General features: G+C 50.3%; 51 protein-coding genes. 7 read left to right on the top strand and 44 right to left on the bottom strand.

The features are described 5' to 3' along the window. Positions 1-104: 104 nt before the first annotated feature. Positions 105-839: a glucosamine-6-phosphate deaminase gene (locus AC1DWB_RS17380; RefSeq protein ID WP_477542343.1), complete on the bottom strand. Its 735-nt coding sequence runs from the start codon at positions 837-839 to the stop codon at positions 105-107. A 244-nt stretch (positions 840-1083) separates the two neighbouring features. On the opposite strand from AC1DWB_RS17380, the gene AC1DWB_RS17375 reads away from it, so the two are divergent. Beyond that, positions 1084-1578, top strand: coding sequence for a DnaJ family domain-containing protein (locus tag AC1DWB_RS17375; protein WP_477542342.1), 495 nt, complete (start codon positions 1084-1086; stop codon positions 1576-1578). 98 nt (positions 1579-1676) lie between these two features. Here the strand turns inward: AC1DWB_RS17375 and AC1DWB_RS17370 are convergent, their stop codons facing one another. Then, the gene (locus AC1DWB_RS17370) at positions 1677-3692 is read right to left on the bottom strand and encodes an ABC transporter ATP-binding protein (RefSeq protein ID WP_477542341.1); all 2016 of its coding nucleotides are present in this window, start codon (positions 3690-3692) and stop codon (positions 1677-1679) included. Positions 3693-3697: 5 nt separating this feature from the next. Continuing rightward, complete coding sequence (locus AC1DWB_RS17365) at positions 3698-5455, bottom strand: ABC transporter ATP-binding protein (protein WP_477542340.1); 1758 nt, start codon at positions 5453-5455, stop codon at positions 3698-3700. Positions 5456-5713: 258 nt separating this feature from the next. On the opposite strand from AC1DWB_RS17365, the gene mgrA reads away from it, so the two are divergent. Beyond that, on the top strand, positions 5714-6703 hold the full coding sequence (gene mgrA, locus AC1DWB_RS17360) for an L-glyceraldehyde 3-phosphate reductase (protein ID WP_477542339.1): 990 nt from the start codon (positions 5714-5716) through the stop codon (positions 6701-6703). Positions 6704-6861: 158 nt separating this feature from the next. Further along, on the top strand, positions 6862-7269 hold the full coding sequence (locus AC1DWB_RS17355; RefSeq protein WP_477542338.1) for a hypothetical protein: 408 nt from the start codon (positions 6862-6864) through the stop codon (positions 7267-7269). On the opposite strand, the gene AC1DWB_RS17350 is transcribed toward AC1DWB_RS17355, so the two are convergent. After that, positions 7226-7882, bottom strand: coding sequence for a DUF2238 domain-containing protein (locus tag AC1DWB_RS17350; RefSeq protein WP_477542337.1), 657 nt, complete (start codon positions 7880-7882; stop codon positions 7226-7228). The genes AC1DWB_RS17355 and AC1DWB_RS17350 overlap by 44 nt on opposite strands. Positions 7883-7930: 48 nt before the next feature. After that, positions 7931-9355 carry a class I SAM-dependent rRNA methyltransferase gene (locus tag AC1DWB_RS17345; RefSeq protein WP_477542336.1) on the bottom strand — a complete coding sequence of 475 codons (1425 nt, stop codon included), beginning with the start codon at positions 9353-9355 and terminating at the stop codon, positions 7931-7933. Positions 9356-9468: 113 nt separating this feature from the next. Between AC1DWB_RS17345 and AC1DWB_RS17340 the strand changes: the two genes are divergently transcribed. Continuing rightward, positions 9469-10431 (top strand): Na/Pi cotransporter family protein, encoded by a 963-nt coding sequence (locus AC1DWB_RS17340; RefSeq protein ID WP_477542345.1) that lies wholly within the window; start codon positions 9469-9471, stop codon positions 10429-10431. Here AC1DWB_RS17340 and deoC read toward each other — a convergent pair. From deoC to AC1DWB_RS17305, 7 genes are all read right to left on the bottom strand, one after another. Beyond that, on the bottom strand, positions 10409-11128 hold the full coding sequence (gene deoC / locus AC1DWB_RS17335) for a deoxyribose-phosphate aldolase (RefSeq protein WP_477542335.1): 720 nt from the start codon (positions 11126-11128) through the stop codon (positions 10409-10411). The genes AC1DWB_RS17340 and deoC overlap by 23 nt on opposite strands. Further along, positions 11125-11568 carry an NUDIX hydrolase gene (locus AC1DWB_RS17330; RefSeq protein WP_477542344.1) on the bottom strand — a complete coding sequence of 148 codons (444 nt, stop codon included), beginning with the start codon at positions 11566-11568 and terminating at the stop codon, positions 11125-11127. Before AC1DWB_RS17330 ends, deoC begins: the two co-directional genes overlap by 4 nt. A 112-nt stretch (positions 11569-11680) precedes the next feature. Continuing rightward, the gene (gene mtaB, locus AC1DWB_RS17325) at positions 11681-13075 is read right to left on the bottom strand and encodes a tRNA (N(6)-L-threonylcarbamoyladenosine(37)-C(2))-methylthiotransferase MtaB (protein ID WP_477542334.1); all 1395 of its coding nucleotides are present in this window, start codon (positions 13073-13075) and stop codon (positions 11681-11683) included. Positions 13076-13080: 5 nt separating this feature from the next. Further along, positions 13081-13845 carry a 16S rRNA (uracil(1498)-N(3))-methyltransferase gene (locus AC1DWB_RS17320; protein WP_477542333.1) on the bottom strand — a complete coding sequence of 255 codons (765 nt, stop codon included), beginning with the start codon at positions 13843-13845 and terminating at the stop codon, positions 13081-13083. Between the two features lie 192 nt (positions 13846-14037). Beyond that, the gene (locus tag AC1DWB_RS17315) at positions 14038-14709 is read right to left on the bottom strand and encodes a site-2 protease family protein (protein WP_477542332.1); all 672 of its coding nucleotides are present in this window, start codon (positions 14707-14709) and stop codon (positions 14038-14040) included. An 8-nt stretch (positions 14710-14717) separates the two neighbouring features. Further along, a complete protein-coding gene (prmA, locus tag AC1DWB_RS17310; RefSeq protein WP_477542331.1) occupies positions 14718-15698 on the bottom strand; it encodes a 50S ribosomal protein L11 methyltransferase in 981 nt (326 codons plus the stop codon). 103 nt (positions 15699-15801) lie between these two features. After that, positions 15802-16740 (bottom strand): helix-turn-helix domain-containing protein, encoded by a 939-nt coding sequence (locus AC1DWB_RS17305; RefSeq protein ID WP_477542330.1) that lies wholly within the window; start codon positions 16738-16740, stop codon positions 15802-15804. A gap of 175 nt (positions 16741-16915) precedes the next feature. Here AC1DWB_RS17305 and AC1DWB_RS17300 point away from each other — a divergent pair, with 175 nt between their 5' ends. Further along, positions 16916-18664 carry a glycoside hydrolase family 35 protein gene (locus AC1DWB_RS17300; RefSeq protein WP_477542329.1) on the top strand — a complete coding sequence of 583 codons (1749 nt, stop codon included), beginning with the start codon at positions 16916-16918 and terminating at the stop codon, positions 18662-18664. 177 nt (positions 18665-18841) lie between these two features. On the opposite strand, the gene AC1DWB_RS17295 is transcribed toward AC1DWB_RS17300, so the two are convergent. Continuing rightward, positions 18842-19630 carry a class I SAM-dependent methyltransferase gene (locus tag AC1DWB_RS17295; RefSeq protein ID WP_477542328.1) on the bottom strand — a complete coding sequence of 263 codons (789 nt, stop codon included), beginning with the start codon at positions 19628-19630 and terminating at the stop codon, positions 18842-18844. A gap of 273 nt (positions 19631-19903) precedes the next feature. Between AC1DWB_RS17295 and AC1DWB_RS17290 the strand changes: the two genes are divergently transcribed. Beyond that, positions 19904-20068, top strand: a complete 165-nt coding sequence (locus tag AC1DWB_RS17290; protein WP_477542327.1) for a hypothetical protein — start codon at positions 19904-19906, stop codon at positions 20066-20068. A 20-nt stretch (positions 20069-20088) separates the two neighbouring features. Here AC1DWB_RS17290 and AC1DWB_RS17285 read toward each other — a convergent pair whose 3' ends face one another. The 23 genes from AC1DWB_RS17285 to gpr all read right to left on the bottom strand — a co-directional run bounded on the left by AC1DWB_RS17285 (position 20089) and on the right by gpr (position 45190). Further along, entirely contained in the window at positions 20089-21954 is a 1866-nt protein-coding gene (locus AC1DWB_RS17285; protein WP_477542326.1) for an MHYT domain-containing protein, read from the bottom strand. 104 nt (positions 21955-22058) lie between these two features. Then, the gene (locus AC1DWB_RS17280) at positions 22059-23090 is read right to left on the bottom strand and encodes an NUDIX domain-containing protein (protein ID WP_477542325.1); all 1032 of its coding nucleotides are present in this window, start codon (positions 23088-23090) and stop codon (positions 22059-22061) included. Beyond that, entirely contained in the window at positions 23087-23677 is a 591-nt protein-coding gene (locus tag AC1DWB_RS17275) for a histidine phosphatase family protein (RefSeq protein WP_477542324.1), read from the bottom strand. The genes AC1DWB_RS17280 and AC1DWB_RS17275 overlap by 4 nt, the downstream gene beginning before the upstream one ends. After that, complete coding sequence (locus tag AC1DWB_RS17270; protein WP_477542323.1) at positions 23674-24216, bottom strand: cysteine hydrolase family protein; 543 nt, start codon at positions 24214-24216, stop codon at positions 23674-23676. Before AC1DWB_RS17270 ends, AC1DWB_RS17275 begins: the two co-directional genes overlap by 4 nt. Before the next feature lie 194 nt (positions 24217-24410). Beyond that, the gene (locus tag AC1DWB_RS17265) at positions 24411-25679 is read right to left on the bottom strand and encodes a glucuronate isomerase (protein ID WP_477542322.1); all 1269 of its coding nucleotides are present in this window, start codon (positions 25677-25679) and stop codon (positions 24411-24413) included. A gap of 100 nt (positions 25680-25779) precedes the next feature. Next, the gene (locus tag AC1DWB_RS17260; protein WP_477542321.1) at positions 25780-26751 is read right to left on the bottom strand and encodes a formylglycine-generating enzyme family protein; all 972 of its coding nucleotides are present in this window, start codon (positions 26749-26751) and stop codon (positions 25780-25782) included. Between the two features lie 168 nt (positions 26752-26919). Further along, the gene (locus AC1DWB_RS17255; RefSeq protein ID WP_477542320.1) at positions 26920-27192 is read right to left on the bottom strand and encodes a hypothetical protein; all 273 of its coding nucleotides are present in this window, start codon (positions 27190-27192) and stop codon (positions 26920-26922) included. 17 nt (positions 27193-27209) lie between these two features. Continuing rightward, positions 27210-27368, bottom strand: a complete 159-nt coding sequence (locus AC1DWB_RS17250; RefSeq protein ID WP_477542319.1) for a YfhD family protein — start codon at positions 27366-27368, stop codon at positions 27210-27212. Between the two features lie 72 nt (positions 27369-27440). Then, complete coding sequence (gene lspA / locus AC1DWB_RS17245; protein WP_477542318.1) at positions 27441-27935, bottom strand: signal peptidase II; 495 nt, start codon at positions 27933-27935, stop codon at positions 27441-27443. 165 nt (positions 27936-28100) lie between these two features. Next, positions 28101-29216, bottom strand: a complete 1116-nt coding sequence (gene dnaJ / locus AC1DWB_RS17240) for a molecular chaperone DnaJ (protein ID WP_477542317.1) — start codon at positions 29214-29216, stop codon at positions 28101-28103. A 101-nt stretch (positions 29217-29317) separates the two neighbouring features. After that, positions 29318-31162 (bottom strand): molecular chaperone DnaK, encoded by a 1845-nt coding sequence (gene dnaK / locus AC1DWB_RS17235; RefSeq protein WP_477542316.1) that lies wholly within the window; start codon positions 31160-31162, stop codon positions 29318-29320. A 66-nt stretch (positions 31163-31228) separates the two neighbouring features. Continuing rightward, entirely contained in the window at positions 31229-31840 is a 612-nt protein-coding gene (grpE, locus tag AC1DWB_RS17230) for a nucleotide exchange factor GrpE (RefSeq protein ID WP_477542315.1), read from the bottom strand. Positions 31841-31931: 91 nt separating this feature from the next. Continuing rightward, positions 31932-33464, bottom strand: a complete 1533-nt coding sequence (locus AC1DWB_RS17225; RefSeq protein ID WP_477542314.1) for a TCP-1/cpn60 chaperonin family protein — start codon at positions 33462-33464, stop codon at positions 31932-31934. Between the two features lie 43 nt (positions 33465-33507). Continuing rightward, positions 33508-34533: a heat-inducible transcriptional repressor HrcA gene (gene hrcA, locus AC1DWB_RS17220; protein ID WP_477542313.1), complete on the bottom strand. Its 1026-nt coding sequence runs from the start codon at positions 34531-34533 to the stop codon at positions 33508-33510. Positions 34534-34653: 120 nt separating this feature from the next. After that, positions 34654-35121, bottom strand: a complete 468-nt coding sequence (locus AC1DWB_RS17215) for an N-acetyltransferase (protein ID WP_477542312.1) — start codon at positions 35119-35121, stop codon at positions 34654-34656. 84 nt (positions 35122-35205) lie between these two features. Beyond that, on the bottom strand, positions 35206-36360 hold the full coding sequence (gene hemW, locus AC1DWB_RS17210) for a radical SAM family heme chaperone HemW (RefSeq protein WP_477542311.1): 1155 nt from the start codon (positions 36358-36360) through the stop codon (positions 35206-35208). A 391-nt stretch (positions 36361-36751) separates the two neighbouring features. Then, positions 36752-38566: a translation elongation factor 4 gene (gene lepA / locus AC1DWB_RS17205; protein ID WP_477542310.1), complete on the bottom strand. Its 1815-nt coding sequence runs from the start codon at positions 38564-38566 to the stop codon at positions 36752-36754. Between the two features lie 233 nt (positions 38567-38799). Then, a complete protein-coding gene (locus tag AC1DWB_RS17200) occupies positions 38800-39258 on the bottom strand; it encodes a hypothetical protein (protein WP_477542309.1) in 459 nt (152 codons plus the stop codon). Between the two features lie 58 nt (positions 39259-39316). After that, positions 39317-40606 (bottom strand): stage II sporulation protein P, encoded by a 1290-nt coding sequence (spoIIP, locus tag AC1DWB_RS17195; RefSeq protein ID WP_477542308.1) that lies wholly within the window; start codon positions 40604-40606, stop codon positions 39317-39319. A gap of 37 nt (positions 40607-40643) precedes the next feature. Further along, entirely contained in the window at positions 40644-41942 is a 1299-nt protein-coding gene (spoIIP, locus tag AC1DWB_RS17190; RefSeq protein WP_477542307.1) for a stage II sporulation protein P, read from the bottom strand. 213 nt (positions 41943-42155) lie between these two features. Then, positions 42156-42983, bottom strand: coding sequence for a divergent polysaccharide deacetylase family protein (locus AC1DWB_RS17185; protein WP_477542306.1), 828 nt, complete (start codon positions 42981-42983; stop codon positions 42156-42158). A gap of 13 nt (positions 42984-42996) precedes the next feature. After that, on the bottom strand, positions 42997-44175 hold the full coding sequence (locus AC1DWB_RS17180; protein WP_477542305.1) for a hypothetical protein: 1179 nt from the start codon (positions 44173-44175) through the stop codon (positions 42997-42999). A 19-nt stretch (positions 44176-44194) separates the two neighbouring features. Beyond that, positions 44195-45190, bottom strand: a complete 996-nt coding sequence (gene gpr / locus AC1DWB_RS17175) for a GPR endopeptidase (RefSeq protein ID WP_477542304.1) — start codon at positions 45188-45190, stop codon at positions 44195-44197. Between the two features lie 220 nt (positions 45191-45410). On the opposite strand from gpr, the gene rpsT reads away from it, so the two are divergent. Next, entirely contained in the window at positions 45411-45683 is a 273-nt protein-coding gene (rpsT, locus tag AC1DWB_RS17170; RefSeq protein WP_477542303.1) for a 30S ribosomal protein S20, read from the top strand. A 71-nt stretch (positions 45684-45754) separates the two neighbouring features. Here rpsT and AC1DWB_RS17165 read toward each other — a convergent pair whose 3' ends face one another. The 8 genes from AC1DWB_RS17165 to AC1DWB_RS17130 form a co-directional block, all read right to left on the bottom strand. Then, positions 45755-46861 (bottom strand): SGNH/GDSL hydrolase family protein, encoded by a 1107-nt coding sequence (locus AC1DWB_RS17165; protein WP_477542302.1) that lies wholly within the window; start codon positions 46859-46861, stop codon positions 45755-45757. A gap of 35 nt (positions 46862-46896) precedes the next feature. Beyond that, positions 46897-47910 carry a DNA polymerase III subunit delta gene (gene holA, locus AC1DWB_RS17160; protein ID WP_477542301.1) on the bottom strand — a complete coding sequence of 338 codons (1014 nt, stop codon included), beginning with the start codon at positions 47908-47910 and terminating at the stop codon, positions 46897-46899. Positions 47911-48144: 234 nt separating this feature from the next. Then, positions 48145-49518, bottom strand: coding sequence for an anti-sigma factor family protein (locus AC1DWB_RS17155; RefSeq protein ID WP_477542300.1), 1374 nt, complete (start codon positions 49516-49518; stop codon positions 48145-48147). Then, positions 49515-50063, bottom strand: coding sequence for an RNA polymerase sigma factor (locus AC1DWB_RS17150; protein WP_477542299.1), 549 nt, complete (start codon positions 50061-50063; stop codon positions 49515-49517). Before AC1DWB_RS17150 ends, AC1DWB_RS17155 begins: the two co-directional genes overlap by 4 nt. 223 nt (positions 50064-50286) lie before the next feature. Beyond that, a complete protein-coding gene (locus AC1DWB_RS17145) occupies positions 50287-51090 on the bottom strand; it encodes a lipid II flippase Amj family protein (protein ID WP_477542298.1) in 804 nt (267 codons plus the stop codon). 168 nt (positions 51091-51258) lie between these two features. Next, positions 51259-52896 carry a type 2 periplasmic-binding domain-containing protein gene (locus AC1DWB_RS17140; RefSeq protein WP_477542297.1) on the bottom strand — a complete coding sequence of 546 codons (1638 nt, stop codon included), beginning with the start codon at positions 52894-52896 and terminating at the stop codon, positions 51259-51261. 33 nt (positions 52897-52929) lie between these two features. Next, positions 52930-55206 carry an NHL repeat-containing protein gene (locus AC1DWB_RS17135; RefSeq protein WP_477542296.1) on the bottom strand — a complete coding sequence of 759 codons (2277 nt, stop codon included), beginning with the start codon at positions 55204-55206 and terminating at the stop codon, positions 52930-52932. Between the two features lie 54 nt (positions 55207-55260). Next, positions 55261-56015, bottom strand: a 755-nt coding sequence (locus AC1DWB_RS17130) for a zinc-dependent alcohol dehydrogenase (RefSeq protein WP_477542295.1), incomplete at its 5' end; no start/stop codon positions are given.

Genomic DNA, 56015 nt, shown 5'->3' with positions numbered 1-56015 from the left:
GATATATTACCATACCCTCTACGGAATGAGCACGAAAAATAACCCCACAAAGTGAGGTTATACTTTCGAAGTATGATTAGATTACTTTGCGGCGACCCGGAAACTTAATCTTTCTGTATCAGCGAAGCAGAGTCCTGATCGAGATACAACCACCAATCAGCATGAGTTTTAAGAATCGAGGATGGAGTCCGTTCAGTAACGCCTGCTTCCAATGTCTTACGGATCGCGTCTGCCTTCACATGATGAGGTACACACGAAATAATCGTTTTGCTGCTCATAATCTGATGGACTGTCATCGTAATGGCCTGCTTCGGTACTGTATCGAGTGATTCAAACCAACCTTCTCGAACTTGCTGCGCTTTACAGTCCTCGTCCAGATCGACAACTTTGTATGCCGCATTCGYATCGAAATCAGCAGGTGGATCGTTAAAGGCAATATGAGCGTTCTCTCCAATTCCAATCAACGCCAGGTCAATCGGTTTCTTACGGATATCGGCTGTCAACTGCTGGAGATGGGCGGCCACATCGCCTTCGCCATCAACAAGGTGAGCCCGAGCTACTGGGGCGAAGGACAGAAATCGTTCCTTCAAATACTTGCGAAAGCTCGCTGGGTGGGACTCCAATAGACCAACGTATTCATCCAAGTGAAACATTTCAACCTTGCTCCAATCGATCGCCTTCGCTTGAAGGGCTAGAAAGAAAGGAAATTGAGAAGCTCCCGTTGAAAGCACGATTCTAGCGTAGCCTTGCTTCTCTATGGTGGAGTTCAATATTTCTTCCACTTGGTCTGCTGCTGCTGCGCCTAATTGCTCAGCTGTGTCTAATACTTGAATGTTCATTGTAACCTCCAGTTAGTAATAGTAATCGATTACTATATATTCGTAGTTTATCATAATTGATTGTTACTGTCATTTGATTTTTATAACAGTAATCGGATTCTGGATTGCAAGAAGGTTCCCGCTGTCACAAAACAATCAAATCATTGTCACAATTTTCTCACTATTATCCCGATACCATTTCATCTTCATTGCTTATACTTGGTAATGAAAGGGTTATCATGCTGATTAGGAAGGGATGATCGACATGCAAATCAAATGGTTTCGCAGAAAATCGGATAATCAAGAGGTAAGTCTCATCGTTAACGGGGAGACGAAAGCAAATCACAATGCTATCTCTCTTCCACCCATAGTCGGAGAAGACGCGGCACAGTCGATTGTAAGAGCACGGAATGTGAACGATTGGTTAGACCAGGCGGTTCGTGACTGTCAAGAAAGCGGGGGGTTGGACCATCTTGCAGGTACGGGCAAACCGATTGTTGTTCAGGGTGGAGACCCTTTGAACTCTATGCTCAAAAATGCAAATATTCTCCCTCCCTGGCTCGAACTACAGCATGAAATCCGAAATCGGATTGTGAAGCTTATTCAACGGATGGATCTGGGTCAGCAAGATATAACAGAAGAATTACAAGCTATCAATAAACAAATTATTCGCTATAATCAATCTGTTCCTACGCCTGTGCTCCAGAAGGGCCGGATCGCGGTAGAGAGTATTCGTGATCAAGTGGACCGTTGGCTATAGGACAACATAATCCGCCTGCTCCGCTGTCCGACAACGTAAGGACGCTTGTCGGACAGATCAGCAAGCCAGCCAGCCTGAGAAGAGGTACGAAGTAAGTATTACTGAGGTTGTATGACGGGAGCACTCATTGGGGTAGCTGCTCCCTCCCCTTTTTGCAATTGATACATTTTGTAGTAGCGACCTTGTAACTGCATCAGTTCATCATGGTTGCCACTCTCCACGACTTCACCGCGATGCAGGACGAGTATACGATCTGCATCGCGAATCGTTGAGAGCCGGTGCGCGATGACGAACGTTGTACGGCCTTCCCGCAACACGTGCAGAGCTTGCTGAATAATGCCTTCCGTCTCGCTATCAATGCTCGCTGTCGCTTCATCCAGAATCAGAATCGCCGGATTGAATACAAGGGCGCGGGCGAAGGAGATGAGTTGGCGCTGACCGGCCGATAATGTGTTCCCTCTCTCCACAACAGGCTCGTTCAACCCGCCGGGCAGCTGATTGACGAAGTTCTCCGCTCCTACTTCCCGAAGTGCCTGCCGAATCTGTTCCTCACTGATCGACTTATTGTACATCCCGACATTAAACTTGATGTCACCAGTAAACAAGAATGGATCTTGCAACACGATGCCCATATGTCGTCGCAGCTCCTGCTTCGAGAAGCCTGTGATGTCGTTTCCTTCAATCGTTATGGTCCCCTTGCTTGGCTCATAGAAGCCGAGCAGCAAGTTCATGATTGAGCTCTTGCCGGAACCCGTATGACCGACTAAGGCAATCGTCTCTCCCTGGCGAGCTTCGAACGAGATGTTGCGCAATACATAATCCTCATCGTTGTAAGCGAAGGAAACTTGATCGAATTTGACATACCCGCGAGGGCGTTCGCCATTCGGATTCTCTTCCGTGTCCACTCCTTCCAGATCGAGTAAAGCGAACACTCGCTCAGCCGATACGAAAGCTCTCTGAGCGTTGGTGAGTTGTTCGAATATGCCGATAATCGGTTGAAACACCCGGCCCAAATAATCAATAAACGCGTACAATACACCGAATGAGATCGCCGTATGCAACGATTGATTGCCGAAGTACCATAGCACTAATGCTGTAGTCAAACTGCCGACTAATCCGACAATGTTACGAGCGGACAAGGAGAACAAGCGAAACTGCTTGCGTTGATTCACATACCGTTCTTCGTTCAATACTTCGAACTCGCCGATCCTCCCTTTCTCCCGACGGAAGGCCTGAATAATCGGCATCACATTGATCGTCTCGTTCAGCATCGCATTCATATCGCTGAGACGTGCGCGCATGATCTTGACATACCCTTTCGCATACTTGAGGTGAAAGCGCATGACGAGATAGAAGAACGGGACAAGCACAAGCGTAATAAGGGCGAGCTTCAGATCCAGGATCGCAATCGCCACGAATATTCCGATCAGATTGACGCCGCTGACCACGAATGTTGCCATGAAGCTCATGAATAAGTCCCGTATCGCTTCGGTATCGTTCGCGACACGCGACACAACTTGACCGATCGGTGTGTTGTCGAAATAACGAACTGGGATACGGTGAATTTGTTTCATGATGTCCATCCGCATTCGTTGAATAATACTTAAAGCCGTAGACTGCAGGATGTAAGATTGAGCAAATGTTAATCCACCTGATACGAGCAACAGGATTAGATACAATGCGATCAGCCACACTATGGGCTGAATGTCGTTACTATAGAAATCCGTTACTTGCTGGGAGGTTAGCTCGGTATTCGTTCCTGAAGAGCTGGATAATACGAATGTCGAATTTCTCTGTTTAATTGACGCTTGCGCCCATCCACCTGTCGCTTGCCCAGGCTTCAACCAGTCTTCTCGTATATACGCCTTGCCTTGAAAGACGATCGACTGCATGTCGCTCGGTACTTGCTGCAGAGAAGACTCATACCAGGTGTTCTCGATCGCTAGAATATGTTTATCAATAATAATCTTGGCAATATAAGGTCCGGCAAGCTGCGTCCCGACTGCTACAACCAGAATGAGCAGCGCAAGCGTAATCTTGCCTTTATATAACATCGCGTAGCCTGCTAAGCGTCCAATGATGGATGATTTGCTTTCGGCTTCGATAACTTCCATGCTCCTCACTCCTTCTCCAGTTCGTTCATCAGCGACGATTCCATCTGTTGCCGATCATATTGTTCCTTGTACCAACCGCCTATAGCCATCAATTGATCATGCGTCCCTCGCTCCACGATCCGTCCTTCGTCCAGTACAAGGATAAGTTGTGCATGATTGACTGCCGATAGGCGGTGTGTCGCAATCAGGGTCGTCTTGCCAGCGCGTTCACGGCGAATATTACTCAAGATGCGGTTCTCGGTCCGAGCATCAACGGCAGATAATGCGTCGTCCAAGATAAGAATCTCCGGGTCGGTCAGCAATGCTCTTGATATCCCTACCCGCTGTTTCTGTCCGCCGGACAGCATAACTCCGTACTCTCCAATAACCGTCTCTAACCCTTCCTTCATTTGCTTAACATCTTCACTAAACGATGCCATCTCCACCACTTTGTTCAACTCTTCAGGACTGGCATCATGATGGCCAAGTGCAATATTGTCGCGAATGCTCTTGGATAGCAGCAAGTGCTCTTGCGGAACGTACCCGATCCATCCCTTGACCTTCTCCAGGGCAATACGTTCGATAGGAACCCCAGTAATTAGTACCTTGAATTCTTCAACCGGATATTGACGGAGTAATTGCTTCAGCAGTGTACTCTTCCCGCTTCCAGTCCGGCCTACGATACCGAGAGTCTCTCCCCTGTTCAGACGGAATGTAATATCCTTCAGACTGTCCGTCTGGGCGGATGGGTAGCGGAACGTAAGTCCATTGAACTCGATCGACATCGGAATATCGACTTGTAACGGTTTGGCGCTGTCCTGTACGTCCGGCTGCTGTCCGAACGATTCGTACATCCGATCTGCGGACGCACTGCCTCGCTGTAAGATGTTAATAAACTCGCCGAAAGATATCATAGGCCAGATGAGCATACCCAAATAGATGTTGAACGAAACGAGTTGACCCAGTGTGAGCTCATTATGAAAGACCAGGTAAGAACCGTATCCAATCCCAATCGAATAGCTGATTCCCACGATCGAAGAGATAATCGGCTGGAATAAGGAGTTCATCATCGCGACACTCCGGTTCTTAGCCATTACATCCTTCGTAACTCGGTCGAATGCCTCCAGATCGCTGCTCTCTTGTACATACGAACGTAGAACGCGCAGCCCGGATATGGACTCTAAGGCATGATCATTCATTCGGCCGAATGACGCCTGCGCAGCCATGAATCTGCGGCGCATACGCTTGCCGAGCACATTGATCGCGATAGCTAGGAATGGCAGCGGAATTAAGGCAGCCAACATGAGCTTGTAATCGATTAGTACGACCATCGTAACTAATACGACCGTTGTTCCCACTATGGTACTCACGAGGGTGAGCACACCGAAACCAGCTGTTTGGCTTATGGCCAGTACATCATTGGTCGCTAATGCCATCAAATCCCCCGTACGGTTTCGATGGAAAAAAGATGGGGTCATTCTCATGAGATGTTGGAACAGCTTGGAACGCAAACTGGTCTCAAGCAGTGCCGAGTTGCCGAACAACGTCGTAACCCAAAAGAAATTCAGAACATACACGAGCAGGCCGAGTCCAATCAGGAATGAAATCGTCTGCACAAGAGTCGAAGAAGTCAACTCCTCTAATCGGATCGAATCGATCACGGTCCCGATCATCTTAGGAGGTATAATGCTGAGCACATTCACGAGTACAATTGCCGCAATAGAGAACGTGTAATGTGCCCATCGATCCTTGAAAAACCATGACAGCTTGGAAATAAAATTCATGTCAACCACCTCACACCATATTCGAACATACGTTCCATTCATGAGTCATTGTTTCATTATACATCACAGCATTTTTTTGGTATACCCTATTTTTTTCAAATCATGGATCAACAGGGCGACTATAATAGAATAACAAATGAGGCCGGGATTGAACCCGGATTTTTCAACTATGAATCATTTTTTCCCCACTTGATTCCATGAATTCTAATAGGTATGATAGATACGAACGAATGTACGTTATTTCTAGGAGGCTGAACAATGACGTATTTCCCCCAATCTACACGTTACGACACCATGAAGTACAACAGAAGCGGCCGATCCGGATTGAAGCTACCGGCTATCTCCCTCGGGCTGTGGCACAATTTCGGCGGTGTTGACCGACAAGAGAACATGCGCAGCATGCTGACAAGATCGTTCGATCTGGGCATTACCCATTTCGACTTGGCTAACAACTACGGACCCCCTCCAGGATCAGCAGAAGAACATTTCGGCAGCATCCTTAGTTCAGATTTACGTGCCTATCGCGATGAGCTGATCATCTCCACGAAGGCAGGCTATCTGATGTGGCCAGGACCTTATGGGGAATGGGGTTCGAAGAAGTATATTGTAGCCAGCCTCGATCAGAGCTTGAAACGGATGGGGCTCGACTACGTGGACATCTTCTATTCGCATCGTCCAGACCCGGAGACGCCTCTGGAAGAAACGATGGGTGCCCTTGATCAACTGGTCCGACAAGGCAAAGCATTATATGTAGGGATCTCCTCGTATAGTGCCGAACAAACGGCTCAAGCATCCGCCATTATGAAACGTCTGGGAACACCGCTTCTCATTCATCAGCCTAACTATTCCATTCTGAACCGATGGATTGAAGATGGTTTGCAGGACGTGCTTGATCAAGAGGGAATTGGCAGTATTGCATTCTGTCCACTTGCTCAGGGGCTACTGACCAGCCGATATTTGACCGGAATTCCCGAAGATTCAAGAGCGGCCAGGAATGTGTTTCTGAAGAGCAACGGGATTACTGAAGAGAAGATCAACACGATTAAAGCATTGAATGAATTGGCTGCTGAGCGCGGGCAATCGCTCGCCCAGATGTCTCTCGCGTGGGTATTGCGAGGCGGTCGGGTGACGTCGGCACTGATCGGAGCAAGCCGGGTTTCCCAAATCGAGGAGAACGTTGCAGCGTTAGCCAATTTGATTTTCACCGATGAGGAATTGCGCCGGATCGACGAAATCGTGGCACAATAATACAATTATACACGAACAACTGCTTTCGTCCCTCCAATCAGAGGTCGAATAGCAGTTGTTTTTTTATCCAAAATCTATGGGGTACGGCTCCTGAGTTTAGTCGAATATGTTACGATACAGGAAAGTACATTGAAGAGATCACTAAAGGGGGATTGTTCATGTCGGATTCGAATCATAACGAGCAGGGGCAACAATCGGAGCGTGAACGAATTATTGGACGCATGCAGCAAGAAGAAGCCATAATGTGGGAATATGGAACAGGTAACGGAGCCAGGGAAGGTTCTGCTGAATCAACAGGTGCCCCTGACAAATCAATTCAACGCAAGCCATGGAGAGGCATCCAAGTATGGAAAGGGATTGGCCTCGTCGCGCTACTACATCTGATGCTTGTCTTCATCCCGGTCGCCTATCTGATTATTGGACTCGTTCAGTGGTTGTATATTATCCCGGTCATGCTATTGAACCGCCAAGATCCAGCGCTACTCCGAGGAATCCTTATAGCATCAGGAGCGACCTTCGTTCTTAATGCTGTTTGGCTCGCAGTTGCTCTTGGTGCGTTTGGTTGAAACCTGTCCACTGCAGAACTACGGCTGCACAAATGGCACCTACCAGCCCCATCTCGATATCTTTTACCGAGTCCCATATGTCCCCCTGCATTCCCACATAATCCTGAGCAAGCTGAGCGTTAACGAGCAGCGCAAGTCGCATTTCGACGATCTCGAAACAGCCGCTGAACGAAACGAGTATGGTAACCGGAAGGAAAGCCGCCCATAGACGGCTCAAACCAGATAAACGTACCAACCACTCGCGGACCGGATATACGAGCAGCAGTCCGAACAAGAAATGGACGAGTCTGTCGTAGTAGCTTCGTTTCGTATGGAACGCCGATTTCAGCCAATCGTCGAGCGGCGTTTGCTGGTATGTATAGTGGGCGCCAACCGTATGGAAGCACAGGAAAAGGAAAATGAAGAAATAAGAAGCATTAGAGAAGCGGAATTTTCGGTAGGTAAGCGCCAGAGTGGCTAATGTCACGATGGTTAGCACGTTCTCCAGCAGCCACTCCCCTCTGCTAGTTGGCTTGATTGCCAAGAGTAGCCAAATAATCGAATAACCTATGATCATCAGCTGGAGCTTCCGGTTCCCTTTGAACCCCTGGACTTCGCTTAACCTGCTTTGCAAGGCATTTCCTCCTATACATCTGATTAACCACACGTACCCAGCAGATGATTACTGACGGGATCTTACTTCCAGAACCGCAAACTTCAAATAATCGCCCTCGTCCACTCCAAGGATGTGCGGGTGATCTTTGCCAGCCCCAGTGAATTCGATTAGCCGTACGATCTTATTCGCATCCGCCGCTGCCGCATGGATCGTCTCCATGAACAACTCGGGACGCACATGATACGAACAGCTTGCCGTTACCAAATACCCGCCCTCATTGACCAGCTTCATCGCATGTAGATTAATATCTTTGTATCCCCGGCAAGCCGACTCTACCGAGGTCTTGGATTTCGCGAATGCAGGCGGGTCCAGAATGACCACATCCCATGTACGGCCTTGTGCTGCCAGAGGCTTGGACGTGTCCACTTTCTTCGTTGATTCTTGTCCCACTGCAGAACCAGCCCGCACACGGCGTTCTTCCAGCCCCTTCACATGCTCCCGCAAATAGTCGAAGGCATCGGCCACGACGAATTCCACCCGATCCTCGAATCCGTTCAGCTCTACGTTACGCCGGGCGGAATTAATCGCATGCTCCGATATATCGAGACACGTGACTTTCTTCGCTCCGTACAAGCAAGCATGCAACGAGAAGCTGCCGGTATGCGAGAAGCATTCCAGAACAGTCGCCCCATCCCAATACGGGAATGTGACTTCCTTGCCGTTCGCATTGAATGGAGCCATCCGCCCGCTAAGAGCTGCAGGTGCAACAGGATCAGCTAAAGTAAGTTCGCTATTATCTTGCTCAACAACGCGAAGTTCAATCCCACTACGGCGTCCCCAGCCCTTCATCAGCTTGGCAAGAGACGCCCGATTCTCGCGTTGATCGAAGAAATAGCCTGTCTTCTGCCCTTCCACGATGTCCACTTCCATATGCAAGCCATTCTCCATGATCCGTACATACCTCGGACATTCCCCGGCTAGCACGCCTGTCTGCAGCTCCAAGCCTTCTAATCTACGAACGGGAACATCGCTGCGCTCGTAAATCCCTTTCGGTTGAAACACTTCATTCAAGGCCGACACGATCTCCTCTCGCCGTACATCCATCCCAAGCGACAAGATTTGCACGACCAGCACATCCGCATACTTGTCCACAACGAGCCCAGGTAAGAAATCTGCTTCCCCAAACACGAGCCGATAAGCATCGGTATTGTGTACAAACCGCGTCCTATGTTCCATCGCGCGATGGAATCGATCTACGAAAAAACTACGATCCATCTTGTCCAGAGGCGCGTAGTTCACGATTCGAACAGCAATTTGTGAATTCGGATTGATGTAGCCTACAGCTAGAAATTGGCCTTGATGCGTCACGACGTTGACGAGGTCACCAGGTGTGTACTCCCCCTCAATCCGCTCCACTTCATTCTGGAACACCCAGGGATGTCCTTGTTCCACACGTTTCTTCCTCTTCCGATCCAATACTACACTTGCCATATGTTCCTCCTCCAGTTATCGAGCCCTGCCATATTGCTTGTCATGCCCGTCCAACTCCACACATATTCTTGAGATATGTACAACATGCACCGAACGGCAAAGGAGACCGTCTTATGTTACATCAAATCATACTTCCTTTATTGGTCGGATTAGGCGTATTTCTGACCGGCATGAAAGTCATGGAGCTCGCGCTTCATCAATGGGCCGGCCCCTACTTGACCGGTCTGATCGAACGATTCACCCGGACACCAGTCCGTGGGATGCTGATCGGAACCGGCGTCACGGCCGTTCTGCAGAGCAGCAGCGCCATCACGGTTATATGTATCGGCCTCGTGAACGCAGGCCTTATGACGTTTCCACGTACGCTTGGGATCATACTCGGCACTAACATAGGCTCTTGCCTGACGACCGAGCTGATCGGGCTCAATCTGACGAAGCTGGCGCTGCCGGTCCTGCTCGGCGCGGCTTCGGTATGGCTCGGGACGATCGCACTCGTCCCGCTGCGCTCTACTCGACTGCGCCGCTGGCTGCACAGCACACGCAGTCTGTCGCTTGCGGCGTGCGGCTTCGCCGCCATCATGCTTGGCGTCGAAGTGATGCAGACGATCGTGCCCGAACTACAGTCGCGCGGCCTGTTCGCGTGGTTCGTCGAGCACGCGCAGCGCAGCGTGCTGTGGGGCGTCATCGCCGGCGCGGCAGTTACCGCGTTGATCCACAGCAGCGCCGCCGTCATCGCGATGACGATGGGGCTCGCGGCCGTGCAGGCGGTGCCGGTCGAACTCGGCATCGCCATCGTGCTCGGCGCCAACGTTGGCACGTGCGCCACGGCGCTTATCGCCAGCATCGGCGCCAGCCGCAGCGGGCAATTCGTGGCGTGGTCGCACATCGCGCTCAACGTCGGCGGTGCCTTGTTGTTCTTGCCGCTGCTGCCGCTGCTGCACCAAGCGTCCGTGCTACTGAGCGATTCGCCCTCCGGGCAAATCGCTCATGCGCAGACGCTGTTCAACATCGTCAGCTCGCTGATTGCGCTGCCGTTATGCTACTTGCCAGCCCTCAATAAGCGGCCGGCTGCGTAGGGGCACTGCCCTCGGCGCCGCTCATGATCGCGACGCCAGAGCTCGTGCCGAGGCGGGTCGCCCCCGCCTCGATCATCGCAAGCGCGGTCGGCCAGTCACGGACGCCGCCCGACGCCTTCACTTGCACGTGCGACGACACCGCCGTGCGCATCAAGCGAATGTCGTCCACCGTCGCCCCGCCAGGGCCGAAGCCGGTGGACGTCTTCACGAAATGCGCGCCGGCTTGCTCGGCCAGCTCGCACGCCTCCCGCTTCTGTGCATCATTCAGGAAGCCCGTCTCCAGAATCACCTTCACGATCGCTTGCCCCTCTACCGCCTTCACAACTTCACGAATATCCGCTTGAACCGCGGCATGGTTGCCATCCAGAAACAGGCCGACGGCCATGACCATATCGATATCACTCGCTCCCAGCTCGGCGGCACGTGCAGCTTCGAACGCTTTCGCCGCGGATGCTGAAGCCCCTAGCGGGAATCCTACGACAGCGCTGATCTTGACCGCAGAACCAGCCAGCTCCTCCCGGCAGAACGGCACCCAATATCCATTCACGCACACGCTGTAGAAGCCGTATTGCACTGCCTCGCGGCACAGCTTATGTATGGCAGACGTGGTGGCGTCCGCTTTTAGCAAGGTATGGTCGATATAGGCCGGAACCTGTATCAATCCGATCGATCCTTGCTCCAGATTAGCTTCGTTCATGCGTCCTTGACCTCTTTTCCTAACAATTGCAGGGCTCGCTTCAGAACGTTATTGTTGTTCCCATAACCTTGGGCTAGCTGCATCCGCCATGCCGTATCTGGTGATACCCACTCGACAGCATGAATCTCTTCCACTTGCGGCTGATGGGTACCATCCATGGCTTGAACCAAGTAATAGTGCACTTCTTTATCAACCTTCCCCAGCGTGGGGTGCTCATATTGATAAGTGACGGTTTCCAAGGTTTGATGAATGCGCCCTCGAATGCCAGTTTCCTCCTGGATTTCTCTTAGCGCCGTTTGCTCCACCGTCTCACCAGGCTCCATCTTGCCCTTAGCCAGAGTCACTTTACCATAACGGTCTTGAATCATCTGGATTTCTACGACTTCCCCATTGCGCCGAAAAACAACACCACCTGCTGAAATTTCTTTCACCTTGAACATCTCCTTTCGTCTGTAATTCATATATACAAGAAGGATTCCGTCTCTATTCATAGAGAACGAAATCCCGAACCGCGTTATATGCTCAAGCCAATGGCCGCACAAGCAATTATGATTATTGCGAAACCGCTTCGAGCCCTGAGGGAATCTCGAATGGTTGTAGGGCTTCGCCTGCCGAACGGATCACAGGGCGCTGCAAGACGCGCACAAGCTCTCCATGGCACTCATTCACACCTGCTTCGGTTACACGTACTTCACACACTTGACCCAGCATGTCCTTCGTCCCCTGGAACACTACATTCAAGTAATTGTCCGAGTAGCCTTGAATGAGCCCGCTATCCGGTGCTCCCTTGTAAGTTCGTTCGGGAATGACTTCCAACGTCTCGCCTACATATTGCTCCGCATAGGAGAGTTGCATCCGCTCCGACAAGTCGATCAGATCATGTACCCGCTCATTCTTCACTTCATCGTCAACCTGGTCTTCCATCCGTGCAGCCGGTGTGCCCGTACGTTTGGAATAAGGGAAAACGTGCATCTCGGCGAACCCCATACGCTCCATGAAGCTTACGCCTTCGCGGAACATCTCTTCGGTCTCGCCAGGGAACCCGACGATAACGTCTGTCGTAATCGCCACCCCCGGCATAGCCTTATGGATGAGCGCGATCTTCTCGCCGAACTCGTCGGTCGTGTATTTGCGGCGCATCCGAGCCAATACGCGATCATCGCCTGATTGCAGCGGTATGTGCAGATGGCGACACATCTTGGGAGAAGTGTTCAGCACTTCGATCACGCGCTCGTTGATCTGACTTGCTTCAATCGAGCTGATACGAATACGCTTCAACCCTTCTACCTTATCCAAGTCCCACAGCAGCTCAGCCAACCCGTAATCTTCCATATCTTCCCCATAGCCGCCTGTATGAATACCAGTCAATACAATTTCCTGATAACCGGCTTCGACTAGCATGTGTGCTTGCTTGATAACGCTCTCCGGCTTGCGGCTACGCATCAGGCCTCGTGACCAAGGAATGATACAGAAGGTGCAAAAGTTGTTGCAGCCTTCCTGGATCTTCAGAAACGCCCGTGTCCGGTCATCGAACTGAGGTACATCCAGCTCTTCGAACTCTCGGGTCTTCATAATGTTACGTACTGCGTTGATCGGCTGGCGATCCTGCTCGAACTGACGGATCAGCGGCAATATCCGGTCCCGATCCTGCGTTCCGATCACCATATCCACGCCAGGAATCGCTAACAGCTCCGCTGGTGACGTCTGAGCGTAACAGCCGGTTACCGCCACGACAGCATCAGGATTACGCCGTATCGCCCGACGAATGATTTGTCGACTCTTCTTGTCACCGGTATTCGTTACCGTACACGTATTAATGACATAGACATCGGCTGTTTGCTCGAAATCCACTTGCTCGTAGCCATCATTTTTGAACAACTGCCAGATTGCTTCCGTATCGTAAAAGTTGACTTTGCAGCCCAGTGTATGAAACGCAACTGTGGACATCGCCGTCAGCCTCCCATCTCTCCTGTTTCGTATAACACACATGTTAACCCGACCATGCCCGCTGTCTCGGTTCGCAATATCCTTGCACCCAAGCCAACAGCTGTACAACCAGCCGCTTCTGCTTCCTGAAGCTCTTGCTCCGTGAAGCCGCCTTCCGGCCCAACAATGAGCAGTACAGATCGCCCTTGAACCTCTGCCGCATCCGCCGGAAAAGCTTCCCGCAACGCGGTTCGCAGCAGCTTCCCGCTTGGCTTCTCGTAACAGAAGAACGCCGCATCCGATTCCTTCACCAGCTTCAGCAGCTGTTTCCAGGACAACGGCGCATCCACATCAGGTACGCGATTGCGGTGGGCTTGCTCCGCCGCTTCCTTGGCGATCTTGCGCCAGCGGTCAATGCGCTTCGCTTCCTTACGCTCGTCGTATTGCACAACAGTTCGTGCTGACAGGAACGGTATGAAACGGGTCGCCCCGATTTCCGTCCCTTTCTGAATAACCGTTTCTAGCTTATCGCCTTTCGGCAAGCTTTGCGCTATCCAAACGTTCACAGCCGGTTCAGCCAGCAAGGGCAGCTCATCCACGACCGCAGCTCTGATCAGTCCCGACTCGATGCTGGTAATCTTTGCGAGTACCTCGCGTCCTTGCCCGTCACTGCATATGATCGACTCGCCGACCCGCGCTCTCATCACCTTTTGCAAGTGGTGGGCATCATCGCCGGTTAAGACCGCCTCGCTGGAGGTTAATTGCCCGGGGGCAATGAAATATCTCTGCATTTTGTCTTGACCTCGCACTTTCGCACTATCATACTTTCGGTGAATATCCACCCTACATCTTACATCTTTTTACGTGAAAAAGCTACCTGACCTCGCCCATGACACAGCCGGACGCAGCCTGATACAACAAAATCGGAGGTTGTAAAATAAAAGAACATCCGGATAGATGTTCTTCTTGAGTAGCAATCCATTTTATAAGATCCAACTGGCAAATCGGAGTAGACCTTCCATAATATCACCTGTGAGCATCAAGATCGGCTGAAGTGTCACGCGGTATAGAGGAGGAATAAAGATCAGGATTAAGAATACGAATATGCCCCACTGTTCATTCTGCGACATCTTATAACGGACATGCGTCGGTGCCAAATCCGCAATAATTCGGTACCCGTCGAGCGGAGGAAGCGGAATGAGATTGAACAGGAACAGCAATGAATTGAATTGAATAAGGAAGCCAAAAAACATCTTGACCGCATCAACGACACCCTTGGAAGCCTGATCAAGTGCACCGAATTTAACTAGTGCCACATAAATCAAGGCGCCAATAAAAGCGATCAGCAAGTTACTAAGCGGTCCGACCGCTGACACTATAACGCCCATCAACCGGGGATGCTTGAACCGTCCCCGGTTCACCAGGACAGGCTTAGCCCAACCGAAACCCGCGATCAGAAAAAGCAACGTACCCAGGATGTCGAGATGCACCATCGGATTGAGCGTAACCCGGCCCATATCGTAAGCCGTGCGGTCTCCGAATTTGTAAGCCGAGTACGCATGAGCGAATTCATGCACTGTAAACGCAATGATCAACACCAACACAACGAACGGAAGCTCATCTAGCGAATACCGAAAAAATCCGCCCAAATCCATATCCCCACCTACGCTTTCTTCGCCACGAAGGCGATCCAGTCTTGATCGCGGTGCTTGGCCGAGATGGTGAATCCTGCTGCCAGCAAGCCTTGCTCCACATCGTCTTCCTTATTCTTGTAGATGCCCGATGCGATGTACGTACCACCCGATACGAGCGCCTCGTAAACATCGGTAACGAACAGCAATATGATTTCGGCTAGTATATTCGCCACGACCAGTTCTACCGGCAGCTTTACGCCAAGTCGTCCCTCCGCCGCCACGTTATTGTCCCGTAGAACGCCCAACAAATCACTTTCCATTACCGTGATCCGACTCTCAAGTTCATTCAGTCTAATATTCTCCCGCGCACTGGATACCGCTACTGGATCCAAATCTAGCGCCAGAACACGGTTCGCCCCGAGCTTAGCTGCAGCAATTGCCAACACGCCAGAGCCTGTGCCTACGTCGATCATATCGGTACCTGGCTGCAGTACCTGCTCTAATGTACGCAGACAGAGTGACGTCGTAGGGTGCGTACCGGTTCCGAAGGCCATCCCAGGGTCAAGCTCCAGAATGATCTCATCAGGGTGTTCCGGTTTGTAATCTTCCCAAGTCGGCTTGATGGTCAGACGGTCGGAGATGCGAAGTGGCTTGTAATATTGCTTCCATGCCGTCGCCCAGTCTTCCTCGTCCACCTCGCGAGTTGACACATCAGCCCGACCGACATCAATGCCGATCTCATCACGCAGCATGATGACGAATTCTTTTAACTGCTCCACCAATCCGTCCAGATTTTCCGGCTCCGCGTAATAAGCCTGAATAATGGCTTCCCCTTCCGGAATATCGTTCAGCGGTTTCTCGTACCATTGCCCGAACGACGTATCGCGCTCCTTGTTCAGCGTGCCCGACTCTTCAATCGATACCCCGCCCGCTCCCATCTCGTGAAATACGTTCGAGATCATTTCTATTGCTTCCTCTGTCGTATGTATCGTAATTTCAAACCAACGCATCGTTTTTGTACTCCCTTTTAGTCAAATAATATTCCCATGTATAAGCACAATCCTTCCTATTGTACTATACAGGTGTTACCTAGTAAAACCATGCTCCTGCAACCTAATCCGTATCCAGCTCTTCTGAGTCTAATTCACTTTTCAAGGCGACTGTATGCTTGGGGCGGAATCGGTTCGGCGAAATGCCCGTCCAACGTCTGAATTGCCTGGAGAAGTGGCTTGCCGATCCGAATCCGAGTAGAAGAGCAATCGATTCAATCGTCTCATTCGTGACAACTAGCAGTCGCTTCGCTTCCTTGAGTTTCAACTTGCTTATGTACTGACGTGGGGATATGCCGTATATTTTGGTGAATACTTTGGTACACTGGCTTCGGCTCAATCCCAATTGCTTCGCGATTCCGGCTACAGACCCATCCGGTAGTTTCCATTGCTCGGCCAGCAGTTCCTCGATTGCATGTGCTACATCGGTCTCATAGACGGACACATCCTGCTGATGCTGATCTACGAAGGTCTGTGGTTGAAGATTTGTACGAAGCATAATCAATTGATTGATAATGAGCAGGATATAAGCTTGAATCGCCAATTTATTCTCATAGGCAAGCTGAACTTTCTGGATGGAACCCACCTGTTGATCCGATGGCATGCCTTCCTGCATCATCCGCTCGATCTCTCCCATACATTGGGGCAGCATGCTTCCAGCAGCCATTTCCTGGCTTATATGCAAATACGAATCTGTGCCTAGCAGGTGCCGGACCTCTTGGTCATCCATATCGAAATGCACATTGAAGAATGAGTAGTTCTCCGCCGAGCGATTGTGAAAATCATGCCGGACTCCAGGACGTAGCAGCAGCCATTCCCCCGCTTGGAGACAGATCAGTCGTTGCCGGATACGTTGGTACACTTCCCCTGATCGACAATAGAGCAATTCGAACACATGATGGTGGTGCATCGGGTACGTCCATCCCGGCGGCTTCTCACCGAGTATGCAGCCTGTAAGCTGCAGGGTATTGTTCATGTTCGGAAAGTGTATCTCGGCATCCATTTTTCTGCTCCGTTCCATTCCTATGTAGCTGATCTGCTGCTATTGTAACATAATTCATTTTCCACACGCACAAAAGGTCAAGAAGAATCCTCCTATGGTCATTGTGTATAGCACTTCACTTTCCCTATGATGAACATATGAAGAGGATCACATATTCACGGAAGGGGACTGAACCATGTTTCAGACAAATGGGAGTCAATTCGAGCTAGACGGCACACCGATCCGCCTCATATCAGGCGCTATTCATTATTTCCGTATCGTTCCAGAATACTGGACAGACCGTTTGACCAAGCTCAAGGCGTGCGGATTTAACACTGTGGAAACTTACGTGCCTTGGAACTTGCACGAGCCCAAGGAAGGACAATTCAACTTCGATGGTCTTGCAAATATCGTCAAGTTCATCGAGATTGCCGGCGAGCTCGGCCTACACGTCATCGTCCGTCCGAGCCCTTACATCTGTGCGGAATGGGAATTCGGCGGGCTTCCCTCTTGGCTGCTAAGCGATTCAGACATGCGTTTGCGTTGCTTCCATCAGCCTTTTCTTGATAAAGTGGATGCCTATTACGATGTGCTGCTTCCTTTACTTGTTCCACTGCTTCATACGAACGGCGGGCCTATTATCGCGATGCAAATCGAGAACGAATACGGCAGCTATGGGAACGATACCCGGTACTTGGAATATTTGCGCGACGGCATGGTGAACCGTGGAATCGATGTGCTGCTGTTCACTTCCGACGGGCCTACCGATTGGATGCTGCAGGGTGGAATGGTAGATGGTGTATTGGCGACAGTGAACTTTGGCTCCAAACCTGCTGAAGCGTTTGCCAAGCTGCGGGAATACCGCCCGGATGATCCACTGTTCTGTATGGAATTCTGGAACGGTTGGTTTGACCACTGGGGCGAGGAGCATCACATTAGACCGGCAGAAGACGTTGCTCAAGTACTCGATGAGATGCTTCAGGCAGGTGCATCGGTTAACTTCTATATGTTCCATGGTGGTACGAACTTTGGTTTTTATAATGGTGCTAACTGCTTTGCCAAGTACGAGCCTACTATTACGAGCTATGATTACGATGTTCCGCTTAACGAGTCAGGGGAACCGACACCTAAGTTTTTTGCAGTACGCGAAGTCATTGCCAAGTATGCCGACATCGGCGAATGCGTGCTTCCCGCTCCAATCCCAAAGCGTGCTTATGGTTCTGTGACTATGTCCCAATCAGCACCGTTGTTCACCAACTTGGATCAGTTGTCGCCAGACGCCATTCAGCGCGTGTGCCCGGAGCCGATGGAAAAGCTGGGGCAGCAGGAAGGCTTCATCCTCTATTCGACTATTGTTAGCGGGCCGAGAATAGATGTATCGCTGAGAATCCAAGATGTTCATGATCGGGCACTCGTTTTCCTGGACGATAAATATGTCGGCGTTATAGAACGATGGGATGTTCAACCGATTCAACTGACGATCCCAGCAGGTGGGGCCAAGCTGTCACTTCTCGTGGAGAACATGGGGAGGGTCAACTACGGATACCATATGTGGGATCGGAAAGGCATTACGGAAGGCGTGCTGCTAAACAACCAGTTTCTATTCGGATGGACGATCCATACGCTGCCTTGCGATTCGTTATCGCTATCGGGGTTGGCATTTGGAGCTGAGGCAGAAGCCGCTGTGCAAGGACCTATGTTCTACAAAGGTACGTTTCATGCGGATGCTGCCGCGGACACCTTCATCGCCTTACAAGGCTGGACGAAGGGCGTCGTCTGGGTAAACGGCTTCAATCTCGGGCGTTATTGGGAGCGCGGACCGCAACAGACGCTCTATGTGCCAGGTCCATTGCTGCGCGTGGGGAATAACGAGATCATCGTGTTCGAGTTACACGGAACCGAACATCGTACGATTGAACTATTGGATACGCCGAATCTAGGATAAACGAAAAAGTAATAAACCACCTCAGGTTACTACACTGAAGGTGGTTTTTTTTGATGGCTGTTCAAATAGTCCGCATGCTCGGTTATCATTTCCTCGAATCACGCCTTCGTTGCAGCATAATCGCAGATCAACGGATGAGCCATGAACGCCCGGATTTCGAGGTAAGACTTAACTTCATTAGCGTTGTCGATCAGCAATTAGCTTGATCCATCGCTGCCTGAACATCAGTGTACCCTTCTCATCAAGGAATGGGAATAATCCAGTCGATAGCACATCTGCATCAATCTCCTCTAGCAGCACATCAACAATAAGCTTCGAGGTCACTTCATCGGTCTTGGTCATATGTAGCCACTTGCCGACATGGACGGGGACATCGATCGTCTCTACGACGTTCACTTCCAGTCCGGCTTCCTTATACAAACTCAGCCATTGAGACTGGCTCAACGCTTCCGTGTGAGAAGGATCTCGCAATCTCTCATAATGGTTGTACGCACGGTACAACGATGCGTCTTCCGGCGATATCATATCTACCACGCACAATTGGCCGTCCTTCTTGCATACTCTAATCATCTCTTCCATCACCTTGCCTGGATTCGCGAAGTGGTGGAAGGCCAGTCGGCTCACGACCAGATCGAATTGTTCGGCTTCAACAGGAAGGTGTTCAACATGGCCTTGCTTATACTCAACGTTGCTTATTCCGTTCAGACGAAGCTGCTCCAATCCTTCCCGGATCATATCCTCTGACAAATCAACAGACGTCACTTTCCCCACAAATGGAGACAATCCTCGGCTTAATATCCCGGTGCCAGCTGCTACATCCAGCACGTCCATTTCCTTATGAAGCCTCAGGCTCCCCACGATCCATTGTAAATAATCAGGATTGTTCAGTGTCAATGACTTGTCAGCAAAATGCTTCGCTTGCCCTTTAAAGTGCTGTCTGACCGCCTCTTCATTTCCCTTGTTCATTCGGCTCATCTCACCTTTCTCAGCTTCACTCCGCTCAACTCGACTCTACCAACATGTTGGTACACTCCAACCATAATGCATCTATTCATTTCCTGCAAGCAGCTGTTGCTCTATCCTGAATTCTTCAACATACCTCCCCTTAACTTTACGAGTGCCCTGGGGATTCAGCTTACTTGGAGACAAGACATACCCGATCATCATCCAACAAAGCGCCATTGCAAACGAGCAAGAGGAGTATCCGGTGCTGGAATTTTCTATACGGTAGACCTCAACATGAAGCTAACGAAAATAAGCGAGCCAGTCCCTGATTCTGCCCAAATCTATCTTAGCAGCGACCAGCAGCTATATATTCTAGGAAAAAGCATCAACACCATCCATAACCTCAACGAGAGTCAAGCAGCCATCTGGTACGATTACGAGTTGTTGGAGACGGAATAGGTTCGGTGGAGCCTATTCCTTTACTTGGATGCGCCCGCTATGACAAGTTCATTGGCGGGTGATAAGACAGGCAAGGTGACCTCCACAATCGTCCCGCCACTCTTGGAATCGCTATATTCGATATGTCCGCGATGCTCGCTTATGATCTTGAAGCTGACCATCAGCCCAATACCTGTGCCCTTCTCTTTGGTGCTGTAGAACGGCTCTCCCAGCCTCCTACGTAGCTCTTCGGAAATACCGACTCCTTCGTCTTCAATTCGAACGGTAACATCCCAATCGCCTTTTCGCTCGATCCTTACCGTAATTGTCCCCCCAACCTTCATAGATTCTATCGCATTCCTCATAAGATTAACGAACACCTGCTTCAGCTTATTCTCATCACMGAATACATCTGGAATGTCGTCCTCATACTCGGTTACGATCGCCACATTGCTCATATTCGCCTGCGTCTGCACCAACGTCAGCACATGCTCGATCATCTTCCGAAGAACGGTTTCGTGGAACACACTCGTTTGCGGCTTAGCCAGTAGCAGGAATTCAGTAATGATCCGTTCAATCTGATCGATCTCTTCTAGGATAATAGAATGAAAGTCACTCTTCAGCACACCGGTACGGGAGAGCTGGATGAATCCTTTGATCGCCGTAAGCGGATTACGAATTTCATGGGCGACCCCGGCGGCCAGATGCCCCGCGATATTAAGCTTGTCCGATCGACGCAGCAGCTCTTCATGGCGTTTGCGATCCGTAATATCTTTGGCAATAGACATAACTCCAATGATCTGATTACGGACTTTCATCGGGATGGTAGTAATATATAGCTCCACCACGGAACGATTCTTGTGCTTTATGGTAATTTCATGTTGACCTAGCTCCCCCAGACTAATATACTCCATCCATTCCGATTCCTTATAAAAGGATTTGAACAGTCGATCAGTGATCTTCGGATAATAGATGAGTTCGCTGGCCGTATAACCAATCATATCCAAGGAGGCAGCATTGATATTCAATAGTTGCCCATTCAAGTCAAAGGTACAGATCATGTCCGGATTGTTATTGAACAACGTCTGATACTGCAAGGTGGTCAATTGAGCGGCTTCAATAGCCAGCTTCCTGTCGATGTACGCCCCGACGATCAAGAAGATGACCAAAATCGTAACCGTAATCCCAATGCAAACGGATAAGGCCCCAGGTCCTAGCGTAAGCTTGAACAATTCCGGAACGATCCGGTGAGAAGTCATCTGATTGGCCAACACAGCGTCGGTATTCAAGAAATGCGTGGCATACATGCCCGTATAATGCATGCCAGTCACCGCTATGCCTAGTAACAGAGCGCCGCATATTTTCCAACGAGGGGACAAGGTGCCATTCGATTGATTTTGCAGACGGAATGTTACATATAATGCAAAGAACGAGACACCCATTGCAAGTACAATCGAACTGACGAAAGGCAACAACCGGTAATGCAGATGGAAAGGACTTTCAATTGCCGACATACCGACATAATGCATCGCGGCAATCCCGCCACCCATGACGACACCAGCCGCAATGAAGCGATTGGCACTTAGTTCGCTGCGACTTATGAACAAGAAGGATAAGAACGAGGACACGATCGCGAGTAACAGAGAGCATACGGTGATGAGCACATGATAGGTGATTGGAAAAGTCTGCTGCACCGCAAGCATGCCAATGAAGTGCATCGTCCATATCCCAAGTCCCATTGCAACTGAACTGCCATACAACCAGAACTTGTGGCTTTTACGTCCTATGTAATGACTGGCATGCCCGCTCAAATCGAGTGAAGAATAGGCTGATAATAGGGCTACAAGGAAAGATAACAGTACGAGTGAAGTTTGATAATCATTCACGATCATGTCAGGTTGGCTCATGGATTTCCCTCGTTCCCATGGAAAAGTACATTCTGCACCTCTCAAATTATGGTACACGCGACTTGGACGAAATGGAAGTGTAAAAGGCCCTTTTACGTTACCCGCTAATCGGGACTTTGATCGCTATCATATTCCTGGTTCCACCTGGCAACCAGCTCATAATAGACATTTCCATAATTTAAGCCTTCCGGCAGCGAGTCCTCTAAGCGAATCTCAGCAATCTCATAGTCGGGCAAATCGCCCAATTCCGTTACTTCCGCATAATACGCCACCCCCTTGCTACCATTCAAGGAATACACTCCAATAGGCGTCAGCTCAAACTTTACTGCTCCGGTTTCTTCATACAGCTCTCGGCTTGCCGACTGTGCTATTGTTTCGCCGTCTTCCCGCCTGCCACCTGGCAATTCCCAAGTTGTCCGATTGCGGTTCCGAATCAAGATGAATTGATTGTTGAATTGGGCGATTAGAACTGAGTAATTCAATTCGTTCGGCTCCACATCGGCCTGCCCGTGCCACTTGAATGTCAACTCTGTGTGCTTCACCAGTTGGATCATCGCTTCGGCGGTTCCGATCGGGTACAGCTTAGTAGTTGGATCCAACTCGACATGATCTGGTAAAATAAGGGTCGATCCTTCCTCTACAATCTGCTGCAGAGTCGCCCTACGCTCAGCCCCCTTCAACACCTGCTCCCGATTGAGCGTAATTAAGCCAGACACCTCATCCAATTTCAGATCACCTGGCTCCGTCATCAATCGTGCTTGATAGATCACAATATGATACATCTGCCCGCTTCTCGGACTCCCCTTCGGATGGATCATCTCGAATACCGCTAATGGTTTGATAGTATCGTCGGTCGGAACTATTTTGCTAGATTTGTCGGAGAATAGATACAGCGTCTCGCCAGCATGGCTGATGTATTCAATCTCTGCTCCGATCTCTTCCCGGGCTTCTCTTCGTCCGCATTCCAGCAAGCTCTCTCCCGGCTCCAGATGCCCGCCGATACCTGCGTAAAACATCTCACCCGATTCCAATACATGCCTAGAACCTGCCAGGAAAAACATATATTCATCCGTTTCGGTCAATAGAGCAAGCCCCACTCCGATCTCAGCATCTGCTGGCAGATGATCCAGTATCACGATAGTTCCCTCGCCTTCAATCGATCTGACATTAACACTTCCTCCATACTCGTCAATTCGAGCCCATCAAACACCATGCATACGGTATACGGCATCTTATCTGCGATGCTGCAAAAATGATCATAGCCGTAAGAGGAGTTCAAATAATGGAGTATCGTACAGAATGCCGTGCCATGAGTCCCAATTACCACATTGTTGCCTTGGTCTCTCTTGATAACATGATGAAGCGCAGACACATTCCGCTCTTGCACTTCTCTTAATGACTCGCCATCTATTAATTTGTAATTCATATCTTCCCATTGTTGGCTTGCGAACGCCTTGAAATCCTCGACCCATTCGCCCACTTTCCGCTCTCGAAAATCTTCCACTGGTTGAATGGCTATCCCAAGGTGATTGGAAAGATCCTTGACCGTGTCCATCGTTCTTTGAAAAGGACTCGAATAAATGGATGTGATGTTCCGATCACGCAAAGCGGTTGTTACTTTCTTGGCATCCTCCAGCCCCTGTGCCGTTAAGGGCCGAATCCTGTCCTCCCTGACTGTAAGATCAGGTTGAGCATGTCGGACGAAATAGATGGTGGTTTTCATTGGCTGTGTTCCTTCTCTCTGTGCACAAACCAAGCACAATCTTTCACTTCTGCAAACCACCTCAACACACTATTGTGGTGGTCAATAATCTGATCGGCCCTAAGCTGTTCGGAGTGCCACGTACTGTGTGCATCACCCAATAACGTCACTCGGTACCMGAGACTGGATGCTCGACGACATGTTGTATCGACACAAACCTCGGATTGAATGCCGGCAATGACCAATTCGGTAATTCCTCTCGAATCTAGCTCATGCTGAAGGGTTGTACGATGGAACGAATCCGGCATTGACTTCTGAATCACGATATCGTCGGACTGAGGTTTGATCTGCGGGTGTATAACCCAACCTGGCTGTCCCGATGCCAGCGGCTGTCCGGCTCTCGCATTGTGTTGAACATATACAATCGGCATTCTGATAGACCTTGCTTTGTCGAGCACGCTCCCGATGTTAGTCAACAATAGTTCACCCTCATAAACAGGATTCGCTGGGTCAAACATGCCAAGTTGCACGTCAATAATGACTAGTGCTCGAGTATTCATTCCACTACCTCCTATTAAGCTCCATCGTGATTAATAAGAAATATTCTATACCGAGACGCCCCTTTCCTTCCAACATAACAGTATGACACCTTAATGACGAAGCCTGCTAATCGCCACAAATAAAAAAGAGCACCCACATATAGGACATATGTGAATGCTCTCCATGATTGCGAATTGATGTGCTGCGAGCTTACTTACACGCGGGCTGCCGGGTTCGGACGACCCAAGAAGCTCCAGAACGATCCGCCGAACAAGTCGGCCACATCGCGCTGAATTTCCGACTGTTTCAAGAGCCAGCCGGTATCCAGCAAATCACTGTATTTGTCGAATAACACCTTCTCGATAATGAATCGGGAATGATCCCACTTGTAGATCAGTTGATCCAGAACACGGCAATCGGAATGCTGCGGGGTCACGCTTACGCCGAGCAATTCGAACCGCATACGCGTCATCTCTTCGATCAAGCTCGGATTGTTAAGGAACCACCAGCATCCGAATACGTGCAGATTGCGGAATTTACGCGCAGCTACCGTCAGGCCGTGCTGATTCTCACGGGCGAGCATCGTGCACAGGAATTTGTTATCCGGGAAGTCGGCGCACAACCGTTCAACCGCGCGTACGTCGCTCGGTCCTACACTATCGCCCGCATCACCAAGCGCTGGGTTCACACGTTTGTTCACACCAATCATCATGGCGAAGGGAATATCGAATTCGCGAGCAATGGGCARGATGCAAGTCTCAATGACACGCGCACGCGTCGACTGCTCGGGATACTGAAACGACGGAGGCAGGGAAACCGCCATGTAGAGCGGATCCATCCGGCGAATCCAATCACGCAGGAAGGATTGCACCCCTTCGATCGTCTTGTCAGAGAACGATTCCTCCACAGCATAACCCCAGGATTTCAACCTGCGCCATGTGGAATCCCAAGCATTCAGCAGCGGATCAAGACGCAAGGCAGTATGGAAGCGGGGATCCACATGTTCCAGCGTCTCCCACCGGTCTCTCTCCTCATCCACGAACGGATCATTCGTCATACATACCGTGTTCACATTGGATAGCTTGAATACAATTTCGAGGTACTCCGATGTGCTCTTGGAAGCGAAGTAGGCACGGTAAGCCTGTAGATCACGCGTACTTACATCCAGACCAAGACGGCTAAGTACGGTCAGCACGCCGCGGCAAGCTTCGCTATAGGGGGAGTGTTCCAGGAACAACGTTTTCCATACAAGGTCTGCTTGTTCAGTCTTCGTCATCGCCCAGAAAGCTTCATAGGTTAGTGTTGGTTGATAGCGGAACGTCTCGGCTACCAAATAATGATAAGTCAACAATTCGTCGATTCCCCACAGCAGCATGCTGCCGAAATCCTCGGTGAATAAGTGGGAGTGAATGTCGGTAATCGGAGTTGTCTGAATCGTTTCATGTAAAAATGAGCGCAGCTGTTCCTTCGTTTGAATCGACATGTAGTAAGTTCCTCCATTTTAAAATTAACTTGACCCTCATAACCTACCGTATTTTCCCTTAGGCGTCAATGGACTTTATTTAGCTTAGTTTGTAGAAAGATTACACATCCGCCGCACATCGAAACCCAATGTTGCTGGAGGAGCTGTCCGGTGTGTTCGAATTGCGGGCAGCTACACGGTAGCGGTTGCAATACGATTTGTGGCACAGGAACGAGCCGCCTCTCATGGAACGCCGGTCTCCGGTATCAGACCCTTGTGGATTATCACGCGATTCGGTGGAGTATGTCGCCGGGCTGAACCAGTCCGCCACCCACTCCCAGACGTTCCCCGACACATTATACAAACCATAACCATTGGGCTGGAATGACTGAACAGGTGCTGTACCCATGTACCCGTCACGTAACGTGTTCTTCTCCGGGAATGTTCCTTGCCAAATGTTGCACATATGCTGACCATCTGGTGTAAGCTCATTTCCCCAAGGATATACTTGCTGATCCAGTCCGCCTCTAGCAGCATATTCCCATTCGGCTTCCGTCAGCAGTCGCTTGCCCGCCCACTTGCTGTAAGCTGCTGCATCGTTCCAGGACAAGTGCACAACAGGATGATCCGAGCGCTCCTCGACATTCGAGCCCGGCCCCTCCGGTTGATACCAGTAAGCTTCCTTCACTGCATACCACCAAGGCGTTCCTTGCGGAGAACCCATAATGAATCGTTGATTCACAGGTGACAAGAATGGAGCGAAGACGTAAGACCAACCGAACCGTTCCGCATCCGTCATATAACGGGTAGTACGAACGAACGAGTCGAATTGTGCATTCGTGACCGTACATGTATCTACATAAAAAGGGCGAAGAGCAACTTCATGCACGGGCCCTTCTCCATCCGCTGGAAACCCGTCCTTGCCGCCGTTACCCATTCGAAATGTTCCTCCGGGCAACAGAACCATCCCGTCCCGAAGCGCCGTATCAACTTGCGCAGAGCTTACCGGAGTTGCAGCACCCGCAACGTCTACCATCGGAATGAAATCGCTTCTGCTAGTCGAACAGCATGATCCTTTTCCTATCTCGGTCATAACCAGAAGGACTCCTCTCATCTGAATTCTCTTTCACTTATTTTATCACAGAAGTGCTCTACCATATACTGCTGACGATAGAATTACAATGGCATATAGAAAAACCTGAGGATTATCCTCAGGTCGTTGATGCGTGAAGTACAGTTTGATGGACAGTTGAAGTGTGGCTTATCCCAACGGTTGACCCCCGCATTGCTCAATCAGGCGAAGCGTCTGCGGATGTATGTGCTCGCCCACATTAGCAGTCAGCGTTACAACATCGCTGGCGCTTGTCGCTTGCTCGTCGGTCAATTCTGTGCTCGCCTCTGTGTCCATTACAGCATGAGAACGATCGTACTGATCGATAACAACTTGTTCAACTCGGAGCGCCTGTAGCTTGGCAGCCGCGGACTCGGCATGTTTAAGACTGGGAAAGACCGCTGATAAGGTAACGTCTGTCATTGGATTCACCCTGAACGTTACTCGTTCTCGTTGGATTGCTCTGCTCTTTCATCAGCAGCTTGTGCCCGTTGCATAGCTTCACGATCTTCTTCATCCGCCAATTCAGCTGAAAATTCTACATCCTCATTAATTGCAGGAAACTGCACCTGATCTTGCTCATTCTTTTCCTGATACATGGGTTCAAACCTCCTTGATGTTCTATACATAGCCTGGAATAGTATGCAACAGATCGCCAGTAATTATTCGCATCAAGGATGAAGCAGAGAGTCTGAAGGGGTGTTGGGACGCCGGTTGTTCATCTTCGCTCGCCATGCGTTCAGGAGCATATCCACAATAATTAGCAGGACACCAACATTCAGTGCCAAGTCCGCCAAGTTAAGCACTCCATTACGTGAACCGAATACAAGAAAGTCGGTTACCTTGCCGAACCAGATCCGATCAATTGTATTCCCAATTGCTCCACCAACGAGAAACGCCGCACCACTTTCCAGCATAATACCTTTCAGCAGACCCTTCCGTCGATAGTACAATACACCTGCAACGAACAAAACACCCACAATGATGAAATACCGGCCATAGCCTTGAAAGGAACTGCCGGCTGCACCGGAATTCTCATAGTGACTGAAAGAAATGTATGGCTCCCAGAACGGCATGGACTCCCCAACGTGAAGATTAGCCCGAATCCAGAGCTTGGTTGCTTGATCGACCACAGCGGTCAGCAGCAGGATAACATAGAAGTACAATCGGATCGCCCCCCACGCCTAATATTATTGGCTTACTTTTTGTTAAACTCCTATATCAAATATAACTAACTTACTATTCATAAGCAAATATCCAGTTAGAGAACCAAAAAAAATCGACTTGTCATTTAACCCTCACAGGTAAACAACAAGCCGATTGCGCCATTTTTAATCGCCACGGAAAGCTCTCTTCATTTTATCGAATATCGATTCGTGCTGCTCTTGCGTCTCTTCCCCACTCTTGCCGGCAAAATCACGTAGTAATTCTTTTTGCGGTTCCGTCAGCGAGGTTGGCGTTACGACGACTACCTTCACATGCTGGTCACCCTGACCGTACCCACGTAGGCGCGGAACACCCTTGCCCTTGAGCCGGAAATAAGTTCCCGTCTGCGTCCCTGATGGAATCTTCAGCTTCACTCTCTCGGTCAGCGTAGGAATCTCGATTTCATCGCCGAGCGCTGCTTGCACGAATGTCAGCGGTACTTCGCAATATATATCGTCCCCATCGCGTTCGAAAAACTCGTGCGGTTTCACACGGATCACGATGAACAAGTCGCCTGGAGGCCCGCCCTTCGTACCGCCTTCGCCTTCCCCAGAAACGCGAAGTTGAGCGCCTTCGTCTACACCCGCAGGAATTTTCACTTGAATTTTACGTTGCTTCTTCACTTTGCCAGCACCGTGACACGTGCCGCATTTGTCCTTGATCGTCGAGCCTTGCCCGTTACAAGCTGAGCAGACGCGACGGTTGACGATACGACCGAACGCCGTATTCTGTACAACCTCCTGCTGGCCGCTTCCTTTACAGACAGAGCAAGTATCCGGCTTCGTCCCTGCCTTCGCCCCTGAGCCATGGCAAGTATCGCACGTCTCGGTGCGTGGAATGGTAATCTCCAGCTCCTTGCCGAACACGGCTTCCTTGAACTCAATCGTCATCGTATACTGCAAGTCCGAACCGCGTTGCGGCGCATTCGGGTTGCGGCGCTGCTGACCGCCGCCGCCAAAGAACATATCGAAGATATCGCCGAAACCGCCGCCGAAGTCCTGCCCATTAAATCCGCCTTGATTCGGGTCAACATGCCCGTACTGATCGTAGGTTGACCGTTTCTGGTCATCGCTCAGTACGTCATAAGCTTCCTTCACTTCCTTGAACTTCTGCTCCGCGTCATTCGCTTTGTTGACATCTGGATGGTACTGACGTGCCAGCTTCCGGTACGCCTTCTTAATATCATCATCCGACGCCCCTTTATCGACGCCAAGCACATCATAAAAATCCCGCTTACTCACGTTTCAACCTCCCCATAGCTGCTGCATAAGCATAAGCCGAAACGGAAGTCAAAGCCAAGGCTGAATAGCCAATGGCTTTGACTTCCGAGAGCTTAAGTTTCTTACTTCTTGTCATCTACGACTTCGTAATCGGCATCGACAACATTGTCCTTCTTGTTGTCGCCACCAGCGGAGCCGCCTGCACCAGCGCCCTCAGCCGCTTGCGCCGCTTGTGCGGCCTGTTCGTAGAGCTTCACGGACAGCTGTTGCACGATCTCGTTCAGTTCTTCAGTTGCTTTAGTGATCGCTTCAAGATCGTTTCCTTCGAGCGCTTGCTTCAGTGTTTCTTTGGCTGCATTCGCTTTGTCGATCTCGCCTTGATCCACCTTGTCGCCCAAGTCTTTCAACGTTTTATCGACGGAGTAGATCAATTGATCTGCTTGATTACGGACTTCAACCGTTTCCTTGCGTTTACGGTCTTCCTCAGCGTTAGCTTCGGCGTCCTTCATCATTTGATCGATTTCCGCATCGGTTAGGCCGCTTGAGGATGTGATTGTGATCTTCTGGCTCTTACCTGTTCCTTTATCCAACGCCGATACGTTCACGATCCCGTTCGCATCGATATCGAATGTAACTTCAATTTGCGGAATACCGCGCGGTGCTGGAGGAATATCGCCTAACATGAAGCGTCCCAATGTTTTGTTATCTGTTGCCATGGAACGTTCACCTTGCAAGACGTGAATTTCCACGCTAGTTTGGTTATCGGCATATGTGGAATATACTTGAGATTTGCTTGTTGGGATCGTGGTGTTGCGGTCGATCATCTTCGTGAATACGCCGCCTGCTGTTTCGATACCGAGAGACAATGGGGTTACGTCAAGCAATACAACGTCTTTGACATCTCCTGTCAATACACCCGCCTGAATAGCAGCACCCAAGGCTACTACTTCGTCCGGGTTCACACCTTTGTGTGGCTCTTGACCGATCAATTTCTTGATCGCTTCTTGAACAGCTGGAATCCGCGTCGATCCACCAACGAGTACTACTTTATTGATTTCCTTCGCGCTTAACCCAGAATCGCTCAAGGCTTGACGAGTTGGGCCGAGTGTACGTTCTACAAGTGGTGCCGATATTTCTTCGAACTTGGCGCGGGTCAGGTTGATCTCCAAATGCTGAGGCACGCCGTCTACAACCGTAATGAACGGAAGCGAGATCGTAGTGGTCAGAACGGAGGAAAGCTCCTTCTTCGCTTTCTCAGCTGCATCCTTCAGACGTTGAACAGCTGCTTTATCCTTGGCCAGATCAATGCCATGCTCTTTCTTGAATTCAGCTGACAAATAGTCGATGATCACTTGGTCGAAGTCATCGCCGCCCAGTTTGTTGTCGCCGCTAGTAGCCTTTACTTCGAAGAAACCGTCTCCCAGCTCCAGAATGGAGACGTCGAACGTACCGCCACCCAGGTCATACACTAGAATCGTTTGATCTTCGGTTTTCTCCAAGCCGTAAGCAAGTGCAGCTGCAGTCGGTTCATTGACGATCCGCAGTACTTCCAGACCCGCAATTTTACCGGCATCCTTCGTTGCTTGACGTTGGCTGTCGTTGAAGTAAGCTGGAACGGTAATGACCGCTTGCGTTACCGTAGAGCCCAAGTAAGCTTCGGCATCGGCTTTGAGCTTCTGCAGAATCATAGCCGATACTTCTTGAGGCGTGTATTCGGAAGTATCGATCTTGGTTTTGTGGTTCGTACCCATATGGCGTTTGATCGACATAACGGTACGGTCCGGATTGGTGATTGCTTGACGCTTGGCCGTTTCACCGACTACGCGCTCGCCGTCTTTCTTGAAGCCTACAACAGATGGTGTCGTGCGATTGCCTTCCACGTTAGGAATAACGACTGCTTCGCCGCCTTCCATAACCGCTACGCAAGAGTTCGTCGTTCCTAAGTCGATTCCGATTACTTTAGACATGGTTGAACCTCCTAATAGTATAAGTATGGTTGGATATAGCTTGCCCAGATCGCCTGGTCTGCCGTATTATTGGCTTACTTTCACCATGGCTGGACGCAATACTTTGTCCTTCAGCATATAGCCCTTCTGGATTTCTTCCACTACGATGCCTTCTTCATGCTCTTCAGATTCCACTTGCATGATCGCTTGGTGGAATTCAGGGTTGAACGGCTGTCCGACCGCATTCATCGGAGCTAACCCTTCCTGTACCAGCACTTGATCGAGCTGGCGGAAGATCATGTCCACGCCCTTCAATAACGCTTCGAAGTCATTCGAATCACGCGAAGCGCCAAGCGCCCGCTCGAAATTGTCCACAACGGGGAGGAGTTGCTCCAGCAGTTTCGTCGAAGCATATTTGGCGAAATCTTCTTTCTCCAGTCGGGAACGGCGGCGGAAGTTATCAAAGTCGGCTTGCGTGCGCAAATACCGTTGATAGTTCTCGTCAGCAAGCTTACGTTGCTCTTCCAACTCGCGATCGCGTTCGGACAGAGCTGGTTCGCTTATGCCCTCATCTGTTCCAACATTACCTTCATCGCCTGCTTGTACGCCCTCTTGCTCAGCGGCTTCAGCAGCCTCTGTATGATTTGAACCTTTCAGGTTGTCATCTGTTTCTGGAATGGATTGCTCTTGTTTGGTCACCTGTAAGTTCACCTCCTTTTCCTATGCCAATATGGTCTGTTCTCTGTATATGATCATACGGATGGGACGGGTTGCCTTCCTAGCTTCCCGATTATCCGTCATCACTCGATTTCATCTTAATGACGGTATGAATGCGCAACACGGCGGCCGCTACTTCTCCTGCGGCGAGTAAGGCATGAATCTTCACGGGCGCGGGATCGACCACGCCCATCTCGAGTACGTCCATCAGCCGACCCGTATCACAGTCGATCGCGATGCTGTCGGACTGTGCAGCGAGCTGTGCGGCCCGCACTTGCTCTACCTGCTCAAGCGGGTTGAATCCCGCGTTAAGCACCATCTGCGCGAGCGGCTTGTGCAGCGCCTGGACGACCGCGGCTACGCCGAACGCCTCCATGCCCTTGACCGTCTCGCGATAGCGGTCGAGCTCGTGCGCGCAGGCGAGCTCGACCGCGCCGCCGCCGGGCAAGTAGCCGCCGCGTACGGCGGCCTGCACCGCCGAGGCGGCATCGCGGGCGATGCGCGCGCGCTCGCCGACGACCTCGGCGGTGCTGCCGCCGACGAGCACGGTCGCGGCGGGCGAGCCGGCGCCGCCGGTGAGGCGCACCTGCTCGATCCGCGCGTCGTAGCGGATCGTCTCGCAAGCGCCGAGGTACGGCGCAAGCTCGGCCTGTGGCTTCTTCAGCACCGAGCGGCGAATCGGCCGCGCCCCGGTGTGCTCGCAGATACGCTGAAGCTCCCGCTTCGGCACCCGCTGCAGCACGATAATGCCGTGGTCGGCGCAGAACTGCTCGGCTTCCTGATCGACGCCGCGATCGACGGCGACGAAGCCGACTTGCAGCTCCAACAGCTTATCCAGGTTCGTCTTGAACTCTTCCTTCAGCTGGAGATAACGGTGAAATCCGGCTTCCGTCATCATCGCCTCTTCATCCTGCTTCTCCGGCTCAAGCGCGTCGTGCAGTACCAGAATTCGTGGCAGCTGCAGCTCTACCGCCAGCATCTGGGTGTGAATCGGCTTGTGCTTCAGCAGCAAGCCGGACCACACCTCGCTCACTGGCTTGTCGTGCGCGATGATCGAGTCGGCCAGCCGGTACTCCTCGTCGCGGAGTACCGCGACACCGAGCCGCTCAGCCGCAGCCATGACGAGCTCGGCGAGCTGACGGTCCTCGCGCGCGGCCACATGAGCGACCCGGTACAGATTCGGGTCGCGCAGCCCCGTAATCGGGCGGCTTCGCGCCTGCAGCATTTCCGCTGCCAGTCGGACGCCGTCCTGCAGCCCGCTTACGACCTTCGAGACCGGGACGCCGCGCGTTACTTGCGCGACCCCCTCGGCCACCAGCGCGCCAGCCAACACCGTCGCGGTCGTCGTACCGTCGCCGACTCGCTCCTGCTGCGAACGCGCGACCTGCACGAGCATACGTGCCGCAGGATGCGTCACGTCCATCTGCTCGAGAATCGTCGCACCGTCGTTCGTCACAAGTACTTCACCACGGCTGCCGACAAGCATCGTATCCAGACCTTTCGGTCCCAAAGTTCCTTCCACGGCCGAGCATATGGCTCGAATCGCGCCTGCATTGTTCAGCAGCGTGGCATACCGCTCCTCGCCGTCCAAATTCCCCTGCTTCATACGAGTTCGCTTCCTCTTCCGTGTCGGACATTCGTTCTGTTCGTTATTTGTACCAACGCCCCATGAGCAGCGCCATATCTTTGGACAGAACATCTAGCAAGCTGAACACTTTACCATACTCCATGCGGGTTGGACCCAGAATACCGATCGTACCAAGCGAGTGCCCATCGATGGAATAAGTGGCCGTGATCAGGCTGCAATTGTTGATCGCTTCAACTGTATTCTCTGTCCCGATGCGCACCTGAATGCCATGCGTAGCAGCAGAGACGAGTCGGACAAGCGTCTGGGTCTCATCGAATAAGTCGAGAATGCTCTTCACCTTGCCAACGTCCCGGAACTCGGGCTGTGTCAACATGTTCGTAGCTCCACTAATGAAGATACGGTCATCCTCATCGTGCAACAAGACGCCTTCAATCAATTTAACCAATTCTTCGTATTGATTCGAATAATGGCTCAGCTCCGCGCCTACTTCATTGTACAGCTTCGACTTGAATTGAAGGAGTGGCACGCCAGCTAACCGGGAATTCAGGATGTTCACAATCCGTTCGATCTCCGATACAGGGACACCTTCTGGAATCGTGACGACCTTGTTCTCGACATGACCGGTATTCGTTACGACGATGGCAACCGCAGAATGTTCATTCAACGGAATGATCTGTACATGCTTCAGCGTGGTGCTTAGCAGCTCGGGACCGAGAACGATCGACGTGTAATTCGTCATGTTCGACAAGATAACCGCCACATGTTGAATGGCCCGCTCCATCTCATCCAGCTTCTCTGCGAAGAACAGCTTGATGACATCCAGTTCCTGCTTCGACAAATTGCCACGCTTGACCAGATGGTCAACATAATACCGATACCCTTTATTAGAAGGAATACGTCCGGCGGAAGTGTGCGGCTGCTCGAGAAATCCAAGCTCTTCGAGGTCCGACATTTCATTACGGATCGTAGCTGGACTGAAGCTAACGTCATTCCGCTTGGAAATCGTTCGAGAACCGACCGGCTCGGCTGAACGAATATAGTCATCTACTATAGCGCTAAGGATCAATCTCTGACGTTCCGATAACATATACCCGCCTCCCAACTGGTTACATTCCTACTGGTGTATTTTCCCTCATCGTTAGCACTCACCGGAAAGGAGTGCTAATTCCTACTATCAAAATACCAAAAAGAAAAGCCCCTTGTCAAGTCAGTCAAGGCGCTTCAAAACTGCTATTTCGTCGCAGCAGTGCTGCTTTTTGCAATGGACGCAGTCGGTCCAAACCTTTTCCGGGAAAATCTCCTTCTCTACAATAGAAAATCCGTTTTTCTGGAAAAAAGCGACCTCATACGTTAAGGCCATTACTTTCGGAATTCCTTCTTCTCGGGCTTCTTCTACTAGAAAATCAACCACTTTCCGGCCGATCCCCATTCCCTTATGCCCGTCTGTGACTCCGAGAGAGCGAATTTCCACCAAGTCATTGCCCAACCGGAACAGCGAGCCGCAGCCGACAAAGCGACCTTCTGCCTCCGCTACAACGAACGTATCTATATGTCTCAGCAAAGCTTCCTTCGAGCGCGGCAGCATAATTCCCTTCTCCGCATAGCCCTGTATAAGCTCGTAAAGTGCGTCCACGTCTTGCGATACCGCTCTCCGGCAAGTTACTGTAATCGTCATGTCCAATCCCACCTGTAAAAGTTCATACTGAAATATGTATAAATATACATCAGTACGTATTTTTCAGCAAGCGTTTTTTGTCCATTAATCTTCAAGAAATTGCGCGAATACATCGTTGCCGAACAGCAAACCTTGCTCCGACAACCGATAACCGACCGTATCTGAAGTGAGCATACCTTGAGCAGTCATCCGCTCCAACTGTTGGGGGAATACGTCCTCAAGCTCCTTGCCGAATTGCTGTCGGAAGTCCTCGCGCTTGACACCGGCGAGCAGACGCAGACCCACCATCATGAAATCTTCCATCGCTTCCTGCTCGCTCACTTCGAACCGCTCCAGAATGGGAAGTCCTTTACTCGTCGCATCGATGTAGGGCTGAACGCCCTTAATATTCACATGGCGATTGCCCTTCATGTACCCATGAGCACCGGCCCCGATCCCGTAATAGCTGTCATTGTGCCAATAGGCGGAGTTGTGGCGGCTTTGTCTGCCTGGTCGGGCAAAATTGCTGATCTCGTATTGCTCGTAGCCCGCCGCCTTCAAGCGACGCATGATCGACAAGTACATCTCCAACTCGTCCTCTTCATCGGGAAGCGGCAGCTTATTCTTATTGAAGAGCGTATGGAACAGCGTATTTTCCTCGATTTTCAGACTATAGATGGAATAATGCTGCAGATCCAGCTTGAGCGCTTTGTCGAGCGTATCTTCCATCAGTGCCAGCGTCTGCTTGGGCAAGCCGAACATCAAATCGATCGATAAGTTGTCAAAGCCCACGGACCTGGCATTCTCCAAGCTGCGATAGACGTCATCGGTATTGTGAATGCGACCAAGCTCTACCAGTAGTTCGTTATTAAAGGACTGCACCCCGAAGCTAATTCGGTTGACGCCGCCTTCCTTCATCGCCTGAAGCTTCTCCAAGTCTGTCGTTCCGGGATTCGCCTCCATTGAGAATTCTAACCCGTCCACCCGATCTGGGAAATAAGTGTTCACCAGGCGCAAAAACCGGCTCATCTGATCCGGAAGCAGTACCGTTGGCGTCCCGCCTCCTACAAAGATCGTCTCGATGCCCTGCGCAGGTATTTGGTTGACCGTGAGCTCCATCTCCCGCTCCAGCGCATCTAGATAATCTGCTACAGGCTGCCCTTTCAGGACATACGAGTTGAAATCACAATAGTGACATTTGTTCGTACAGAACGGGATATGAATATACACCGCCTTCGGCAGCATCGTTTTCTGTATCATTTCTACTACTCCTTTTTTCTTGCGTGGGGGTTCCGCTTGCTCCCCTCTAAAAATCGATGAGGAGGCTACTTGAGCCTCCCCGAAAAATCTTTAAGCGACGATAGTGAAAGGAATTAAGGAGCCGGAGCAGYGACCTTCAGCACTAGACATTCGATTAACGATAGGATGTAGGACAGAAGAAGGAGCGGAGAAGCTTGCGTCCGCCTTTGAAATCACGATGCCACCACAAAAACCTAATCTTGCAACGTGATTTCAACAGCGGTCGGAGCCCTTCTTCAGTCCGGAATCCTTGTAGTTAGTCAGAATTAAAGCTGCAACGGGAGCGCGGAGGCCCTTAAGTCGTGGAGCGACCTTAGGCGTTTATAAGTTTTTCGGTAGTTAGACCAAAAGGCTACTCGTCGATTTTCAGCACCGCCATGAATGCCTCCTGCGGCACCTCCACGCTACCAACCTGCTTCATGCGCTTCTTGCCTTCCTTCTGCTTCTCCAGCAGCTTCCGTTTCCGCGAGATATCGCCGCCGTAACATTTGGCCAATACGTTTTTGCGCATGGCCTTAACCGTTTCACGAGCGACTACCTTCTGCCCGACAGCCGCTTGAATCGGCACCTCGAACATTTGACGCGGAATAATATCTTTCAGCTTCTCGCAAATAATGCGTCCGCGGTTGTAAGCCCGATCACGATGGACGATGAAGGATAAAGCATCTACCTGCTCGTTGTTGAGCAAAATATCCATCTTCACCAGGTTGGAACGTTTGTAGCCGGAAACTACATAGTCGAACGAGGCATACCCTTTCGTGCTCGACTTCAACTGATCGAAGAAATCATAGACGATTTCTGACAGCGGCATATCGTAGGTCAATGTCACTCGCGTCGTGTCCAGGTACTCCATATTAATGAACTCGCCGCGTTTCCCTTGGCAGAGCTCCATGATGGTGCCCACGAAATCGTTCGGAACGATAATCGAAGCTTTCACATAGGGCTCTTCAACGAATTCAATACGTCCGGTCTCCGGGTAGTTCGATGGATTATCAATTAGCAGCACTTCACCGTTCGTAAGCGTTACTCGGAAAATAACACTCGGAGCGGTCGTAATCAACGGGATATTGAATTCGCGCTCGATACGCTCCTGAATGATTTCCATATGCAGCAATCCAAGGAATCCACAGCGGAAGCCAAAACCTAATGCCGAAGACGTCTCTGGCTCGTATTTCAACGAAGCGTCGTTCAGCTCCAGCTTTTCCAAGGCCTCGCGCAAATCGTTATAGTCCGAAGTTTCGATCGGATACAGACCGCAATACACCATAGGGTTAATCTTGCGGTAACCAGGCAGCGGTTCGGTGGCAGGACGCTTCGAATCTGTAATCGTATCCCCTACCCGCGTATCCTTGACGTTCTTAATCCCTGCCACGACGAAACCTACATCGCCTATTGTGAGCTCGTCAACAGTCGTCATACTAGGTTTGAATGCACCGACATCAATGACTTCGAAGGTAGCTCCCGTAGCCATGAACTTAATCGGAGTTCCCTTGCGGATCGTGCCGTCGACGACCCGAACGTACACAATGACGCCTTTATAAGCATCATAATGCGAGTCGAAGATTAGCGCCTTCAGGGGAGCATCCTCGTCTCCGGTAGGAGCTGGCACTTTCTGCGTAACCTGCTCCAATATTTCCTTGATCCCAATTCCTGCCTTAGCGGAAGCCAATACGGCTTCGCTGGCGTCAAGCCCGATTACTTCCTCGATCTCACTCTTCACACGTTCCGGATCGGCGCTAGGCAGGTCGATCTTATTAATAACCGGCAATATCTCCAGGTTGTTGTCGAGTGCAAGATATACGTTCGCTAGCGTCTGAGCTTCAATCCCTTGTGCAGCATCGACTACCAGAAGCGCACCTTCGCAAGCTGCCATACTTCGGGATACTTCATAGGTAAAGTCGACGTGTCCTGGGGTATCAATCAAGTTCAAGATATATTCTACACCATCATCGGCGCGGTAGTTCAATCGGACAGCCTGCAGCTTGATCGTAATGCCGCGCTCCCGTTCCAGATCCATCTTATCAAGCACCTGTTCCTGCATTTCACGGGAGGATAACGCTCCGGTATATTCAAGAATCCGATCGGCCAATGTCGACTTTCCATGGTCGATATGGGCGATAATGGAGAAGTTGCGTATTTTCTTTTGTCGTTCCAAACGTTCGGACATGCTAATCCCCCTGCGTATCAAATACTTTCTATTATATCAGTATCGACGCCGGGCAGCAATGTACATGAAACTACTTGCTTTTACAGGGCTTATGTGGCACAAGATGTTTGAGCTCTCGGGGTCCCCACAAAGTACTCGGCGTTATCTTCAGAGCTAGTCTTCACTTTGTGGGGTAAAGCGTAGGGGTCCTTTTTCACTTGGAACGGCTGCTTCCACCTCAATCAACAGTGTCCTTAATTGACCAAGCCATCGAAAATCCCCACGACCACTCGAATCGTCTGATGAGCAGCGCCTTGCAGCATGTTACCGATCCCGTTGCCAAGTCGATTCACATTCGAATCCGCAGGCCCCGATGGTGCATTCGCACCGATTGGAGGCAGCGGTGTATGCCCTGCTCCAGCCTGTGGTGCAGTACCACTAACCAGACCCTTCGTCCCGGAAGTAGATGACGTTCCAGGCTGTGTCTGCGGAGCAGCCGTGGCCGCAGGCTGGCGAACCGTGCCAGTTGCATTGCGGCCTGGCCCAACTGCAGCCGTGTTCGACGCCGGTGCGCCGCTCTCTATTCTGTAATCGGTAGCGGGTATCGGGCCCTGAATACGCTCCATCCCCCTGGTAGCGATCTCAATACCGAAAAATATACCGAAGCTAGTCATCAACAACAGGCCGACGAGCGTTACTGTATAACGTGACATTGGATTCACTCCTCACAAGGGTTCATGGATTTGATTTGATTTGATTTGATTTGATCGATCAGCTAGAGCTGTCTGGAGTTTTGTTCGTTCCGGCAGACACAGTGCCGTTCACCTTCTCCGCGTTCCAGAACAAGTCAGCAATGACTTTGGCCAACACATCTGCCGTACGGTTAGATTCCTCAAGTGTATTGTACGCGCCCCCTACCTCCATCAGCATACTGTTCGGCGAGAGCGACTGGTTGTATTCCCCATGACCGCTAGAGGTCCCTTTATCAAGAATTCCTCGGGACAACCCCGGATAATCAGCTTGTAATCGCTCATGTATCTTTTTGGCGAACGCTTCATTTTGTTCCCACTTTTCGTTCTTTTTACCCACAATGAAATATACTTTGGCATAATCTTTCCCATTAATCGTGGCAGTAGTAACATCCCTTGTTGCGGAATCTCTATGGATGTCGAATAGAAACTTCAGGCTGTCATTCACCGCGAACGCTTCCTGGACGGTCTGCTGCGAATATTTGTAGGAGAAATTCCAGTTGTATTGCGGCACGGTCGTCTTATAGTCAGTACCGGAGTGTATGGTCCCTATTCCTGCTTGCTCTAGCTGCTCCGCCAATCTTTTGCCGACCAGGGTAATGTTGTTCTCAGGGTTTTCCGCATCCCCGACCGACTTGGCTTGCAGCTCCGGCACCCAAGACTCACGGGGATGCGAATGATAGATGAGTACAGCTTTCTTCCCTTCTGTTGACAGCTTCACGGGCCCGTTTACTACCGTTGATTCCTGTGGAGGTGTCGGCGACGGGATCGGCGATGCTGCTGCGTGGTTGTCCACCTGTGCCGGTTGCTTCTCCTGAGCTTGCGGCCTAACAGTTGGGGTTGGGGTCGGCGTCACATGAGCCACCGAAGATCCGCCGGCTTGCACAGTCGATGGCTGTGCCCCGTTACGGGTGCTACCTGAATCGATGACAGATTCCGATCCGCGCACCAGTCCACGCAGCTCACCAGCTAGTAGCGACCTTGGCTCAGCTGGATTGACTTGCAGCCACAAGCCAGTCAAGTAACCGACTACACGCTTCCCAGCGAAGGTGGAACTTCCTTGCCTCTCTTGCGATAGATGCGGCACTTCCAGGCTCAACATGTCTAGGAAGAACGGCTTAATTACAGATGCGGCGAAGCGCTGCATCGAAGAGGATGATCTGGCCCCATCCTTAGTCAGCCAAACTCCCCAAGCTCCTAAGACCATGAACAGGAGCAACGTAAACGCAGCGTAAGCGATGAACACTGCCCGGACTCCTCCACCAGCCCGCCATAATCGATTCATGTCCGACAGCCAACCTGAGTTACGCATACGCAACCTCCTTCATCAATTTGGGGGTAATAATCGTTCAAGAAGATTTCTTACCCGGAGTGGCAGGAGTATCTACTTTCACGGCCTGATCGTCTTGCCGCACTAACTCCGCTACAACCTCCGCCATAATATCCGATGTCCGGTACATTTCATCTAGGGAGTTATAAGGCCCTCCGACTTCTATCAGCATGCTGCTCGTTGAGAAGTGCTGGTTGTACTCTCCGTTTCCTTGAGCGGACTTCGCATACACCCCTCGTGAGATTCCTGGGTAACGCTGCTCCAGCATCGTGTGAATGCGTTTCGCAAACTCGGAATTTTGCTTCCAGTTCGGATTTTTCATACCGACGACGAAATACACTTGAGCGTAATCTTTCCCCTCAATCTTCACGGTCGTCTTGTCTCGGGCGAGGGAATCCCGATGGATGTCGAAGATCATGTCGAGCGCCTTATGGTCCGCCATTACGGTTTGCACCGTTTTGGCCGAATAGGCGTATGACTTCGCATAGTTAAAGCCTTTCTCCGAGGACGGATAATCCGTATTGGATTGGAGTGTCGGTATGCCGAAGCCTTCCAGCTTGTCCTTCAGCCGTTTCCCTACCAGCGTAACGTTGATATCCGCATCATAGGCGGAATCCGGTTCTTTGATCCCCTTCGACGCCAACTCTGGCAGAAACGATTCTCGATTGTGTGAATGATAGATGAACACCTTCGGTTCCTTTGACTGCACATTTCCAAGTGGCTGCAAGCTTTCTCCAATCCCGCCAGATCCACCAGCCCCCGCTCCTCCTGAAACGCCACCTGCTGCCCCTCCACTTCCTCCCGTACCACCTTGATCACCGTTATTACCTGGTGTCTGTGTTAGCCCAGGCTCCTTCTGGATCGCTTGAGGCGAGGGCATGAAGTCTGCCGGGTAGTCTGTTAGTTTCGTAGCTTGTCCGGAATACAAGAGCGCGCTCGTCTCGCTAGCCATATTGGGCAGTTCGGCGGCTAACAAGCTCTTCGGATCTCGAGTATTGACATTGGTTGCATATTGGATCAAGAAATTCGCTGTGTTCCCGGGCGAAAATGTGCGAGCACTACCACTTGTTGGCATAAAGGGCATCTCCAAAGCCACCATATCGAGAAAAAAAGAAAGGGACAAATTCGCAGCCATTCCTTTCATCGAGGAGATGGAGGAAGAATTCTCTTGGGTTTGAGCGATCGAGAACAGTCCGGTAACTACGAAACAAGCAAGCGTCCCTACAGCTAATGCGGTCAGCAGCTTACTCATGGAACGAACTTTACGAACAGTACGGCTTACTAGGCTAAGATTCAGAGTGGCGACTACCCATTTCATTTAGAAACCTCCAGTACGTGGAATCTAGTTGATATTAATCTATGAAATAGCTTCACTCGATAGAACTACACTATGAAAAATAACGATATTTTCGCAGAATCTAATAACCTCTTATTCTCGAATTGGAGTATGATCGTTCATTGGTAGGGTTCAGGTTCAACGCTAAAACTCCCGATTCGCATCGGGAGAGAAGGGGTTAGGCCATGTGGGGAGCTATTTCGATTTGGGCACGAATGTCGACAGCTTGACGAATTCAAATTGCTTAGACAGTTCAGGAATACTTTCACGCAATGCCGCTGCTGTATATTTACCGCCAATACCCACATGACCAATCGCAATACAACGTTGATCTTCTTCCAACTGTGTAATGATTTTACGCAGCTGCCGTTTCACATGGAGCTGACTGGCCGTATCATCAAGAAATATTTGATTCTCCACAACTGGCACACCTAGCTCTAATCCGGTTTTCTTGATTACGCTGCGATAAGCGGTCTTACTATCCAGGAAGAACAACCCTCTTTCCTTACAAACCTCCAATACGATTCGGACCACGCGCGCATCCGATGTAGCTTTGGAACCCATATGATTATTCATCCCAACGGCATGAGGAACGCTGTTAATCGCCTCATTCACCTTCTGGCGAATCTGATCATCGGTCATATCCGTCGTAATCGCCCCCGGTCCCAGCCAACTCTTTCTCCCGCGGAACGGTTCCATCGGCATGTGGACGATCACTTCATGTCCGGCTTTATGCGCCCACTCCGCATCACGCTGTGTTGTTGGCATGAACGGCATAATCGCTACGGTGAGAGGGATAGGCATCTCCATCATCTGTTCTGTCCCACCCATGTTGTTGCCGAGATCGTCAATCACGATCGCAGCCTGCTTGCTTGCGTTACCTGAGAATACATCATCCGAGTAGGTGATTATATGTCCATCCTTACTCGACATCGCATTCGTACGAGGCGTTACAGACATCGAAAGCACACATAGCAGAACGGATAAGACAACAGCCAAGCCTCTTGTTCTCAACATCATCATCCCCTTCCTTTCCTTATCGATTCAGGCGGATGTCTGTGATTCGCCACGGCAACTCGACAGACACCCGGGCTAAAGTAAATACGAATGTTTCCCTTGATGATTTCCTTCCTTTACGAGACACAAGCGCCGTCAACGCGACCCGCTCTTCCAATGATGCCGCCGATCGACTAACTATTTCTTGTTTCTTGTCTAATTTGATCGACGTTATAGTTTCTAATTTCCGGATAGTCGTGTCCCGCTTATCTGCGATTAAGCCTTGTCCGGCAATGGCGACGATTGAGCTATCATGCTGGCTAACCCCTTCTAACAAAGCGGCTGCAAGCTCATCCGGGCTTGCGGCATCCATGTACGTAGCAAGCTTACCTGCCGCCTTATACACCATAAGTTGATGCGCCGTATCCATAGAGTCGGACTTGTGCGTCGTACTTCCGAGAAAGTGGATGCAGAAATGCCCGGAGAATCCATTGCCAGGAATACCGTCTCCTCCATGGGGCATTCCATGCATAGAAGCAGCCAGACGTTCGTTGTCTGACGTGCTAACAATAATTGCTCGGCGTTTCCAACTCCACGCGCCATTATAGATTTGCTTCATAATGGCCGTATCGGCTTTCGTCATCGGTTGAACATCAGCATGCTGGCTGCCTGCCCGGCGCTGAACACGGAAGGACAGGCCTGTTTCCAGATCGGTCACTTGAATGACGCCTTTGCGCGGAACTTTAATCTGGGCTTCCTGCCAGCTCAGCAACTCTCCATAATGTTGAGAACGTAGTTCCACCACCCTATTCTGCAGCAGCTTCCATGCGGAATGATTCAGTTTCCACTGCCGACCGGAATCCAAGTCGACCACTATGGAACCAGCACCCAGCCCGAACCTTTCCTCCCCATTCGAAGATGTCACATGCAGTTCAATATCGGACCAAGCCATCGACTGCTCCACAGTGCCGTCCTCGGTTATTTGGGGTTTGATCTCGCTCTTCTTGGCCCAAGCTTTGACCCATTGCTCTTGATTCAGCTCCTCGAAGCTTTCCCAAGTCGCCTGCGAACTCGATCGGACAACCAATTTGAACTGAACATCCCTTGCAGATTGATCAATGGATGGTTCTTTCACCTCACTGTCCGCATTGACAATCGTGCCGGTAGCGGTAATAACCATCATGAGACTCATCGCGAACACCAGTAACCTTCTAATCATGAACGTCCGCATCTTCATCTTAATGGGTATAAGCGGCGACGTTGTTCTGATCTATCGCTTCGTGCAGCGCCGCATTCAAGCCGCTTGCGATAATGTTTGCAATATCCTCAATGAACTGGTCGATGTCCTTCGGAGTGACGAGCAGGTCATGTCCGAGCGGGTCCAGTACCTCCTTCACCAACTGCAACCGTTCATTCTCCTGCATCCCGTCAAGCATTCCGAATATTTCTTGCGTCGCTTCCGTCTCTTTCTTGAAGTGCTGTATCATGAGATCCATCGTACTGTTGACGATTGTCGAAGCATACACAACGGTTGGTACCCCAATTGCAATGACCGGTACTCCAAGAAACTCACGGGTCAATCCTTTGCGTTTGTTACCTACACCCGATCCAGGGTGGATGCCCGTATCTGCGATCTGAATCGTCGTATTCACCCGCTCCAGCGCCTTCGATGCCAGCGCATCGACCGCGATGACCAAATCCGGCTTCGATCTGTCGACAACGCCTTGAACGATCTCACTCGTCTCTATGCCAGTAATACCCAACACGCCAGGAGCGATCGCACTCACTTGTCGATAACCGGGACTTACTTGATCAGGCATCAGTTCGAAGAAGTGGCGAGTCACCATCACATTTTCCACAACAAGTGGACCGAGCGCGTCTGGTGTCACATTCCAGTTACCTAATCCAATAATGAGCACTTTCGCTGTTTTGGAAATACCGATTTTATTAAGAAATGTGGAGAACTGCTGTGCGAATTTCGTAGCGATGCGATCCTGCAGATCGGAATCCTTATCCCGAAGACGCGGGACCTCGATGGTGATGTAGTGGCCTGGCAGCTTGCCAACCGCTTGCGATCCCTTCTTATTGTCGATGTCCATTATCGTCAGAATGCAGTCCTCATCTTCAAACGTTTCGCTATGAACCCCAGGAATAACACTCCCCATCGTCTGTGCTGCCATTTCCTTGGCTTCCAAGGCCAGGTCCGTACGGACCGAATATAAACGATCATCCATGCTGCTCCCTGCTCCTTTCGATCCGCTTCGATTTACCATAATAGGTTGCCATCAAGCGGAATTGGTTATTCACTGATGACGCTAATCCGACATCGGTACGTCATGGTTTGTATTGCTTTTTACTAGTTGTCGTGATAGAATATCTAAAGTTGTGCTTGAGAAAGTTAGACCGCTTTACGAAGTGGCTTTGTATCGGCAAAGTCTTAAGGAGGTGAACGCAATGCCTAACATTAAATCCGCAATTAAACGTGTAAAGACAAATGACAAGCGTCGTCTTCAGAACGCATCTCAGAAATCTGCACTTCGCACTGCAGTGAAATCGTTCGAAACTGCTGCTGCGGGCCAAAACGTAGAATCCATGAAAGAAACCCTGATCGCTGCTACCAAGAAGCTTGACAAGGCAGTGACCAAAGGATTGATTCATAAAAATGCTGCTGCCCGCAAAAAATCCCGTCTGGCGAAATTGTTCAACTCGGTTTCCGCTCAAGGGTAATCTGATATTCAGATGAGAAAAGTCCTCTGCCTCCGCTTCAGCGGTGGCAAAGGACTTTTTTTGTATGATATCTATTTCAATAATTGCTGGAATGTTGGAGCAAGACCCTCAGCCATTCGAATGAACCCAAGATCAGTAGGATGAACCCCGTCCACCGTACACTCCTCGTAATCATCACCTAGAAGCGTAGAGCCGTCGAAGAAGGTGATATGCATGTCGCCTGCGTTCGCGAGTGCTGCGACCGTATCACTGGCAATCTGCCTCCGTTCCTCACTCAATTGAGCTATGAGCGGATTGAATCGCTCTGTGGCATAGCGAATTTTGGAGACGACCAGAATCGGTAGGGTTGCATGTCGCTCCCGATAAATCCGGATAAATTCTGGCAATGTTTGCTGAAGCTTCTCCGGCTGTCCGACATTTGCCTCATAATCCAGCACCAGCAGGGCAGGACGCTCGATCTGTGACAATACATGGGCAACCTCCGGCTCACCTAGACCGCTGCCCGAAAAGCCTACATTGATAAATTCGTGCGGAATACTCCGGCTCATGATGTTCGTGTAACACATTCCCGGTCGGCTTGCACACCCGCCCTGTGTAATCGAAGTCCCGTACACAATCACTCGACGGTCATCGGCAAACGGTGCTGGACTCGCAACATCTGCATCAGGAGCCAACCCTATCTGCAGCTCCTTCACCCCTTGGTAGAGCGGGAAATTCAGCGTAATCATCTTCATCTCGCTGCTCACATTCGACCATTCGAATAATGGAGTCGAGAATTCGATCTGGTTATGATCGTAACGTGTCGTACTTACATACTTCTGTTCCCCAGGCTCACCTATGTAACAGTCAAATCCGCATTGCCCTGTTGCTGGCATATGATACATGTTCGCTTTGCCTGCTAGTACAACCTTCACGAACAGCTTGGACGAGCTTGTTCGGAATCTCACCTGACCTCCTGCCGTACAATTGGCCAGTGATTCCACCGAATCACTGATTCGATGCGAAGGCGATTGCGGCATTCTCCGATAGAGACCCTCTTGCTCGAACCATGCGAAGCCTGCGATCTGGAATGGCGCCTCAAGGGGTGAATACCATTTGATAGATTCCGTTTGCAACTCCGGCAGCTTCATATTCGGGTCCAGTTCTTGAACGTTCTTCACTTTGGGCTGATCTGACATGCGTCCCTCATCCTCTCAATTCGCTATATTTGATCTCAAGCTGCCAATTGCAATAAGAACAGCTCAAGTCCTAGCACCTTATCGATCTTCCCGCTCTTCATCTTGTAATCCAGTTCCGCCAGCTCTGACAATATTCGAGACAATTGCTCATCCTTGTACTTGACACCTTGTTCAGCAGCCACTTTCACGGCATAAGGATGGAGACCTAGCTGCCCAGCTAGTTGTTGTTGGGAATAACCTTGCTTGGACATTTCCTTCACCTGTAATATAATCCGGAATTGACGGGCGATCAACAGCGTCAACTTCACCGGTTCTTCCTTCTGCTTGATCAGCTCATGTAGAATGGTGAAGGCTCGTTGCAGTCGAAGCCGCACAATATCTTCGATCAAGATAAAGACGTTCTGCTCTGTACTGCGGGTTACAAGCGCTTCCACAATGTCTCCCGTCACGATGCCGCTCTTACCAACGTACAAGCTCAGCTTCTCGATCTCGGCAGACAAGTTCTGCAAATTCCCTCCCGCATACAGCACGAACTGGTCGGCCGCGCCGTCCGCGAAGGAGAATGACACCCGCTCAGCCTGTCGGTTCACCCATGTAAGCAATTGTTCCGCAGATAGGGCCGGGAAGGCAATCGAGTTGTCTTTCAGCGCCTTGACAAGCTTCTTCCGTTCGTCCAATTTCTCGGCGTCCACGAGCAGCAGCAGCACGGTAAACTCCGCTGGCGCTTTCATGTACTCTAGTAACTTGTCCGTATTATGCTCCAGCTTGGAGGTATCCTTGGCCCCCGTCAGGAATATGGCATTCTTCGCAATCACAAGCTTCTTCTCCGCCATGAACGGAAACGTCCCCGCATCCTCCAGCACAGCTTCCAGACTAGTCTCCATCAAATCATACTTGGATATTGCAAATTCCCGCACATCCGGAGAGATCAATTGATCCGTTACATACTGAATGAATTCCTGCAGCATGAATCGTTCCGTACCATAACACACATAGAACGGGCGAGCACCGCCCTTGGCAATTTCTTTCGCTGCCGATTTGCTATCCATCCGAGAGCCACCTGTTTCCGAGTTATTCTATATGTAATAGTAGCAAAAACAAAGGGATCACGTCAAAATCCGAAGATTTTAACATCATCCCTTTGTCCCAGCACATCTATATAAACACGGGCCGGAGAGTCCTAGGCACTCCTGGCCAGCGGTCATACGGTGTCAGGCGGTATGAATCGTTCTGTTGCTATAGCATACGTACCGCCAGGCAATATGTGCATCGTAGCCCCGCACTTATTTTGCAACTGCTGATCCGGAAAGGTCGAGAGGCTCAGCTGTTTCTTTCTTTGACTCTACATCAATCACGAAAGACTTCTTCACTTCCCCTTGTGTTACCGTATAGGAGAAGGTCGTAGACTTCGACCACCCGTTCAAAAGCACCAAGTCCTTCTCTCCCCATTGATGCTCGGAAGTGAATACGATCTGCTTCTCGTCCGCTGTCTTCGCTACAACGACTCGTCTAGTCTCCTTGTTGTAGATCGCGACGAGTTGTTGGTCCGTTGACTCCATGCGGACGACTGGAGTGTTCGGCGCCACCAAGCCATAATTAGCGTTTCCATCCAGTGCTGGCAACTTCTCGTTACTGGAAGACGACTCGACTTTACCTCGCTCTCCAGCAATCGATGCGCCCATCAGAGGCGGGGTTGTCAGACGTTCGGTCGGCTTCCCCTCATTAGACTTATCGGCGCTGGATCCAGCTTGATCTTTGGACGTAAGCGCAGTATTAGCCTGAAATGAGTTCGAATTGGCATCGGGTTGATTAGAACTTGCCGTAGAATTGTTCAATATATCGGCATTCGCAGCGTCGTCGTTGTACGGTTGAGCCGCCTTATCTCCGCCCTTGGCCTTGCTTATAGAGACACTATCCCCTCCGCTCTTGGGCACGCCCTCACCTGATTGCGGGACATTGGTTGGCCCAGGCGAAGCAATCCGCTGTTGTTGACCACCATCTTGCGCTTCGTCTGACTTATTCGGTGCAATTTCCTTCGCAGTAGACGATACAACGGGTTCCGTTGGTGTCGTTGTTGGTGCAATGGCGGCTTCTTTCATCTTCTGTACATCAGCGGAACCAGCGGGCAATGCGGATGACGCACTACTCTTGCCTCCGGATGAACCTGATTTCTGGGAAGCCGGTGTATCGGATTTCCGATCAGAGAGTTCCATGCTCATGAATCCAGAATCGCTGTTGGAACGCTTCATCATTCCACTATCCGTATTCGTTATGAAGAGTGCGATCATCACGCCAGCGGCTACAACACCGCCAATCGTCCCCAATGGGAATACTCGCTTCCATTGCGACATCCATCTCTTGGAGGATGGAATGACCGGCACATGATGGCTAGTCGCACTCAGATGTTCTTCCGTCTTATCCCGAATTCGCATTCGGTCAATCTCATCGAGTTGTGGAAGTATGGAGTCCACCAGACTGAACGGCGGCATCACCCTCGGTAAGCTTGCCAATTCGTGCGAAAGCTGTTGTAACCGGGTATACATCTCGGTACAATCTCTGCATTGGCTCACATGAGCCATCATCTTTTCGCGTTCCGAATCGTCTAAATCATGATCCAGATTACGCTGCATCCATTCCACCGCCTCTTGACATGTCATCCMCGTACACCACCTTTCTGATAATCACGGAGTAAAGTTTGCAGCTGCTGTCTTGCTCTGAACAAGTAAGACTTCACTGTATTGAGGGGCAGGTCCAAGGAATCGGCAATTTCATTATAAGAAAAGTCCTGTAAGTACCGTAAAACGACGACCGCTCGATGATGCTCCGGGAGCTTGTCGATTGCTTCCTGGATATCCTTGGCCACGTATGTAGCTAACATCTCATCCTCAACATCCTGCAACGAAGAAAATACCATATTGTGCTCTTCGATGGAAACCGTCGATTTCGTTCTGCGAAATTTGTCGATGCAAATGTTCGTGACGATTCGCTGTACCCACGTTTTGAATAGGGCTTTTTCCTCATAAGAGTTAATCTTGGTATACACGCGAATGAGCGCCTCCTGCGCCGCATCTCTAGCATCCTGCTCATTGCCCAGAATATAGTAGGCGGTTCGGTATATGTGTGTTTCAATCTCTCGCAGTAGGGTTATAAGAGCGTCGCKATCGCCCGATTGGGCAGCAAGTATTAATTCTTTCGCTACCACAAGGTTCCCCCTCTCTTGCAACTTTTTAAACGAAATCGATAGGAAAAAGGTTGCACCTGTCGAACAAAAAAAAGGATGCCGACAGCCCAGGGGCACTTGCACCCGCTACCTGTCTGGCATTTTTCACCTTAGTCGTACAGCTGCAACATATCGTTTTTTCGTCGAATGCTCCATTCATTTTACCAGAAATCATGCAACGTAACCATTAATTTACGATGGAACTTTAGACAAAAAAACGACTCATCCATTCGACCCATCGAGCGCCAGGGATGAAAAGCAACTGTGCCAACACGGTCCCGAGAAACCGGGAAATCACTAACATGAGTACCATATGGCTCATCTGCGAGCCCTTCTTTTTGCCGGACAACACTTGATCGGTAAGCAAGGCCACCTTGGGGTCGATCGTCAGCGCCAATAATATAGTGGCGAATCCATTAATCATTCCAGATGATAGAGTCGTCGTCGTCGACCGGTCAGGACTAAGCAAGCCGGCATATAAGGCCGACAGCACGCCAACCGTATAGATGGCCGTAATACAAGTATTCAGCACCAGCATTCGCTTAGGGACGCCGCCAATTCGAAAGCTATGAATGACCGCCAGACTCGGACTGCGGAAATAATGCTTCACTGCACCCAAATACTTCGCTTGGAGTGCTTCCTTCAACAAATACGGCACCGATCCGCTCACTTCCAGACGCTCAATCGCCCGGGCGAAGATGGCCACGAAAGTCGGGACCAGCAGCGCCCCTGCAACTGTCCCGATGGACGCCGCACCGATAATCCAGCGAAATTGCTCTCTTACTGTATCGAGACTGCCTGTCTTCATCGCACGATCAATTAAGCTGGCAATGAGCACCATCTGTACCATATTGGCCGTGCGTGAGAAGATGACGATAATATTGAACAGTGAGAACGCACTCGCCAGACGTGCCGTACGTGTCCCCGCCAATCGCGCTGCATAAGAAAGCGTCTCAATCGCATTGATGAGGAACGTGAAGAGGAGAATGATCAATAGCTTATCGTTCATCCGCTCGCTTCCTTTCCGTTCAAGAGTCATCTTCCACTTACCTTCATTCTCTCATTCTCTCAGTAATTGGCAGGAAAAACAAGCACGGTACAAGGCTCTCTGAATGCCAATTCAGTTGCTTCAAAGGAATAAAAAACTCCTCGCTGCTTACTGCGAGGAGTTTCATAATCAGTTCGCTGATTTAAACTTAATGTCCTGCTTCAATGCCGCCGCGATTTGCGAAGCATAGCCCTCGAATATTTCTTTGCCCTTATATTTAGGCCCCATCAACTCTTCTCGGTACTTCGGCCAGTTGGAGGAATCCTTCTCCTCCAGCAGCACATTGCCTTGGTACACATACAATTGCTTGCGCAATGCAGCAAGGTCAGTTCCAGGTACAGGCGCAACATTCGTTCCAAGCAGCGCATACTTATAGGTTCTGAGTTGCTCTAAGATTTTACGATCGCGGTCCGTTTCTGTAGGGTCCACAAGTTCAAGCCCAAGCGGAGTCGGGGCGATCGTGTTGCTGCTGAATATGGCGGAATAAATCTCATTGTAACCTTGGACATCGGTAAAATCTTTCTTGTAGGCAGCGGGATCAATATTAATTTTCTTACCATCGCGCTTGTAGTGAGTCCCTTCTACCCCATAGTGGGTAAGAAGAAAGCCTTCTTCCCCCGCCAGCCAGTCGAGAACTTCAATCGTACGCATTATTTTCTTCTCGTCAGATTTGGCGCTGATCATGAACGGAGTGGCTGGAATGGCTTGGTAGCTTAAATAGTTATTCGGCGCGATGTTGAAAGGTACAAATTCGGCCGTAACTCCAGTGACGTCTTTCGTTTTCTTCTGAACGCTGTTAGGCGCGTTTTCGAGAATGGCATCACGCGAAGCAGAGTAGAATATACCAACTTTCCCTTGTTGAACTTTATCGAAATGCTGAGGGCTCTTCTGCAAGTACCAGTCTGGATCGACGACCTTCATGTCGATTAGTTTACGGATTTCGTCAAGCACCGCACCGGTACGGATGTCACTGCCTGAGTCGATAAATTGCTTGTCATCGGCATAAAATCCGGGGTTCAAATTGTGCTTAAGCCACACCGGGAAGTCTTTGGGAATACCCGCTCCGCCTGCAGCAGCCGTTATACCATAAGTATCGTTTTTGCCGTTGCCATCCGGGTCATTGAACGTAAACGCTTTAGCAACTGCGACGAATTCATCGTAATTGGTTGGCACCTTCAATTTCAAGTTTGGATCTTTTTTGTTCAAGGCATCGATCCAGTCTTTTCTCACATAATGGGACAAAAATTGATCGCGATTGAAAGGAATTGGCGCTCGCATGAATACATCTTGAACTTGATAACGTTTCATTTCCTGATCGTTGATCCAATACTTGTAGTAGTTCGGCATCGTTTGCGGGGTTACATATTTCGTCAGATCTGCTGTTACTTTATCCACGATATACTTGTTCGATTCTGCTCCGCCTGATTGGAACATGTCCGGGAGGTCACCGGAAGAAAGGCGAAGATTCAGCTTCGTTTGAAAGTCGTTCAAGTTTGAAATATAATCGATTTTCAAATCCACGTTAAATTTTTCTTGAATTTTCGTAAGAATAACATCTTTACTTTTGTCCGATGGCAAATTTTTATTTGCAGGTGCTAATACCATGAAGCTGAGCGAAAGTTTTTCTTTCGTTCCAGTTGGCGCTGTTGTACCTGTTCCCGTAATTGGCGTTGTTGAAGGTTTCTCTTCGCTTTTGCCGCAAGCTGCAAGCATCAAAGCGGATGTTACTGTCAAGGCGACGATTTGATTTAGTTTTTTCGATTTCATTTAAAACCCTCCCACTACAGATTTGATTTTCATTTATATCGTTACTATAATCTTTACATAGTTCGTTTCAAGCTGAATTCCATCGATAACGACCACAGCCCAGATCTCAGCGGTTCCCGGATTATGGGCAACGAGCTCCCCCCCTTCGAAGCTGATAACGGACGGATTGCTGCTCACGAATCGTGGATTTCTTCTCTCCATCTTTTGGACGGTGCGTCCTTTCTCCAGCAGGCCTGTAATCGCAACACACGCAGTTTCGTTGCTTCTCAGGTTCGTCGGCGAAACGTGCAGGCGCGCCCCAATCGGACGGGCAATCAACCCGGGAATGGAAAGCTTGAGCAGATTCGTCTCCTCCGTCAAATAAAAATGTCCGAAGTCGTCTTGGGCAATCCGGTTGGTTTTGCCGGCCTTTCGAATGACTTGCTTCTGCTTGGTTGCCGCATCAATGACAAAAAACTCGTTGGCCTGCACACCATACACATTACCATCCGTCCCCACTTCAAACTGAGCATCCCGCCACACCGCACTGCTATACGATCGCGAGACGAGATTTTGCTTATGCACGACCTGCCTGCTCACTGGATCAAATAGGAACAGATCACCCTCCGCTGAGCCCCAGATCATGCCGTCCGGCCCGACAATTAATTCAGTAATCCCTCTCTTTCCAGGGACAGGAACCATTTCAAATACTTTCTTTTTCTTCTCAACGTCCCAGATGAACAGCTTCGCTTCAGTCTCTGTAGGAATTGCACCTAGACCTCCCCAAATGTTCGACCCGCCATATATAAATCCGTCCTTATGCGTGATAGCCGTAACGCTCTGCTGGTCGATCACGTTCAAGAATACTTCACGCTCATGCGTCTCTAGATCGTAGATCACAAGCGCTCCGCCGAGGTAGCCGTATTTGGGCACTGTGCCAATAATCAACTTACCTTCCTCCGACATAATCACCCCTGCAAGTCCTCGATCTTGAAGGCCTACGTCCGAGGCAGTGAACAGGAACCTGGGGTTCGGTTGATTCGGATTCTTTCTGTCCCATGGCAAGGACTGATCATATTCGTATACATTCATACCGGTATAGGTGACGTAATAGATTTTATCCTTATAGCTGTATACCCTGTCGGTTTGTGTGCCAGGGACCGTCTGACCTACTCCTACCGTCTGGTTGGAATATTGTACTCTATCACCTGTCACAGGATCATAGATCGCATTGCCGCCGACCACAAAAGCGCTCGTGTGAATTCTCCCGTCGTTTCCTTTGGCCGCTGTGTGCAAGCCGCTCGGTTCTCCATCTATAGGCAAATCGACATTTTTGATGTTCCCCGTCGCCGGATTGTATTTGAAAATCCCTGCTCGCGTTATCCCGACCAGAGAATGTCCGGGAAACTCTGGATCGTTAAGCCGGGCGAACGATAGTCCCTTTACATCCATGAATGTTTCTGCAGCAAGCATGACGTATTGACTCGTATCGAAATCATAGTAACCGAGCTTGGAAGAGACGGTGAAGTAGGCCTTGTTCAGATCGGGAGACTTGGGAGAAATAAGCCTTGAAGATAGTTCCGCCTCCGTCACGTCAAATTCACCGGTCTCCAAATCCATAGCAACCGTCGCTCCAGGGGTTAGCCTCATGAACAACTTATCCTCAACGACCCTCATATCCCATACAAATTGAGCTGAAGAAAATTTATCGGGAAGTTGAATTTCCGTCTTCTCACCCGAATTTCTATTGAAACGAATTAGCTTAGCATGGGCTCCGATTCCGAAATAATAATCGTTTCTATGCTCGTCGTAGGCGACGGAATACGCATAAAACTGGTCTGAAGTAGCTCGGCCCAAGTTGATCAACTCGTTGGTCCTTGTATTAAACTCGAATACCTCGTTTCGGCTATAGGTTCCGCCGACAAGTAATCCCTCCGGTCCATTCTTTAAATCAAAGACGACGGAACCCGGCAAGCCCGTGACAAAATGTACTTTGTCTTCACCAGGAACATATCTAAACAGATTCGCTGGTGTACCAGCTACATATACGGTTCCGTCGGGCTGAACGGCAAGTCCTCTGAGATGTTCGCCCTTGTGATAAGTACCGCCAACCGTATCCTCGACAACTACCTGCTTGATTACGGTTTCCGTCTCCATGTCGATGACCAGCAGCTTGGCTGGAATACCTGACAACGTGGCGTAAGCAAGTGTTCTACCGGATGGCTCCTTGTGGAATACCGCCCTGCTAATGGATATATTATGAACAAACGAATCTAGATTGGACAGTTCGTAGGAAATGATCCCTTTGTCCTCGGTATGCAAGTCGTTCAAGACCAGATTCCTTCTTCCCATTCTGTGATTATTCAACTCATGGATGCTAGCGATTTAATAGCGGAGTACAGCTCCAATAAGACCGCCTGCATCTTCTTGGTACCGTTCATATATCCTGGAAGCGTTCTCCAATGGAAACTGCTCCATGAGCGCATTTATGCGGACTTGTTTCTGCTCAAGCATGCGGAGATAGGCATACATATTACGCCCTTCCGTCCACCTCACGTATCCGACCGGATAATCGAAACCCTCGTTCTCATATGTTGAATCGTACCGCCCCGGTCCGCCTGCACGAGACACTATCAATTGGGCTTCCTTCCGGAACATGGAGGATCGGTTAATTTCGGTCTGCAAGTCGCCAACAATGACGATTTTCCCTCTGTCCCGTATCCATGAAAAACTCAGATCCAGCAATTCCTTCTGCTTTCCTCCGATGCAATGGAACACGGCATCCGCACCGATTCTCATTGTCATGGTGTTGACCGCTTCCCGAACGTCATCCGAACTGTTGCAAACGGTGACGTAAGGCGTCGATTCCAGCGCTGCCCTGCGCTCGGGCAACAAATCGACGGCTATCACATGAAATCCGGCTGCGGCTGCGATTCGCGCCATCAATTGGCCCACAATCCCAAGCCCGACAATGACAGCGGTTTCGCCGAACTGCAACCTTGACAATCGGAGCGCATGCATCGCAATAACGCCTAACCCGACGGTTGACGCTTCCGCCAAATCGACCGTTGGTGGAACCGGAACCACAAGGCGTTTCGGCACAAGGATATATTCCGAATGTCGTACGAACGGTCCACCAT

The organism is Paenibacillus sp. P4_E11 (assembly GCF_056401635.1).
Note: the sequence above shows the minus strand (reverse complement) of the source record. Positions and strands in the feature narration are given on the sequence as shown.

Coding starts and splice junctions, on each gene's coding strand:
- AC1DWB_RS17375 (WP_477542342.1), top strand. CDS start 1,084: ATGCAAATCAAATGGTTTCGCAGAAAATCGGATAATCAAGAGGTAAGT.
- AC1DWB_RS17370 (WP_477542341.1), bottom strand. CDS start 3,692: ATGGAAGTTATCGAAGCCGAAAGCAAATCATCCATCATTGGACGCTTA.
- AC1DWB_RS17365 (WP_477542340.1), bottom strand. CDS start 5,455: ATGAATTTTATTTCCAAGCTGTCATGGTTTTTCAAGGATCGATGGGCA.
- mgrA (WP_477542339.1), top strand. CDS start 5,714: ATGACGTATTTCCCCCAATCTACACGTTACGACACCATGAAGTACAAC.
- AC1DWB_RS17355 (WP_477542338.1), top strand. CDS start 6,862: ATGTCGGATTCGAATCATAACGAGCAGGGGCAACAATCGGAGCGTGAA.
- AC1DWB_RS17345 (WP_477542336.1), bottom strand. CDS start 9,355: ATGGCAAGTGTAGTATTGGATCGGAAGAGGAAGAAACGTGTGGAACAA.
- AC1DWB_RS17340 (WP_477542345.1), top strand. CDS start 9,469: ATGTTACATCAAATCATACTTCCTTTATTGGTCGGATTAGGCGTATTT.
- deoC (WP_477542335.1), bottom strand. CDS start 11,128: ATGAACGAAGCTAATCTGGAGCAAGGATCGATCGGATTGATACAGGTT.
- AC1DWB_RS17330 (WP_477542344.1), bottom strand. CDS start 11,568: ATGTTCAAGGTGAAAGAAATTTCAGCAGGTGGTGTTGTTTTTCGGCGC.
- mtaB (WP_477542334.1), bottom strand. CDS start 13,075: ATGTCCACAGTTGCGTTTCATACACTGGGCTGCAAAGTCAACTTTTAC.
- AC1DWB_RS17320 (WP_477542333.1), bottom strand. CDS start 13,845: ATGCAGAGATATTTCATTGCCCCCGGGCAATTAACCTCCAGCGAGGCG.
- AC1DWB_RS17315 (WP_477542332.1), bottom strand. CDS start 14,709: ATGGATTTGGGCGGATTTTTTCGGTATTCGCTAGATGAGCTTCCGTTC.
- prmA (WP_477542331.1), bottom strand. CDS start 15,698: ATGCGTTGGTTTGAAATTACGATACATACGACAGAGGAAGCAATAGAA.
- AC1DWB_RS17305 (WP_477542330.1), bottom strand. CDS start 16,740: ATGGATGCCGAGATACACTTTCCGAACATGAACAATACCCTGCAGCTT.
- AC1DWB_RS17300 (WP_477542329.1), top strand. CDS start 16,916: ATGTTTCAGACAAATGGGAGTCAATTCGAGCTAGACGGCACACCGATC.
- AC1DWB_RS17295 (WP_477542328.1), bottom strand. CDS start 19,630: ATGAACAAGGGAAATGAAGAGGCGGTCAGACAGCACTTTAAAGGGCAA.
- AC1DWB_RS17290 (WP_477542327.1), top strand. CDS start 19,904: ATGAAGCTAACGAAAATAAGCGAGCCAGTCCCTGATTCTGCCCAAATC.
- AC1DWB_RS17275 (WP_477542324.1), bottom strand. CDS start 23,677: ATGAAAACCACCATCTATTTCGTCCGACATGCTCAACCTGATCTTACA.
- AC1DWB_RS17260 (WP_477542321.1), bottom strand. CDS start 26,751: ATGACCGAGATAGGAAAAGGATCATGCTGTTCGACTAGCAGAAGCGAT.
- AC1DWB_RS17255 (WP_477542320.1), bottom strand. CDS start 27,192: ATGACAGACGTTACCTTATCAGCGGTCTTTCCCAGTCTTAAACATGCC.
- AC1DWB_RS17250 (WP_477542319.1), bottom strand. CDS start 27,368: ATGTATCAGGAAAAGAATGAGCAAGATCAGGTGCAGTTTCCTGCAATT.
- dnaK (WP_477542316.1), bottom strand. CDS start 31,162: ATGTCTAAAGTAATCGGAATCGACTTAGGAACGACGAACTCTTGCGTA.
- AC1DWB_RS17225 (WP_477542314.1), bottom strand. CDS start 33,464: ATGAAGCAGGGGAATTTGGACGGCGAGGAGCGGTATGCCACGCTGCTG.
- hrcA (WP_477542313.1), bottom strand. CDS start 34,533: ATGTTATCGGAACGTCAGAGATTGATCCTTAGCGCTATAGTAGATGAC.
- AC1DWB_RS17215 (WP_477542312.1), bottom strand. CDS start 35,121: ATGACGATTACAGTAACTTGCCGGAGAGCGGTATCGCAAGACGTGGAC.
- hemW (WP_477542311.1), bottom strand. CDS start 36,360: ATGATACAGAAAACGATGCTGCCGAAGGCGGTGTATATTCATATCCCG.
- lepA (WP_477542310.1), bottom strand. CDS start 38,566: ATGTCCGAACGTTTGGAACGACAAAAGAAAATACGCAACTTCTCCATT.
- AC1DWB_RS17200 (WP_477542309.1), bottom strand. CDS start 39,258: ATGTCACGTTATACAGTAACGCTCGTCGGCCTGTTGTTGATGACTAGC.
- spoIIP (WP_477542308.1), bottom strand. CDS start 40,606: ATGCGTAACTCAGGTTGGCTGTCGGACATGAATCGATTATGGCGGGCT.
- spoIIP (WP_477542307.1), bottom strand. CDS start 41,942: ATGAAATGGGTAGTCGCCACTCTGAATCTTAGCCTAGTAAGCCGTACT.
- AC1DWB_RS17185 (WP_477542306.1), bottom strand. CDS start 42,983: ATGATGATGTTGAGAACAAGAGGCTTGGCTGTTGTCTTATCCGTTCTG.
- AC1DWB_RS17180 (WP_477542305.1), bottom strand. CDS start 44,175: ATGATTAGAAGGTTACTGGTGTTCGCGATGAGTCTCATGATGGTTATT.
- gpr (WP_477542304.1), bottom strand. CDS start 45,190: ATGGATGATCGTTTATATTCGGTCCGTACGGACCTGGCCTTGGAAGCC.
- rpsT (WP_477542303.1), top strand. CDS start 45,411: ATGCCTAACATTAAATCCGCAATTAAACGTGTAAAGACAAATGACAAG.
- AC1DWB_RS17165 (WP_477542302.1), bottom strand. CDS start 46,861: ATGTCAGATCAGCCCAAAGTGAAGAACGTTCAAGAACTGGACCCGAAT.
- holA (WP_477542301.1), bottom strand. CDS start 47,910: ATGGATAGCAAATCGGCAGCGAAAGAAATTGCCAAGGGCGGTGCTCGC.
- AC1DWB_RS17155 (WP_477542300.1), bottom strand. CDS start 49,518: ATGACATGTCAAGAGGCGGTGGAATGGATGCAGCGTAATCTGGATCAT.
- AC1DWB_RS17145 (WP_477542298.1), bottom strand. CDS start 51,090: ATGAACGATAAGCTATTGATCATTCTCCTCTTCACGTTCCTCATCAAT.
- AC1DWB_RS17140 (WP_477542297.1), bottom strand. CDS start 52,896: ATGAAATCGAAAAAACTAAATCAAATCGTCGCCTTGACAGTAACATCC.